The following is a 53,453-nucleotide window of genomic DNA, read 5'->3' as shown; positions in this document are numbered from 1 at the left end:
GGGCGAGGGCCGCAAGGCCGTGCTCGAGATCTCGGGCGGCGTCACGCTCGACGGCCTGCGCGCCCTGGCCGAGACCGGTGTCGACCGGATCTCGATCGGCGCGTTGACCAAGGACGTGAAGGCCATCGACTACTCGATGCGCTTCCTGACCCACTGAACCGCCATGACGACCGCTTCCGTCATCGATGTCGACTACGAACAGCCCGCGCAAGGCGCGGTCTGCGACACGCGCCACGCCTGGGCCCGCGTGCCCCCCGAGCCTTCGCCCGACGAGCGCGTTGCGCTGAAGGACCGCATCCGCCGCCTGCTGCGCGAACGCAACGCGGTGATGGTGTCGCACTTCTACGTGCACCCCGACCTGCAGGACCTGGCCGAGGAAACCGGCGGCATCGTGAGCGATTCGCTCGAGATGGCGCGCTTCGGCCGCGACCACGCCGCCACCACGCTGGTGGTGTCGGGCGTGCGCTTCATGGGCGAGACCTCGAAGATCCTCTCGCCCGAAAAGCGCGTGCTGATGCCCGACCTGGACGCCAACTGCTCGCTCGACCTGGGCTGCCCGGTCGATGAATTCAGTGCCTTCTGCGACCAGCATCCCGACCGCACCGTGGTGGTCTACGCCAACACCAGTGCGGCCGTGAAGGCGCGCGCCGACTGGCTCGTCACCTCCAGCTGTGCGCTCGACGTGGTGAACGCGCTGCACGCGGCCGGCCAGAAGATCCTCTGGGGCCCCGACCGCCACCTGGGCGACTACATCCGCCGCCAGACCGGCGCCGACATGGTCAGCTGGAACGGCGCGTGCATCGTGCACGACGAATTCAAGGCGCTCGAACTCGAGCTGCTCATGAAGGAACACCCGAAGGCCAAGGTGCTGGTGCACCCCGAGTCGCCCTCGGACGTGATCGCGCTGGCGCATGCGGTGGGTTCCACCTCGGCCATCCTGAACGCGGCGCAGCGCTTCGACGCGACCGAGTTCATCGTCGCGACCGACACCGGCATGCTGCACAAGCTGCGCACGCTGAACCCCGGCAAGACCTTCATCGAAGCGCCCACGGCGGGCAACGGCGGCACCTGCAAGAGCTGCGCGCACTGCCCGTGGATGGCGATGAACGGGCTGGTCGAACTGGCGAATGCACTGGAGACCGGCGCGGGTGAGATCCACGTCGATCCGGCACTGGGCGTGCGCGCGCGCGTGCCGATCGACCGCATGCTGGCGTTCACCGCCGGGCTGAAGAACGGCCAGGCGCCGGGCAGCCTGGTGGCCGGCATCGGCGCCGCCTGATCCTGTCTTGCTCCTTCCCCCGCTGGGGGAAGGTTGGGATGGGGGCAGGCAGAGCGTCCGATGGATACGCCGCGTGCCCCCACCCCGGCCCTCCCCCAGCGGGGGAGGGAGAAAAACCTAGAAATCCACCGTGCAGGAATCGCCCAGCGCCTCGCGCCACACGCGCACGCGCGCCAGCGACGGCCGCAGGTCGGGCAGCGCGTCGGCGATGAACACGCACAGGTTCTCCAGCGTCGGCGGATGCAGCCCCGGCACGTCGTCCAGCAGGTGGTGGTCGAGCTGCTCGCGCACGTCCTTGAGCCGGCGGCGCAGCAGGCCCAGGTCGATCACCATGCCCGTCACCGGGTCGCGCTCGCCTGCCAGCCACACCTCCGCGTGGTAGGTGTGGCCGTGAATGCGGCGGCTGCCTTCGACCTCGATCTCGCGTTTGAGCGTGTGGGCGGCGTCGAAGAAGAAGCGTTGGCTGATGGTGAAGCGCATCGTCAAAAAAAGAAACTCGAAACTAAAAAGGGGGCGCGCGTCAGCGGATGCCGGTGATCTTGTGGGTCTGCACGCTCAGGCGCCACACCGGCTGCTTCATGCATTCGGCGATGCACAGCTCGGTGTTGGCGAGCCGGTCGGGCCCGTCCATCGGCTGCAGAAAGCGGTGCGTGAACTCGCCCGTGCGCGCCATCGCATCGAGGTCGATGCCGGCCTGCGGCCACACCAGCTTCAGCTCCTGGCCGCGCTGCTGCACCCACGGCGCGCCGGCCTTGGGGCTGATGCACAGCCAGTCGATGCCAGCGGGCGCGACGACCGTGCCGTTGCTCTCGACCGCGATGCGGAAGTGCCGCGCGTGCAGCGCGTCGACCAGCGCCGCATCGACCTGCAGCAGCGGCTCGCCGCCGGTGAGCACGACCAGCCGGTGCGCGGTGTCGCCGGCGGGCCATTGCGCGGCGATGGTGTCGGCGAGCAGGTCGGCGTTCTTGAACTTGCCGCCCAGCGTGCCGTCGGTGCCGACGAAGTCGGTGTCGCAGAAACGGCAGACGGCCGTGTCGCGGTCTTCCTCGCGGCCGGTCCAGAGGTTGCAGCCGGCGAAGCGGCAGAACACGGCCGGCATGCCGGCCTGGCCGCCTTCGCCCTGCAGCGTGTAGAAGATTTCCTTGACGCTGTAGGTCATGTCGCGAGCGGCGTGTCGATTTCGAGGTTGTCGATGAGCCGCGTGCTGCCCAGCCGCGCGGCGGCCAGGGCCACGAGCGCATCGCCGGGTTGCGGCGCCTGCAGGTCGGCGCGGCGGCGCAGCACCACGTAGTCGGGCTGCCAGCCGCGCTGCGCGAGCGACTGCATGGCGCGCGCCTCGAGGGCGGCCACGTCGCGCTCGCCGGCGCGCACGGCCTCGGCCATGTCTCGCAGCGCCTTCGACAGCTGCACGGCCTCGGCGCGCTCGGTGGCGCTCAGGTAGCCGTTGCGCGAGGAGAGCGCCAGGCCGTCGTCGGCGCGGAAGGTCTCGCCGCCCACGATCTCGATCGGCAGCGCGAACTGCCGCACCATGTGGCGGATCATCATGAGCTGCTGGTAGTCCTTCTTGCCGAACACGGCCACGCGCGGCTGCACGCACTGGAACAGCTTCATCACCACCGTGCACACGCCGATGAAGAAGCCGGGGCGGAAATGCCCTTCGAGCAGGTCGGCCAGCGCCGGGTCGGGGTGCACCTTGCAGGTCTGGGGCTCGGGGTAGAGCGCCTTCTCGTCGGGCGCGAACAGCACGTCGCAGCCGGCGGCGTGCAGCTTCTCGCAGTCGCTGTCCCAGGTGCGCGGGTAGGTGTCGAAGTCTTCGTGCGGCAGGAACTGCAGGCGGTTCACGAAGATGCTCGCCACCGTGGCGTCGCCCAGCGGCTTGGCCTGGCGCACGAGCGCGAGGTGGCCCTCGTGCAGGTTGCCCATGGTGGGCACGAAGGCGGGGCGCTGGCTGGAAGACAGGTGCTGGCGCAGTTCGTCGATGGTCTTGGCGATGTACATGGTCGGTGTCCTTCTGTGCTTACCAGGCGTGGAGGCGGTCGTCGGGGAAGCTGCCGTTCTTCACGGCCTGCACGTAGGCCTGCAGCGCGGGCAGCACGCCCGGCGCATCGGCCATGAAGTTGCGCACGAACTTCGGCATCTTCCCGAGGTTGATGCCCAGCATGTCGTGCAGCACGAGCACCTGGCCGGCGGTGGCCTTGCCGGCGCCGATGCCGATGGTGGCGCAGTGCTTCAGCTCCGTGGTGAGTTCGGCGGCCAGCGCGGCCGGCACCATCTCGAGCACCAGCATGGCCGCGCCCGCGTCCTGCAGCGCATGGGCCTGCTGCTTGAGCAGCGCGCCGGCGGTGTCGCCCTTGCCCTGCACGCGGTAGCCGCCGAGCGCGTGCACGGTCTGCGGCGTCAGGCCCAGGTGGGCGCACACGGGAATGCCGCGCTCGACCAGGAAGCGCACAGTTTCGGTGGTCCAGCCGCCGCCTTCGAGCTTGACCATGTGCGCGCCGGCCTGCATCAGCACCGTGGCGCTACGAAGAGCCTGCTCGCGCGATTCTTGATAACTGCCGAAGGGCAGGTCGGCGATGAGCCAGGTCGTGCCCTGCACGCGGCGCAGGCCGCGCGAGACGCTGTCGGTGTGATAGCGCATGGCCTCCAGGCTCACGCCCACGGTGCTGTTCAGGCCCTGGCAGACCATGCCCAGCGAGTCACCGACCAGCAGGCAGTCGATGCCGGCCGCGTCGGCCATGGCCGCGAAGGTCGCGTCGTAGGCGGTGAGCATGGCGATCTTTTCGCCGCGCGCATGCATGTCGGCCAGCCGCGGCAGGCTCACGGGCTTGCGCTGCGCCAGGGGCGAGGCGGGCGGCAGCGTGCCGTAGGGCGTGGCGGCCGGGGCTTCGGACGAAGAGGTGGGTGGGGTAGGGGTGTTCGACATGGTTGGCTTTCTCCCTGCGGGCGTCGGTGGCCGGGCATCCTGAGGGTGATCGAAAGGTGACGAAGGGTGGGCTCAGTCGGCGGGCGGCACCAGCACGGTGGGTGCGGTGGGCTCGGCCAGCGAAGGGTAATCGCGACTGAAATGCAGGCCACGGCTCTCGTGGCGGGCCTGCGCGGAACGCACGATCAGCTCGGCCACCTGCACCAGGTTGCGCAGCTCGAGCAGGTCGCGCGTGACGTGGAAGTTCGCGTAGAACTCCTGGATCTCGGCCTGCAGCAGCGCGATGCGATGGCTCGCACGCTCCAGGCGCTTGTTGGTGCGCACGATGCCGACGTAGTCCCACATGAAGCGGCGCAGCTCGTCCCAGTTGTGGGAGATGACCACGGCTTCGTCGGCGTCGGTGACGCGGCTTTCGTCCCAGGCGGGCAGCGCGGCGCGTTCGCGCGACGGCGCCTGCGCAATGGCGTCGGCCGCGGCACGCGCGAACACCATGCATTCGACCAGCGAGTTGCTGGCCAGCCGGTTGGCGCCGTGCAGGCCGGTGCAGGCGGTTTCGCCGATGGCGTACAGGCCCGGGATGTCGGTGCGGCCGGCCAGGTCGCTGAGCACGCCGCCGCAGGTGTAGTGCGCGGCGGGCACCACGGGAATCGGCTCGCGCGTGATGTCGATGCCCAGCTCCAGGCAGCGCGCCAGGATGTTGGGGAAGTGTTCCTTCAGGAACGCGGGCGGCTGGTGCGAGATGTCGAGGTACACGCAGTCCAGGCCGTGCTTCTTCATCTCGAAGTCGATGGCGCGGGCCACCACGTCGCGCGGTGCGAGTTCGGCGCGTTCGTCATGTTTTGGCATGAAGCGCGTGCCGTCGGGCAACTTGAGCAGGCCGCCTTCGCCGCGCACCGCCTCGCTGATCAGGAACGACTTGGCGTGCGGGTGGTACAGGCAGGTCGGATGGAACTGGATGAACTCCAGGTTCGACACCCGGCAGCCCGCGCGCCACGCGGCGGCAATGCCGTCGCCGGTGGCGGTGTCGGGGTTGGTGGTGTACAGGTACACCTTGCCCGCGCCGCCCGTGGCCAGGATGGTGTGCGGCGCGCGGAAGGCCAGCACCTCGTCGGTCTCGTCGTCCAGCGCGTACAGGCCCTGGCACGACGGATCGGCCAGCCCGAGCTTGGTGCCGGTGACCAGGTCGACCAGCGTGTGGTGCTCGAACAGCGTGATGTTGGGCGTGCGGCGCACGCGCTCGATCAGCACCTGCTGCACGGCCGCGCCGGTGGCGTCGGTCACGTGCACGATGCGACGCTGGCTGTGGCCGCCTTCGCGCGTCAGGTGCAGGTCGCCGCCTTCTTCCGAAAAGGGCACGCCCAGCTCGCGCAGCCAGCCGATGGCCTGCGGCGCGCCCTCGACCACGAAGCGCGTGGCCTCGGGGTCGCACAGGCCGGCGCCGGCCACCAGCGTGTCTTCCACGTGGGCGTCGAAGCTGTCGCCCGCCGCCAGCACGGCCGCGATGCCGCCCTGCGCCCAGGCGCTGGAGCCGTCGTTCAGCGCGCGCTTGGTGAGCACGGCCACGCGGTGCGTGGGGGCCAGGTGCAGCGCGGCGGAGAGGCCGGCAAGGCCGCTGCCGACGATGAGGACGTCGAAGTCGCGTACGGCGGAAGTCACAGGCGTGGGAACCGGTTGGGTCAGGCGGGCGAGTAGGCCAATCTGACGTAGATGGGGGCGAAGGCCTCGGCCTGCGTGATGTCGATCAGCGTCTCCTTCGCGAGCTCGAGCATCGCGATGAAGGTGACGATCAGCACCGGCACGCCGCGCGAGACGTCGAAGAGCTTCTCGAACTCGACGAAGCGCTGGCCCTGCAGGTGGCGCAGCACGATGCTCATGTGCTCGCGCACGTTGAGCTCTTCGCGCGAGATCTTGTGGTGCTGCACGAGCTTGGCGCGCTTCATGATGTCGGCCCAGGCGTCGCGCAGCTCGACCACGTCGACGTCGGGAAAGCGCGGCTTGATCGACTGCTCGATGTAGACCTGGGCCTTCCAGAAGTCGCGCCCGTAGGTCGGCAGCGCGCTGATGGCGGCGGCCTGCAGCTTGGTCTGCTCGTACTCCATGAGCCGACGAACCAGCTCGGCGCGCGGGTCTTCGGCCTCTTCGCCGTCGGCCACCTTCTTGGGCGGCAGCAGCATGCGCGACTTGATCTCGATCAGCATCGCGGCCATCAGCAGGTACTCGGCCGCGAGTTCGAGGTTGGTCTGGCGAATTTCGTCGACGTAGCTCAGGTACTGCCGCGTCAGGCCCGCCATCGGGATGTCGAGGATGTTGAAGTTCTGCTTGCGGATCAGGTACAGCAACAGGTCCAGCGGGCCCTCGAAGGCCTCCAGGAAAACCTGCAGCGCCTCGGGCGGGATGTACAGGTCCTTCGGCATCGCGAACAGCGGCTCGCCGTAGAGCCGGGCCAGGGCGACCTGGTCGACGACCTCGGGCATGCTGGCCACGATCGTGCCGTTGTCCTCGTCTGCGCTCATGAGGCGGTTGCTATCAACTTAATAGCTGTGCGCGCAGGCTGGGCGGCGGGATGCCGGGTGGGCACCATTCACTTGGGTTGGGTCTGGTAGACGTACGGCTGCATGGGCACGCGCGCTTCGCTGTACTCCTCGAGCAGGCTGCGGTCGAGGTGCTTGTCCCAGAGCAGGGCGCGGCCAGCGCGCTGTTCGGATTCCAGCGTCGGCTTCTTTTGCTTCATCTCCTCGATGAAGTTCGTGATCTCGGAGGTGTAGTGGGGGCGGCGGAAGATGGACATAGACTGGACCTTTATCGCTCGAATTTTACCGGGGACGGCATGCAACGATTTCAGAAGGGCCGGATCGGCCTCGTGGCAGGACTGCTGGCGGCGCTGATCGGGCTCGCGGGCTGCGATCCGCAGCGCATCAGCGAGCTCGAAGAGGGCGTCTCGACCGAGGCCGACGTGCGCGCGCGTTTCGGCGAACCCGAGAACATCTGGGACGTGCCCAACGGCCGCGTGCTGGAGTTCAACCGCCAGCCGCAGGGCCAGAAGAACTACATGATCACCATCGGCGCCGACGGCAAGATGAGCGCGCTGCGCCAGGTGCTCACGCCCGAGAACTTCGCCAAGGTGCAGCCCGGCATGATGATGGAAGACCTGCGCAAGCTGCTGGGCAAGCCGGCCAAGGTCACGCCCTATGCGCTCAAGCGCGAGACCGAATGGGAATGGCGCTGGGTGCAGCCACCGAATTCGTCGATGGTCTTCACCGCCACGCTGAACGACGACCAGCGCGTGGTGCGCAGCGGGTCGTCGCCCGACCGGGGCACCGAGGCGCCCTGAGCGCGGTGCCTACAGCGCCGCTGCGTGCAGCGCCGGGCGCCGCGCGGCCCAGGGCATGGCCTGCTCGAGCTGCGCGGCGAGCTGCAGCAGCGTGGCCTCGTCGCCCATGGGCGCCATGCATTGCACGCCGATCGGCAGGTCGCCGGCCATCCCCAGGGGCAGCGAGATCGCCGGCTGGCCGGTGAGGTTGGCCAGCGGCGTGAAGGTCGCGTAGTCGAACAGGTGGTCGAAGAAACCCTGTGCATCGCGCGCGGGGTCGTCCTGGTCGAGGTAGCCCAGCGCCACGGGCGGGGTGCGCATCGTCGGCGTGAGCAGGATGTCGTGCTGCGCGAAGAAGGGCGCCACCTCGCGCGAGACCGCATTCATCTGCGCGAGCGCCAGTTCCAGGTCGAGCGCGCTCAGGCGCAGCCCGTGCTCGGCGGTGGCGCGGGTGCAGGCCTGCACCTGGCCCAGCGCCTTCTCCAGCGGCATCTGCAGCGCCTGCGCCGCGCCCGCCACGCCGGCCGCCAGCAACGAGGACCAGAAGGTGCGCGTGGCCGAGAAGAAGGCCTCGTGCGCATACGACGGCGTCGCCCATTCCACGACATGCCCGAGACCGGCGAGCGTGCGCGCCGTCGCCTCCACCGCGTCGACGCAGGGTTGCGCCGCCGGCTGCGTGCCCGGGAACTGCGTGCTCACCGCGATGCGCAGCCGGCGCGGCGCCGACCGGATGGCCTGTGCGTAGGGCTGCGCGGGCGCGGCCACCAGGAACGGATCGCCCAGCTCGGGGCCGTGCATGAGGTCGAGCGCGGCGGCGGCGTCGCGCACGGTGCGGCAGACCACGCCCTCCATGCCCAGGCCCATCAGCGGCTGGCCGTAGCCCGGGCCGGCGCTGATGCGGCCGCGGCTGGACTTCAGCCCGATCAGGCCACAGGCGGCGGCGGGCACGCGGATCGAACCGCCGCCGTCGTTGGCGTGCGCCATGGGCACGATGCCGGCGGCCACCGCCGCGGCCGAGCCCCCGCTGGAGCCGCCCGCGCTGTGCGCCAGGTTCCACGGGTTGCGCGTCGCGCCGCCGAGGGCGCTCTCGGTGGTGGCGTTGAAGCCGAGTTCCGGGGTCCAGGTGCGCCCCAGCGTGGCCAGGCCGGCGCGGCGAAAGCGCGCCATCAACGCGCTGTCTGCGGCAGCCGGCAGCCCGTCGCCGAACAGCCGGCTGCCGGCCTGGCAGCGCACGCCCTCGGCCTGCAGCACCAGGTCCTTGATGAGGAAGGGCACGCCGCCCAGCGGACCCTGCGCGTCGTGCGACAGCGGGGCGTCGAAAAGCTCGGCCATGGCGTTGATGCGCGGGTTGAGCGCGGTCGCCGCCTGGCGCGCGCACTGCTGCGCTTCGGCGGCGCTGATGTCCTTGCGGCGGATGCATTCGGCCAGCCCGGTGGCGTCGAGGCGGCTGTAGTCGGCGAGGTTCATGGCAACGGGGTCCTGTTCGTGTGTGAGGTGGGAACGCCGTGCAGCGTAGGGTGGGGTGTCCGGCAGCGGCAGTCGTTCAGATGAACGATGCGGGAATCTCCGCAACCCCCCGCGAGCGGGCGGCCCCTAAGATCGCGCCGCATGGCGCACAGCAGTTCTTCTTCGGGGTCGTGCATTCCGGCCGCACAGCTCGGCGCGCTGCTGCTCGACCTGTATCCGCGGGCCGCCGCGCCCGAGGCATCGGCCGCCGGCGGGCTGCTGGACTGGCTGGCCGGCCACATTGCGTTCGACGCCGCCTGGTTCGGCCGCTCGGTGTTCGCCGCCGGACGGCTCGAGCCGCGAGACGGCCACACCCGCGGGCTGGCGCCGGATTTCGTGGCCGACTGGTGCCGTGTGCGCCACCTCGATCCGATGGTGGCCGCGGTGATGGCACGACCGGGCCATGGCATGGCGATGGCGTCGCACGAGCTGCCGCCGGTGGGCTCGCTGCGCGCCTTCGCTTCGGACCATCGCCTTGACCGGGTGCTCAGCGTGATGCTGCATGCGCCCGATTCGCCGTGGTGGACACACCTGTCGCTGTACGGCCGCGAAGCCGCGAGCTTCGGCGCGCGCGAGCACGCGCTGCTGGAGTTGCTGATGCCTCACCTGGTTTCGGCGCAGGCGCTGCGGCTGCGGGAGACGCCGGCGCCCGGCGTCTCGGCCCTGGCGGTGCTGAGCCGGCGCGAGGCCGAGGTGGCCCGCCTGTTCGGCGAGGGCCACAGCTACAAGATGGTGGCCCGCAGGCTCGACAGTTCCCCGGCGACGGTGCGTCACCACCTGCGGCAGGTGTACGCCAAGCTCGGCGTCACGAGCAAGGTGCAGATGGCGCGGCTGGTGTGCGGCGAGGCCGCGCAGGCCTGACGAGCCCCGCCTAGGGGGTCGCTGCAGGCCGGCCCGAGGTCAGCTCCTCGGCGAAGCCCGAGCGCTCCAGCACCTCGAGCGGCTGCGGCTGCAGCGACTCGATGCGCAGCAGCCCGTCGCGCGCCAGCACCGCCCGGTGCAGTTGCCGCAGCGCATCGACGCCGGTGGCGTCGATGTAGATCAGGTGCGTGGCGTCCAGCACCAGCGTCATGCCGCGCGGTGCGCGCTCCGCGGCGTTCACTGCTTCGTCGAGCTTGGCCGCCGCGCCGAAGAACATGGCGCCGTACAGCCGGTAGGTGAGCACCGGCGGCTGCAGCGTCACCAGTTCGACGCTGAACAGCCCGCTCATGCGCCGGATGAAGAGCGCACACGCCAGCACGATGCCCACCTGCACCGCCACCGTCAGGTCGAACACCACCGTGAGGAAGAAGGTGCCGAGCATCAGCAGGCGGTAGTGGCGGCTGAAGTGGCGCAGCTGGCCGGGCGTGAACTCGCGCCATTCGCCCATGTTCAGCCCCACGAACACCAGGATGCCCGCCAGCACCGCGAGCGGCACATGGCGCGCCAGCGGCGCAGCCAGCAGCACCACGACCAGCAGCGTGACCGCATGCACGATGCCCGCGATGGGCGAGCTGCCGCCGGAGCGGATGTTGGTCACGGTGCGCGCGATGGTGCCCGTGGCCGGCATGCCGCCGAAGAAGGGCGTGACCAGGTTGGCGATGCCCTGCGCCATCAGCTCCTGGTTCGGGTCGTGGCGCGGCTGGCCGCTGACCTGGTCGGCCACGCGCGCGCACAGCAGCGACTCGATGGCGCCGAGCAGCGCGATGGTCAGCGTCGGCGTCACCAGCTGCTTGACGGTTTCCCACGAGAAATCGGGCAGCGCGAAGGCCGGCACGCCCTCGGGAATGCCGCCGAAGCGCGTGCCGATGGTCTCCACCGGCAGCGCGAAGCCCCACGACACCAGCGTGAGCGACACCAGCGCGACGATCGGCCCCGGGATGCGCCCGACGATCTGCACCGGGCGCGTCTGCACCCAGCGCCCGCCCACGCGCTGCACCGCGCGCGCCAGCGCCGAGTCGCCGCGAAACAGCCGCGACCACGCCAGCAGCCCGAGCACGCAGGCCAGCCCGAGCGCGAAGGCGTGCGGGTTGAAGGTGTCCAGCCGCAGCGCCATCGCATGCAGCTGCGAGAACACGTCGGCCGGCATGCGCTCCACCGTGAGGCCGAGCAAATCCTTGAGCTGCGACAGCAGGATCAGCACCGCGATGCCGTTGGTGAAGCCCACCACGATCGACAGCGGCACGAAGCGCACCAGCCGCCCGAGGCCGAACAGCCCTGCCATGAACAGCAGCACGCCCGCGCAGGCGGTGGCGATGAGCAGGTTGGCCACGCCGTAGCGCTCGACGATGCCGTAGACGATCACGATGAACGCGCCCGCCGGGCCGCCGATCTGCACGGCCGAGCCGCCCAGCAGCGAGATCAGGAAGCCCGCGATGATCGCCGTCCAGATGCCCGCCTCGGGCTTGAGTCCCGAGGCGATGGCAAAGGCCATGGCCAGCGGCAGCGCCACGATGCCCACCGTGGCGCCCGCGCCGAGGTCTCCCAGGAACCGCCCCCGGTCGTAGCCGGCCATCGTGTCCAGCAGGCGGGGGCGAAAGCGGGTGAGGTTCAGCGGCGACGACATGTGCGGTCATTGTGGCCCGGCCGTCGCAGCGGCCCCGCGATGTCCCGGCGGTGAGTACTTTCAGTCAGCTTATCGGCGGCGAGGCTGAAAGATACATTTTTGACGTTTAGAAACAAACATCAATGAGGTCGCCCATGCACATCCTGCTCGTCGCGAGCGCGTTCAACAGCCTCACGCAGCGCGTGCTGGCCGAGCTCCAGGACCGGGGCCACACCGCGGGCATCGTGCTGGCGCTTGGCGATGACGAGGCGCTGCGTGAAGCCGTGCGCCGGCACGCGCCCGCGCTCGTCATCGCGCCGATGCTGACCACGGCGATTCCCGAGGACGTCTGGCGCGCCCACACCTGCCTCATCGTGCACCCGGGCTCGCCCGGCGACCGCGGCCCGTCCTCGCTCGACCGGACGCTGCAGGGCGGCGTCGACAGCTGGGGCGTCACCGTGCTCGAGGCCGTGGCCGAGATGGACGCGGGCGACGTCTGGGCCTGGTCGCCGCTGAAGGTGCCGCCGCAGGCCGGCAAGAGCGACCTGTACCGCGGCGAGGTGGCCGATGCCGCCGTCGACGCCGTGCTGCTGGCCGTCGAGCGCTTCGCCTCGGGCACGTACAAGCCGAAGCGGCAGAAGGCGGCCGACCTCGCCGCCGGCTGGCGGCCCTTCATGAAGCAGGCCGAGCGCCGCATCGACTGGGCCACGCAGACCACCGAATCGGTGCTGCGGCTGCTGCGCGCGGCCGATTCGCAACCCGGCGTGCTCGACGAGCTGCTGGGGGCGCCGTGGTACCTGCACGGCGGCCATGCCGAGGACGAACTGCGCGGCACGCCCGGCGAACTGATCGCCACCCGCGCTGGCGCCGTCTGCCGCGCCACCGTCGACGGCGCGGTCTGGCTCACCCAGCTGCGGCCCTGGCGCGAACCGGGGTCCGGCCTGCCGAGCTACAAGCTGCCAGCGGTCGAGGCACTGGGCGCGCGGCTGCCCGCCGGCTTGCCCGAGGTGCCCGCGCCGCTCGAGCTGCCCGCTGGCCGCCGCACGTGGGCCGACATCCGCTACCGCGAGCATGGGCCGGTCGGCGTGCTGAACTTCTCGTTCGCGGGCGGGGCCATGAGCACCGCGCAATGCCGGCGTCTGCTCACTGCCTACCGCTTCGCCTGCACCCGCCCGACCTCGGTGCTGGTGCTCGGCGGGCTGCGCGACTTCTTCTCCAACGGCATCCACCTGAACGTGATCGAGGCGGCGGCCGATCCGGCCGAGGAATCGTGGGCCAACATCCACGCGATGAACGACCTGGTCGAGGCCGTGCTCATGACCACCGACCGCCTCACGGTGGCCGCGCTGGGCGGCAATGCCGCGGCCGGCGGCGTGATGCTCGCGCTCGCGGCCGACGAGGTGTGGTGCCGCGACGGCGTGGTGCTCAACCCGCACTACAAGCTCATGGGCCTGCACGGCTCGGAGTACTGGACCTACAGCCTGCCGCGCCGCGTGGGCGCCGACGAGGCCGCGCGGCTCACGCAGTCGGCGCTGCCCGTGAGCGCCAAGCGCGCGGTGGCGCTGGGCCTGGCGCAGCGCGTGCTGCAGGCCGCGCCGGAAGAGCTGGGTGACGAGGTCGGCCGGCTGGCCGCGCAACTGGCGGCATCGCCGGACCTGGCTGCGCGCCTAGCGGACAAGCAGGCGGCGCGTGCGCGCGATGAAGCGGCCAAGCCGCTGCAGGCCTACCGCGACGAGGAGCTGGCGCACATGCGGCGCAACTTCTTCGATCCCGCCGAGCCGCACGCGGCGTTGCGCTCGGCTTTCGTGCGCAAGGAAAAAGCGCAGCACACGCCCGCGCACCTCGCGGCGCTGGGCCTGCCGCGCTGAGCGGCTGTCAGTCCTTGCTGTCGGGAATCACCGCGTCGGCCGCTGCGCCCACCACCTTGCCGGTGATGCGCGCGGTGCCGATGGCGGCATCGGCTGCGAGGCCGACCGCGCCGGCGCCCACGCTCACGGCGGTGCTCGCGACGCTGACCACCGCGCAGCCGCTCAGCAGCAGCGCACCAGCGAGGCCGAGCGCGGAAAGGACGAGGGGGCGGAGGCGGTCACTGCGTTGCATGGGCGGATTCTGCACCCGCCGCGCTGGACCGGGCGAGCGACGCCAGGATCGCCTCGCGGTCCTGGTCCAGCCGTGGCGGTTGCCGCCGCACCTGCGTGCGCAGCCCGCCGACGTGCACCGGGTTGCCCGCCACCGTGAGCGGCTGGCCGCCCTGCGTGCGCACCTGCACCAGCATCTCGCGCGCCTGCACCTGCGGGTCGTTCACCACCGCGGCCACGTCGTTGTAGTCGCCGGTGGGGATGTTGTGCTGCATCAGCAGCGCCTGCCAGTGCGCGCAGGGCGCGGTCGACAGGCGCTCTTCGAGCACCTGCTTGAGCGCCTCGTGGTGCTGGCAGCGCGCCGGGTTGGTGGCAAAGCGCGCGTCCCCGGCGAGCGCGGGCAGCTCGAGGGCAGTGCACAGGCGCTGGAACAGCGCGTCGTTGCCCGCCGCGATCACGAACCAGCCGTCGGCCGCGCGGAACACGTCGAAGGGCGTGATCGACGGGTGCCGCGAGCCGATCGGCCCCGGCGCGCGGCCCTCGGCCTCCATGCGCGAGATCGCGTTCTCGAGCAGCGCAACTTGGCAGTCGAGCATGGCCACGTCGACCCGGTCCCCCAGCCCGGTGCGCCCGCGCTGCAGCAGCGCGGCCTGCGTGCCGACGGCCGCGTACAGGCCGGCGCCGAGGTCGCCGATCGACACGCCCACGCGCGTCGGCGGCGCGCCGGGATGGCCGGTGAGGCTCATGATGCCGCCCATCGCCTGCACCACCATGTCGTAGGCGGGGCGCCTGCTGTACGGCCCGGTCTGGCCGAAGCCCGAGACCGAAGTGAACACGAGTTTCGGAAAGCGCGCGTGCAGCGTCGGCCAGTCGTAGCCCAGCTTTTCCATCGTGCCGGGCCGGAAGTTCTCGACCAGCACGTCGGCCGTGGCCAGCAGCTGCTCGAAGACCGCACGGTCGGCCGGCGCCTTCAGGTCGAGCGCGATCGACTCCTTGTTGCGGTTGACCGACATGAAGTAGGCCGAGTCGCCTTCGACGAAGGGGCCGATCTGCCGCGCGTCGTCGCCCAGTCCGGGTTGTTCCACCTTGATGACGCGCGCGCCCAGGTCGGCGAGCAGCAGCGTGCAGTAAGGGCCCGCGAGCACGCGCGTGAGGTCGATGACGGTGAAGCCCTGCAGCGGGCCTGCCTTGGGGGCGTGCGGGCTCATTCGACGCTCGCGCCCGAGCGCTCGGTGAGTTCCTTCGATTTCGCGCCTTCGGCCAGGGCCCAGGCGCGGAACTCGGCCAGCGACTTCGACGGCGCCGACTCGTTGCCCGACTTCTCCATCCGCGCCTTGACCTCGGGGTCGTTCAGCGCCGCCACGCTGGCGTCGAACAGCTTCTGCGCCACCTCCGGCGGCAGGCCGGCCGGGCCGAAGAGGCCGAACCAGAAGGTGTAGTCGTAGCCCTTCACGCCGGCCTCGGCCACGCTGGGCACGTCGGGAAAGAGCGGCGAGCGCTGGCCCGAGGTGACGGCCAGCACGCGCAGCTTCTGGCCCTGCGCCATCGGCAGCACCGAGGGCGGCGTGCCGAAGGTGAGCTGCACGTCGCCCGCGGCCACGGCCTGGATCGACGGTGCGCCGCCCTTGTACGGTACGTGCAGCATCTGCACGCCGGCCGCCTTCTCGAACGACAGGCCCGCCAGGTGCGTCACCACGCCCGCGCCCGACGACGAGTACGCCAGCTTGCCGGGGTTCTGCCGCGCCTCGGCGATCAGCGCCTGCACGGTCTTCGCGCTCACGTCCTTGTTCACCGCCAGCAGCATCGGCGCGGAGCTCCAGCGCGAGATCGGCACGAAGCTTTTGGCGCCGTCGTACTTCACGCTCTTGTAGAGCAGCTTGTCGCTGCCGTAGAGGTTGGCGCTGCCCAGCAGCAGCGTGTAGCCGTCGGGTGCGGCGCGCGCGACCTGGTCGGACGCGATGGTGGTGCCGGCGCCTGGCTTGTTGTCGATGACGATGGGCTGGCCGAGCAGCTTGCCCAGCTTGTCGCCGACGATGCGCGCCACCGTGTCGGCGCCGCCGCCGGCGGGGAAGCCCACCAGCAGCGTGATCGGGCGCGAGGGGTAGGTGTCGGCCAGTGCGCCGGCCGAGGCCAGCAGCGCGGCGGCGGCGAACGAGAGGGCTCGCAGTTCTTGCTTCATGGGTTTGTCTCCTGGGTCTTGTGCGGGGAAGGGGCGGGCGCGCTCAGCGGCCCTGGAACACCGGCGTGCGCTTCTCGCGCCAGGCCCGGCCGCCCTCGGCGAGGTCTTCGGAGGCGACGGTGCGCTGCACCTCGCGCGAGATCTCGGTGGTGTCGGCGGTGCCGCGCGCGATCTGGTTCAGGTGCTTCTTCATGCCCAGCAGCGCCAGCGGCGCCATGCCGGCGAGCACGGTGCGCAGGCGCTGCACCTCGGCGTCGAGCGCGGCGGCGTCGTCGACCAGCTGCGTGAGAAAGCCGCAGTCGCGCATGGCGGCGCCGTCGAGCTTCTCGGCGGTGAGGAACAGCCGCTTGGCCGTGTCCAGCCCGAGCCGCGAGACGTAGCGCTCCATGCCGCTCTGGTAGTAGTGCAGGCCGAGCCGGGCGGCCGGCATGAACATCTCGGCGCTGCGGGCGCCCACGCGGAAGTCGCAGGCCAGCACGAGATCGGTCGCGCCGCCGTAGACGCCGCCGTGCACCGCCGCGATGGTGACGGCGCGGCAGTTTTCGAACACATCGACCATCTCGCCGAAGCTGCGGCCCTCGGTCTGGCTCTGGGTGGCCACTTCTGATATATCAAATCCGCTGCAGAAGTACTTGCCCTCGGCGCGCAGGACCAGCACCAGCACCTCGGGCGTGCGGTTCACTGTGTCCACATGCTGGATCAGCACAGGAAGATCGTCCGGCGTGAGCTTGTTGGCGGCCTGGGGACGGTGCAGCGTCAGGTAGGCCACATGGCCGTCGATCGCGAGGGTGGGAGACATTGATGTACCAAACAGATGAATTGATATATCTGTAAGGTTAGCTAATATCCAGATCGCCATGCAACCCGCGAAAACCCTCGACACCCACAGCCTGCAGGACCGCATCCGCGCCCGGCTCGAACAAGACATCCTGGGCGGCGTGCTGTCGCCCGGCATGGCCATCGACGAAAAGGCCCTGGCCCTGAGCTTCAACACCTCGCGCACGCCGGTGCGCGAGGCGCTGCTGCTGCTCAGTGCGCGCGGGCTGGTCGACATCGTTCCGCGCACCGGCATCTACGTGCGCCAGCTGCGGGCGAACGAACTGGTGGCGATGATGGAAGCGCTCGGCGAGCTCGAAGGCGTGCTGGCGCGGCTGGCCGCGCTGCGCATCGGCCCGGCGCTGCGCGAGGAGCTGCTGCGCGCCCTGGCCGGCACCGCCGCGCAGGCGCAGGCGGACGACGCCGAGGCCTACCAGCAGGCCAACGCCGCGCTGCACGACGTGATCTACCGCGCCAGCGGCAACCCCTTCATCGTGGAGCAGGCGCAGACCGTGCGGCTGCGCATCTCGGCCTACCGTGGGCGGATGTTCGAGAAGCCCGGCCGGCTCGCCGCTTCACAGCGGGAGCACGAACGGGTGGTCGAGTGGATTCTGAAAGGCCACGCGGACAACGCCGCGGAGGCGATGCGCGACCACATCTCGGTGGGCGGCAAGGTGTTTGCCGACCTCGTGTTGAACAACAAGTTCGGCTAGTTCTTCTTTGCGTCTTCGGATCAGCGCACGCGCATGCCCGGCGTCGCGCCGGCCCAGGGCTCGAGCACGTGGATGCCCGGGTGGGCCTTTTCGTCGCCGTGGCTCGCGGCCAGCACCATGCCTTCGCTGACGCCGAACTTCATCTTGCGCGGTGCGAGGTTGGCGACCAGCACGGTGAGCTTGCCCACGAGCTGCTCGGGCTGGTAGGCCGAGGCGATGCCGCTGAACACGTTGCGGGTCTTGCCTTCGCCCGCGTCGAGCGTCAGGCGCAGCAGCTTGGTCGAGCCCTCGACCTTCTCGCAGGCCACGATCTTCGCGATGCGCAGGTCGATCTTCGCGAAGTCGTCGATGGTGATGGTCGGCGCGATGGCTTCGCCGCCGGGGAGTTCTTGCGCTTCGGTGGCGACAGGCGCGGCGGCTGCCGCTTCGGGCACGTCGAACAGCTTGTCGACCTGCTTGGGGTCGGCGCGCTGCATCAGGTGCTTGTAGTCGCCGATGGCGTGGCCGGCCGGCAGGGCCTGCGCCGCGTCGGCCCAGGTCAGCGGCGCGATCTTCAGGAAGGCCTCGACGTTCACGGCCAGCGCCGGCAGCACGGGCTTCAGGTACAGCGTGAGCAGGCGGAAGGCCTCGATGCACACAGTGCACACGTCGTGCAGGCGCGCCTCGGCACCTTCCTTCTTGGCCAGTTCCCAGGGCTTGTTCTGGTCGACGTACTCGTTCACCTTGTCGGCCAGCGCCATCACCTCGCGCAGCGCGCGGGCGTAGTCGCGGCCGTCGTACAGCGACTGCACCTGCGTCGCCGCAGCGCGCAGCGTGGACAGCAGCGTTTCGCCGTCGGCCGACACCGCACCGAGCTGGCCGCCGAAGCGCTTGCCGATGAAGCCGGCCGCGCGGCTGGCGATGTTGATGTACTTGCCCACGAGGTCGCTGTTCACGCGCGCCACGAAGTCGTCGGGGTTGAAGTCGATGTCCTCGTTGCGGCCGTTGAGCTTGGCGGCGATGTAGTAGCGCAGCCATTCGGGGTCCAGGCCGATCGACAGGTACTTGAGCGGATCGATGCCGGTGCCGCGGCTCTTGCTCATCTTCTCGCCGCTCACCGTCAGGTGGCCGTGCACGTACACGGCGTTGGGCGCCTTGCGGCCGCTGAAATGCAGCATCGCGGGCCAGAACAGCGTGTGGAAGGTGATGATGTCCTTGCCGATGAAGTGCACCTGCTCCAGCTCGGGGTCGGCCATGTACTCGGTGTACGAGATGCCGTCGCCGCCCAGCTCGATGCAGCGCTTGTCCAGCAGGTTCTTCAGCGAGGCCAGGTAGCCCACGGGCGCGTCGAGCCACACGTAGAAGTACTTGCCCGGCGCATCGGGGATCTCGATGCCGAAGTAGGGTGCGTCGCGGCTGATGTCCCAGTCGCCCAGGCCGCCCTTGCCTTCGTCGTCCTTGTAGAGCCACTCGCGGATCTTGTTCTGCACCTCGGGCTGCACGTGGCCGGGGGCGGCGGTCCATTCCTTCAGGTAGGCCTCGCAGCGCGGGTCCGACAGCTTGAAGAAGAAGTGCTCCGAGCTGCGCAGCTCGGGCTTGGCGCCCGACAGCGCCGAGTACGGGTTGATCAGCTCGGTGGGCGCGTACACGGCGCCGCACACCTCGCAGTTGTCGCCGTACTGGTCCTTCGAGTGGCAGTTGGGGCACTCGCCCTTGATGAAGCGGTCGGCCAGGAACATGCCCTTGGCCGGGTCGTAGAACTGCTCGACGCTCTTGGTCTCGATGAGGCCGTTGGCGCGCAGGTCGCGGTAGATGTCCTGCGCCAGCTGGTGGTTCTCGGGCGCGTCGGTCGAGTGCCAGTTGTCGAAGGCGATGTGGTAGCCATCGAGGTAGGGCTTGCGACCCGCGGCGATCTCGGCCACGAAGGCCTGCGGCGTCACGCCGGCCTTGTCGGCCGCGATGGTGATGGCCGCGCCGTGCGCGTCGTCGGCGCACACGAAGTTGACGTCGGCGCCATTCATTCGCTGGTTCCGCACCCAGATGTCGGCCTGGATGTATTCCATCATGTGGCCGATGTGGAACTTGCCGTTGGCATACGGCAGGGCGGTGGTGACGAAGAGCTTGCGCGGGGCGGACATCGGGGAGGGCGCTTTCGGGAGTGACGGACGGAAGGGGCGCGGGGCCCGTGGAGGCGGCCAGGGGCCGCGTCCGGGAACCGGGCATTTTAGGCGGCCCGTCCCGCAGCCGCCGCCATGGGGCTGCTCACCCCGCCGGCGGGGTACCCGGAGTGACCCCTGAGCCCACGGGGGTGTCGCCCGTGCGACGTATGCTCGCAGCCTCTTTACTGAAAGTGAGCCGCCGCCGATGACCACCTCGATTCCCGCAACCCTCATCCCCGGCGACGGCATCGGCCCCGAGATCGTCGACGCGACCCTGGCGGCGCTCGATGCGCTGAAGGCGCCTTTCGTGTGGGACACCCAGATCGCCGGCCTGGGCGGCGTCAAGGCCTCGGGCGACCCGCTGCCCAAGGCCACGCTGGACAGCATCCGCAGCACCCGCCTGGCGCTCAAGGGCCCGCTCGAAACCCCCTCGGGCGGCGGCTACCGCTCGTCGAACGTGCGCCTGCGTGAGGAGTTCCAGCTGTACGCCAACCTGCGTCCCGCACGCACCATCATCCCGGGCGGGCGCTACGACAACATCGACCTGACCGTGGTGCGCGAGAACCTCGAGGGCCTGTACATCGGGCACGAGCACTACGTGCCCATCGACGGCGACCCGCACGCCGTGGCCATGGCCACCGGCGTCAACACCCGCAAGGGCAGCCGCCGCCTGCTCGAATACGCGTTCGACACCGCCGTGGCCACCGGCCGCAAGAAGGTCACGCTGGTGCACAAGGCCAACATCATGAAGGCGCTCACCGGCCTCTTCCTGGAGACCGGCCTGGACCTGTACGAAGAGAAGTACAAGGGCCAGTTCGAGCTCGACACCGTGATCATCGACGCCTGCGCGATGAAGCTGGTGCTCAACCCCTGGCAGTTCGACATGCTGGTGACCACCAACCTGTTCGGCGACATCCTCTCGGACCTCGTGGCCGGCCTGGTCGGCGGCCTGGGCATGGCGCCCGGCGCCAACATCGGCACCGACGCCGCGATCTTCGAGGCCGTGCACGGCTCGGCGCCCGACATCGCCGGCAAGGGCATCGCCAACCCGACCGCCCTGCTGCTGGCCGCCGCGCTCATGCTCGACCACGTCAAGCGGCCCGAGCTGGCCACGCGCCTGCGCACCGCCATCGACCAGACGCTCAACCTGGACAACGTGCGCACCGGCGACCTCGGCGGCAGCGCCGGCACGGCGGCCTTCACGAAGGCGCTGGTCGCGCGCATCAACGGCGGCTGAGAAAAGCAGACAGTGCAGGTCGCATGAAAAAACTGCTGCTGCCTGCGCTGGTCTTCCTGCTCGCCGGCCTGGCGTGGTCCGCCGCCGGCGCCGTGGACGCGCCGCCGCGCTACACCGTCGTCAAGGTCGACCTGCGCACCGACAAGCTCGCGCTGTTCCTGAACGACGACACCGGCGCCGCCTTCAAGCGCTTCGACCGGCTCGAGACCTGGCTGAAGGCGCGCAACCAGCAGCTGCTGTTCGCGACGAACGCCGGCATGTACCACGCCGACTTCGCACCCGTCGGGCTGCTGGTGCGCGAAGGCCGCGAGGAAGCACCGTTGAATCTGGCCGACGGTGTCGGCAATTTCTTTCGCAAGCCCAACGGCGTGTTCCTGGTGACGGCCCAGGGGCCGCGCATCGTCGAGGCGTCGGAGTACCCGGCGATCGCGGCGAAAGGCGGCGTGCAGCTGGCGACCCAGTCGGGCCCGCTGCTGCTGCGCCACGGCGCGGTGCACCCGGCGCTCATTCCGAATTCGGATTCGCGCAAGACCCGCAACGGCGTGTGCGTGTCGGGCACCACCGCGGTCTTCGTCCTTGCCGAGACGCCGGTGAATTTCTACGACTTCGCGCTGTACTTGCGCGATGTGCTGCATTGCCGCGACGCGCTGTACCTCGACGGCACCGTGTCGGCGATCTATTCGAAGACACTGCAGCGCAACGACTTCGTGCGCGACCTCGGGCCGATGCTGGCCGTGGTGGTGCCCTGAGGCCCGGCTGCCTTTTCACTTCTGCCCTTTCCCCCAGAGCCATGTCCACACCGCTGCCCGTCCTGTCCCTCCTTGAAACCCGTGTGCTCGGCGTGCTCGCCGAAAAGCAGCGCACCGTGCCCGACAGCTACCCGCTCACGCTCAACTCGCTGGTGTCGGGCTGCAACCAGAAGACCAGCCGCAACCCGGTGCTCGAACTCAGCGAGTCGCAGGTCCAGGCTGCCATCGACAGCCTGAAGGGCTACAGCCTCGTGGCCGAGACCAGTGGCGGGCGCGCCTTCCGCTACGAACACAACATCGACCGCGTGCTGCGCATTCCGTCGCAGTCGGTGATCCTGCTCACCGTGCTGATGCTGCGCGGCCCGCAAACGGCCGGCGAGCTGCGCATCGCCTGCGACCGCATGCACAACTTCGCCGACATCTCGTCGGTCGAAGGCTTCCTCAATGAACTCGCCGAACGGCCGGCCGGCGCGCTGGTGGTGAAGCTGGCGCGCCTGCCGGGCGCGCGCGAAAGCCGCTGGGCGCACCTGCTGAGCGGGCCGCCGGCGGAAGAGGTGGCGGGGCCGGGCGCATCGGGCGACGGCGCCTTTGCCACGCCCGGCGACTCGCTCGGCGAGGTTGCGGCGCTCAAGGCCAACGTGGCGCGACTGGAGGCCGAGGTGGCATCGCTGAAGGCGCTGCTGGGGCGCGTGTGCTCGGAGCTGGGCATTTCCCCTGACACACCGGACGCACCCGAGGCCTGATCCTCCCGCTTCACAAAGGCTTCATCCAGCCCGCACATTCGCCGCCTACCGTCGGACCCATTGCGAACCAATGGAGCTCCGACCATGAACCACGGACAAACAGCCGCCTGGCGCGACCCCGCGCCCTTTGACGGCATCACCCGGCGCCTGCTGGGCGGGCTGGCGGCCCTGGCCGGCGTGGCCAGCCTCTACGCCTTTTTCTGGTGGGCCGCCTCGGCCACCGGTTTCCTGCTGTTCGACGGCTGGTGGCACACCTGGCGCGGCCTGGGCACCGCGCTCGCGTTCCGCGACGCCGACTCGGCGTTCTACCTGCTGAGCTGGACGCTGTCTGTTCTTGGCGGCGTGATCGGCTGGGTCGCGCTGGTCGCCCTCGCCGTGACCCATGGGCGTGGCTGGGGCGCGGTGCCGATGTGGGTCAAGGCCGGCTGCCTGCTCGGCGCGGTCGCCGGGCTGGCCTTCGAACCCGGTCGACTGCTGGCGCTGGCGCCGATCGTCGGCGCGGTGCTGTTGATGCTGCGGTCGATGCTGTCAGCGCGCTGAGCCCATCGGCTATCGTCGGCTCCCACGTTGTTTGCGGGAGCCGCATGACCTACGCCTGTCCCCATTGCCGCCAGCCGGGCATCGCCGCCATGGCCAAGCGCCTTTCGAGCCGCGGCTCGCCGGCGGCGTGCGGGCTCTGCGGCAAGCTCTCGCATGTGCTGGCCAGCACATCGAACGGCATCTGGACGGCGGGCTTGCTGATCATCGTGCTGTCGGGCATCGGCACTGCCGCATGGAACATGCCGCCACTGCTGCTGGTCGGCGTGGGCCTGGCGGTGGCCAACAACTTCCGGGCTTGGCGCCGCGCCAAGCTGTGGCCCATCTCGAAGGAAAGTGCCGACGCCGCCAAGAAGGCTGGCTGGCTCGTCGCGGGACTGCTGGCGCTGTTCGGCCTGGGTTCCTGACCCGCGCTCAGGCCTTCGCCGACACCGGCACATCCAGGCTCACCTTCACCGGGTCCATCGTCACCAGCGTGCGAAAGCGCTTGACGTTGTTGCTCTGGAAAAACAGCTGGCGGGTGAGCGCGGTGTATTGCGCCATGTCGCGCACCACGCACACGAGGATGAAGTCCCACTCGCCCGTCACGTAGTAGCACTGCTGCACCTGCGGGCAGTCGCGAAAGCTTTGCTTCATGGCGTCGAGCCGTTCGATCTGCTCGCTCTCGGCCTCGACCTCGACCACGATGGTGAGCGGGTGCCCGAGCGCGGCGGGCGACAGCACGGCGCCGTGGCGCTGGATCACGCCCTCGTCGCGCAGGCGCTTGAGCCGGCGGTTCACCGCCGCCGTCGACAGGTGGATGCGTTCGCCCAGTTCGCCCTGCGAGAGGCGGCTGTCGGCCTGGATCAGTTCGAGCAGGCGCAGGTCGAGGGCGTCGAGGGGTGTCATGGAGAGCGGTGTTCGCGCAAAAACGTTGCGTGGCAGCGGCTCATTTTGCGCACCTGTCCCGCTGCGTTGTCAATAGCATCTCGCCATGAAGTTTCCTGACGCACCCCTGCGCGACCAGCTGGCCGGCTGGCGGCACCAGCTGCACGCGATGCCCGAAACCGGCTTCGAGGAGGCGAAGACCTCGGCCTTCATTGCCAGCGCGCTGCGGGCGCTGGGGCTCGAGGTGCACACCGGCATCGGCGGCACCGGGCTGGTCGCCAGCCTCACGGTCGGCAGCGGGACGGGCGTGATCGGCCTGCGCGCCGAGATGGACGCGCTGGCCATCACCGAGCTGGCGACCGAGCGGCCGTATGCCTCCGTCACGCCCGGGCGCATGCACGCCTGCGGCCACGACGGCCACATGGCGATGGTGCTCGGCGCCGCGCAGCTGCTGCGCGAGCGGCGCGATTTCGACGGCACCGTGCGCTTCATCTTCCAGCCCGCCGAAGAACACGGCCGTGGCGCCCGCGCCATGATGGACGACGGCCTGTTCGAACGCTTTCCGGTCGACGAGATCTACGGCCTGCACAACATGCCCGGCCTGCCCGCTGGCACCTTCGCCACGCGCGTGGGCGGCCTGATGGCGAGCGAGGACAACTTCGTCATCCACATCCACGGCCGGGGCACGCATGCCGCGCGGCCGCACATGGGCATCGACCCGATCGTGATCGGCGCGCAGATCGTGCTGGCGCTGCAGACCATCGTGTCGCGCACGCTCGACCCGGGCGCGCAGGCCGTGGTGTCGTGCACCGAGTTCATCACCGACGGCATCCGCAACGCGATTCCGTCGAACGTGGTCATCAAGGGCGACACGCGCAGCTACGACCCCGCCGTGCAGCGCATGCTCGAGGCGCGCATGCGCGAGATCAGCGAGGGCATCTGCCGCATGCACGGCGCGGAATGCACGTTCAGCTACACGCACGAGTTCGCGCCCACCGTGAACTGGGCCGAATGCGTGCCGACCGCGGTGGCCGCCGCGACGGCCGTGGTGGGCGCCGAAAAGGTCGATGCGAACGTCGCGCCGATGATGATCTCGGAAGACTTCGGCGCCTTCCTGCGCGCCGTGCCGGGCGCCTTCGTCTTCCTGGGCAATGGCGCCGAGGGCGAGCCCGGCGGCACGCCGCTGCACAACGGCCGCTACGACTTCAACGACGCGGTGCTGACGACGGGCGTGCGCTACTTCGCGGAAATCGTGCGCCAGCGGCTTCCCGTGCGCACCGCCGCCTGATCCATTCTTCTTTTCCGGTTTTCTTCCCATGCTCTTCGCCAATCCCCACGCGCAACGGCGCGGCTACGACGCGGCCCTGCAGGCCGTCATGAACATCGCACGCGGCCGCGAGAGCCGCCAGTGGCTGTCCACCTGGGACCGGCTCGCGCCGCAGCCGACGCCGGCGTGGCCGCTGCCCCGGCTCGCGGCGCAACTGGGCATCGCGCAGGTGGTCGTGAAGGACGAATCGCGCCGCTCCGCGCTCGGCAGCTTCAAGGTGCTCGGCGCGCCCGTGGCCTTGCTGCGCCTGGTGCTGCGCCGCTGGCCCGAGCGGGGCTGGACGCCCGCCGACCTGTTCGCGGGCCGGCACGCCGAGGCGCTGCGCGACTTCGTCGTCATCAGCGCGACCGACGGCAACCACGGCCGCGCACTGGCCGCCGCTGCGCAAAGCATGGGCTGCCGCTGCGTGATCGTGCTGCACGCGCAGGTCAGCGAAGAGCGCGAGGCGCCCATCGCCGCGCTCGGCGCCGAGATTGTGCGCATCGCCGGCAACTACGACGCCTCGGTTGAAGAGGCCGCACGCCTGGCCCGGGTGAACGGCTGGGAGGTGGTCTCCGACACCTCCTACGAAGGCTACGAAGAAATTCCGCGCGACGTGATGCAGGGCTACGGCATCCTGGTCGACGAGCTGCTCGAGAACACCGCGCCCGGCGCGCCGAGCCCCTTCACCCATGTCATCGTGCAGGGCGGCGTCGGCGGGCTCGCGGCCGGCGTGGCCAGCCATTTCTGGGAGCGCTACGGCGCCGCGCGGCCGACGCTGATCGTCGTCGAACCCGAGCAGGCCGACTGCCTGCTGCAGAGCGCGCGCAGCGGCCGGCCCGACCGCGCCACCGGCAGCGTCGATTCGGTGATGGCGGGACTGGCCTGCGGCGAGACCTCGCCGCTCGCGTGGCGCTTCCTGCAACCCTCGGTCGATCTCTTCATGACCGTCACCGATGCCGACGCCGAGCACGCCATGCGCACCTTCGCCACCGGCGAGGCGGGCGACGTGCCCGTGCTGGTCGGCGAATCGGGCGCGGCCGGCCTCGCCGCGCTGCAGGTGCTCGCAGCCGATCCCGAACTGGCGCGCGCCGCCGGCCTCGACGCCACTTCGCGCGTACTGCTGTTCAGCACCGAAGGCGCGACCGCGCCCGGCGTGTACCGCGCGCTGACCGGCCGAACAGGCGAAGAAGTCGTGGCGGCGCAGGCGCAATGGCTGCAACGCGAAGGCATGGCCGAAGCCGCGCTGATGGCGCGCATCGACGACCACGCCACCATCGGCGCGACCGCGCAAGGCGGCGTCTGCCGGATCGCGCTCACCGACGCCGACCGCGCGGGCCGCGACCGGCTCGTGCAGTGGATGCGCGACCTGGGCCTCACCGTGCGCATCGACCGCATCGGCAACATCTTCGGCATCCGCCCCGGCCAGCTGCCCGATGCGAAGCCCGTGATGACCGGCTCCCACATCGACACCGTCGCCACGGGCGGGCGCTACGACGGCAACTACGGCGTGCTGGCCGGCCTGGAGGTGGTGCGCTGGCTCAACGAACGCCAGCGCCAGACGCTGCGCCCCTTCGTGGTCGCCGCGTTCACCAACGAGGAGGGCGTGCGCTTCATGCCCGACATGATGGGCTCGCTGGTGCACGCGGGCGGCCTGGCACTCGAGGCGGCGCTCGACACCGTCGCCACCGACGGCGCGCGGCTGGGCGACGAACTCGCGCGCATCGGCTACGCGGGCGACATGGCCTGCGGCGCGCTGGTGCCGCATGCGTTCGTCGAACTGCACATCGAACAGGGCCCGGTGCTGGAGGCCGAAGGCGTCACCATCGGCGCGGTGGCCGACCTGCAGGGCATCTCGTGGCAGGAGATCGTCGTCACCGGCCAGTCGAACCACGCGGGCACCACGCCCATGCACCTGCGCCACGACGCCGGCTACTGCGCCGCCGCCATCGCGGTGTTCGTGCGCGAGCTGGCACGCCGCTACGGCGGCAGCCAGGTTGCGACCGTCGGTGCGATCGACCTGCACCCGAATCTCATCAACGTGATCGCGGCGCGCGCCACGCTCACGGTCGACCTGCGCAACACCGATGAGGCGACGCTGAAGGACGCCGAGGCCGAATTGGCCGAGTACCTGCGGCAGCTCGAAGCGACCGAGGGCGTGAGCATCGAAGCCCGCACGCTGGCGCGCTTCGAACCGGTGCAGTTCGATGAACGGCTGGTGCGCCTCGTCGAGGCCAGCGCGCACGCCCGCGGCCTGAGCCACCGTCGCATGACCTCGGGCGCGGGCCACGACGCGCAGATGATGGCGCGCATCGCGCCCGCCGCGATGGTCTTCGTGCCGAGCGTGCGCGGCATCAGCCACAACCCGAAGGAGCACACGGCGAGCGCCGACCTGGCGCAGGGCGCGAACGTGCTGCTGGACGTGGTGCTGGGCCTGCTGGACGAGGCGCACTGAGGGGTGCGAACTATCGTCCTCATCGGTATCGACGGCATTGACCACTGACCTGCGCGCCTCCGATGATCCGGCGCGATGCAAGCCGCATCGTCATAAAAAACAAGGCGTTTCATGGAACTCAGAGGGATTCTTCGCGCCCGGCTGGCCGCACTCGGCTGCTGCGCGGTGCTGGTGGCACTGTCGGGTTGCGGTGGGGGAGGAGGCGGGGGCGGCGGTGGAGGCGCTGTCTTGCCGATCGCACCGGGGGCTGTGGCACCGCCTCCCACGACAGCACCCGCGGCGGGTCGAACGACCTCGGCCACCATCCAGTCGTCGAAGACCGGCGCCACCTACGAACTGCAGGTGTACCTGCCACCCTCGTACGACAGCAGCGCCGCGCCGCTGCCCATCATCTACGCGCTGGACGCCGATGCCGCCTACAACCCGCCGGGGTTGCGCTTCCAGAACCTGAAGGAGATTCTCGAGCGCCGGCGCGTGGAAGCCATCCTGATCGGCATCGGCGGTACCGGGCGAAGGGGCACCGATTTCAACCTGCCGGGCGCGCTCGCGTACCACGAGTTCCTCACGACCGAGCTGCTCCCGTTCATCGAATCGAAGTACCGGGTGGACACGGGCAAGCGCATCCTCACGGGCCTGTCGCTGGGCGGCAGCATGACGGGCATGGCGCTCTTCCTCGAAGGGGCGGGCAGCACGCTCGCGTTCTCGCACTTCCTGTCCTTCGACGGCGCCTTCGGTTTCCAGAAAGCCGACATCGATGTGCTGGAGCAGCGGATGTACGACGCCCGCAACGGCAAGACGCTCAACGCGACGCTGTTTCTTGCGCGTTGCGGCGACACCACCAGCTGCAACTACGTGCCGGTGGGCGACCTGTACGACAAGCTGCTCAAGCGCGCGTACCCGGGCCTGACGCTCGTGGAGAAGACCTACTCGAAGAGCCACCTCGCGACCGACCTGCCGGCGTTCGACGATGCGATGGCGCTGATCTTCAAGTAGGCGGGCGGCAGGGTGCGGGCACCCTGCGCCGTCAGGCCGGCACCCACCCGAAGAACCGCAGCACCTCGTCGCGCTGGCGCATCGCATCCGCGCGCCCGAGCGCCATGAGCTCGCGCGTGTAGGCCGACTCGAACAGCAGGTAGCTCGCGAGCGCGCCGCCCTTCACGTCGGCCGCGACCTTCGAGCCGCCCAGCAGGTGCCGCACGGCGCCCGGCAGCGCGTCGACGTGGCGCGCCGCGATCATGTCGATGCGCTCCGACGGCGAGATCACCAGCAGGTCGAGCGGGCGCAGCGCACTCGCGGCGCGCGCCTCTTCGGGAATGAGGCCCAGCGTGTGGTTGATGCGGCGCAGGCGCTCGATGTCGACCGCCAGCGCATCGAGAAAGATGCTCGACAGCGCATGGCCGGCGATCTGCGCCATGGTCGGGTAGCCGCTGTGGGTGTTGGGCGCGGCCTCGTCGCGCGGCTCGTGCATGCGGCCCGCGCCGATCACCACGATGCGCTGCGCACCCAGGTGGATCGCCGCCGCGATGGGCGCCGACTGGCGCATCGAGCCGTCGCCGAAGTACTCGGTGTGGCCCGGCGGCATCGGCAGCGCGGTGGCCGGGAACACGAAGGGAATGGCCGACGAGGCCATCAGGTGCGCGTGCGTGATGCGGTCGCGCACCGACAGGCGCTGCGAGCGCACCCAGGGCTCCATCGGTACGGCCGCCTCGAAGAAGGTCACGTGCTCGCCCGAGCTGTAGCTCGAGGCCGTGACCGCCAGGGCCTGCACATGGCCCTGCTGCATGAGTTGCGGCAGGCGGTCCAGCGGCACCAGGCGTTGCAGCAGGCCGGCCAGCGGCGTGTTGTCCAGCAGCGACTTCGGCTTGATGCGCATCCAGTTGGCCGCAAAGCGCCCCAGGCCGAGCAGCATGCGCCAGCGCGCGCCGCTGCCGAGCACCGAGAGCGAGTCGGCGCGGTAGATCTGCTCGGCGCGGAACTCGCCCCACACCTGCGCGATGTGCGCGACCACGCGGTCGAAGTCGTCGGCGCCGCAGGCCAGCGCCGCGGCGTTGATGGCGCCGGCCGAAGTGCCGGTGATGATCTGGAACGGGTTGCCGCCGCCGATGGCCGCACCGGCCGCCACGGCGTCGCGCCGGATCTCGGCGATGGCTTCGAGCACGCCGACCTGGTAGGCGGCGCGGGCGCCGCCGCCTGTCAGCAGCAGGCCGGTGGCGGGGCTTGTCTCGGGCATTGCGTCGGTGTCTTTTCTTCTTCGGCGTTTTTCGGACGGGAAATGAGCGCGTCCCGGTACGGGCTTGGCGGGCGGAATAGACTACCCGCCATTCAGGAGTTTGATCAATGGCACTCACCCCCGACGGGCTCATGGACGCACTCAAGAGCGTCACGGACCCTAACACCGGCAAAGAATTCGCAGCGACCCGCTCGCTCAAAAACCTGCAGATCACCGAGGGCGATGTCTCGTTCGACCTCGAACTGGGCTACCCCGCCAAGAGCCAGCACGCGGCCATCCGCAAGTCGCTGGTGGCCGCGGCCAAGGCCGTGCCGGGCGTGGAGAACGTGTCGGTCAACATCGTCACCAAGGTCATCAGCCATGCGGTGCAGCGCGGGGTGCAACTGATGCCCAACGTGCGCAACATCGTGGCCGTGGCCTCGGGCAAGGGCGGCGTGGGCAAGAGCACCACGGCCGCCAACCTGGCGCTGGCGCTGGCCGCCGAGGGCGCCAGCGTGGGCCTGCTCGACGCCGACATCTACGGCCCGAGCCAGCCCATGATGATGGGCCTGGACGGACGCCCCGAGAGCATCGACGGCAAGAACATGGAGCCCAAGGAGCGTCACGGCGTGCAGGTGATGTCGATCGGCTTCCTGGTCGACGCCGACCAGGCCATGATCTGGCGCGGCCCCATGGCCACGCAGGCGCTCGAGCAGCTGCTGCGCCAGACCAACTGGAAAGACCTCGACTACCTGATCGTCGACATGCCGCCGGGCACCGGCGACATCCAGCTCACGCTGAGCCAGCGCGTGCCGATGACCGGCGCGGTGATCGTCACCACGCCGCAAGACATCGCGCTGCTCGACGCGCGCAAGGGCATCCAGATGTTCGAGAAGGTCGGCGTGCCGATCCTGGGCATCGTGGAGAACATGGCGGTGCACATCTGCTCCAACTGCGGCCATGCCGAGCACATCTTCGGCGCCGACGGCGGCAAGAAGATGGCGGCCGAGTACCAGATGGCCTACCTGGGCGCGCTGCCGCTGGACATCAACATCCGCCTGCAGGCGGACAGCGGCGCGCCCACGGTGGTGTCCGACCCCGACGGCGAGGTGGCCGGGCTCTACAAGGCCGTGGCGCGCAGCGTGGCGGTGGGGATCGCGGAGAAGGCGAAGGACTTCTCGGCGAAGTTCCCGACGATCTCGATCAGCAAGAACACCTGAGGCACAGGCGGGGGCAGGGCGAGGGCCTGGGCAGGCGCCCCGAACGAGAGCCCCCAAGAAGAAAAAGGACGCACGCAATGAACCTGCTCGCCTCGATGCGCTACCTCGTCGCACTCAGCGAGCACAAGCATTTCGGCCGCGCCGCGCAGGCCTGCCACATCACGCAGCCGGCCCTGTCCAACGCGCTGCGCGCGCTGGAAGGCGAGTTCGGCGTCGTCATCGTCAAGCGCTCCCGCGTGTACGTGGGCCTCACGCACGAAGGCGAGCGCGTGCTGGCCACGGCGCAGCGCATGCTGCGCGACAACGAGGTGCTGCTGCAGGAGCTGCGCAGCGAGGCCGGCGACCCGCGCGGGCGCTTGCGCATGGCCGCCGTGCCCACCGCGATCCCGATGCTGTCGCGCTTTGCCGCGATGCTGCAGCAGCGCCATCCGGGCATCGTGCCGGCCGTGCTTTCGATGAGCTCGCAGGAGCTGGAGACGGGCCTGGAGAACCTCTCGGTCGACCTCGCCCTGGGCTACACCGAGCGCATGCACCTGCCGGGCGTCAAGCTCAAGGCCTGGCCGCAGAGCATCGAGCATTACTTTTTGCTGCGGCGCGCGAAGAAGCCTTCGGCCGACCGGCTGCGCATCGGCCGCCCCATCGCCTGGGCCGAGGCCGGCAAGCTGCCGCTGTGCCTGCTCACGCCCGACATGCACAACCGCGCCATCATCGACCAGGCCCTGCGCGAGGCGGGCGTGGCGGCGGTGGCGCCGGCCATCGAGACCAACTCGGTGCTCACGCTCGCGCTGGCCGTGAGCGCGGGCACCGTCAGCAGCGTGCTGCCCGGCGCCATGGTGGCGGCCGTGCGCAGCCACCGCGAACTGGAGGCGCTGCCGCTGGTGGCGCCCGAGGTGCGTACGCCCATCGGCTTCATGACGCAGGAGGGCGTGCGGCCCGCGCGGGCGCTCGATGCGGCGCTGGCCTTCCTGCAGACGCCCGAATGGCAGGCGCAGGCGCGCCAGCACAGCGGCGCGCTCGACGCCGCGTAGCCCCGGCCCACGGGTGCCGACGGCACCTGGATGGTTTACCCTTCGCGCCATCATGAAATCCAAAGCCCAGTTCCGCCTGCGCATCTATCGGGACGACACCATCGCCATCGGCCCCGGCAAGATCGCCGTGCTCGAAGCCGTGGCCGAGACCGGCTCGATCTCGGCGGCGGCCCGCCTGCTCGGCATGTCGTACCGCCGCGCGTGGATGCTGATCGACGAGATGAACCAGACGCTGGCCTCACCCGCAGTGAACACCGCCGCCGGCGGCTCGCGCGGCGGCGGCACGGCGCTCACGCCGGTGGGCGAAGACATCGTGAAGCGCTACCGCGCCATCGAGAACGCCGCACGCCTGGCGACGGCCGCCGACGTTCGCGCGCTCACGCGCCTGCTGGCCCCATGAACGCCGCCGACATCGACCCCGTCGTCTGCCGCCCGGTCGGCATCGTGCGCAGCCGCTTCACCGAGACCTCGGGCATGCCCATCCAGACGGCCGGCGCGCCCGACGAAGTGGGGCGCCTGGAGGTGTTCGCCGAATTCGCACCGGGGCTGCGCGACATCGAAGGCTTCGACTACCTGATCCTCGTCACGCACCTGCACCGCTGCGCGCATGAGCGGCTCGAGGTGGTGCCGTTCCTGGACGACGCCACGCATGGCGTGTTCGCCACGCGCGCGCCCGCGCGGCCCAACCGGCTGGGCCTGTCGATCGTGCGGCTCACGGCGGTGGAGGGCACGACGCTGCATTTCAGCGGCAACGACATGATCGACGGCACGCCCGTGCTCGACATCAAGCCCTACGTGCCACGCTTCGACGTGCGCGAGACCGAGCGCGTGGGCTGGTTCGGCGCGCGGCTCGATCAGCTGCCGCGCACGCGCTCCGACGGCCGGATGGACTGATCGCCGTCGGCTGACGCATCGCCGGCCGCGCCCGGCAGCAGGTCGCCCTGCCAGCACGACCACACGTCCTGCGACAGCGTCTCGCGCGCCTGCGGCGGTGCCTCGCGGATCGTGCCCATGCTGATGAAGCCCGCCAGGTACTCGCCCGGCTGCACGCCGACCTGGCGCACCAGCGTCTCGTCGAAGCAGCGTTCGCCGCTGAGCACGATGGCGCCGTAGCCCAGTTGGTGCGCGGCGGCCAGCAGGTTGCCCAGCGCCGCGCCGGCGCCCAGCCACTGCTCGCGCGCGGGGATCTTGCTGCGCTCGCGCGGCGACACCACGAAGCCCAGCAACAGTGGCGGGCGCGTGGCGTGCTCGCGGGCGCGCCGCAGGTCGGTCGGGCTGGCGAGCGGATCGCGGCGCAGCTTCTCCTGCTCGAAACACCAGGCCAGCGCCTCGCGGTTCTGCGGGCGGAACTCGATCACGCGCCACGGATGCAGCCCGCCGTGGTCGGGCGCGCGCAGGCCGGCCTGGAGGATGGCGTCGAGCTCGTCGGGGTTCGGGCCGGGCGATTGCAGCCGCCGCGGCGAGACCGAGCGCCGCGTCAGCAGGACTTCGAGGATGCGTTCCGCACCCGTCATGTGGCGCCACATCGTTGTCATTGCTCGCGCCGGTCGGTCCACGCGGCGCTGCGGCGCAGCACCTCGCCGATGTCCTGCGCGTCGCCCGGTGCCACCAGGAACGACTGGCTCTCGCCGCCCGGCGCGATGATCGACAGCACGAAGCCGCCGGCGTCCAGCGTGCGCTCGATGCGCCATTCGTGCACCTGCGTCACATGGCGAAGCTCGGGCCTGCCGGAGGTCGAGCGGACAACGGTGTCATGAGGGGAAAGGCGCATGGGGCGGATGGACAAAGTCTCCAACGCTGTATTCGCCAGTATATGAAGACCGGCGCATCCGTGCATCCCCGTGGGAACCAGAAGGCCGCTCATGTAACAATTACGCCGTATCTCAATGAACACGACGACCACTTCTTCGCTCATCACAACCACCGACTGGTCGCCGCTGGTCCTGTCGCTGCAGGTCGCGGCGGTCGCGACCTTGCTGGCGCTGGTCGCGGGCGTGGCGCTGGGCTGGGTGTTCGCGCGCAAGCAGTTCACCGGCTCGGGCGTGCTCGAGGCCGTGTTCATGCTGCCGCTGGTGCTGCCGCCCACGGTGATCGGTTACGCCATCCTGGTGGCGGCAGGGCGCCGCAGCCCGCTCGGCGCCTGGCTGCGCGAGCACTTCGACTACACCATCATCTTCAGCTGGCACGGCGCCGTGGTGGCCTCGGCCGTGGTCGCGCTGCCGCTGGTGCTCAAGTCGGCCAGCGCCGCGTTCTCGAACGTCGACCGCTCGCTTGAAGCCGCAGCCAGCACCTTGCGCCAGTCGCCGTTCTCTGTGTTCTTGCGCGTCACGCTGCCGCTGGCCTGGCCCGGCATCCTGGCCGGCACGCTGCTCGCGTTCGCACGCGCCATGGGCGAGTTCGGCGCCTCGCTGATGGTGGCCGGCTCCATTCCCAAGCAGACCCAGACCCTGTCGATGGCCATCTACGACGCCGTGCAGGCCGGCCACGACGACCTGGCGCTGCTGCTGGTCGTCGTCACGTCGGTGCTGTCGATTGCCGTGCTGGTCGTGTCGAACCGCTTTTTCTCGCTTCGTTGATTTCCACTTTCTAGGAGACTGTGCCCATGCGTCCGTTCCGCCTTCTGTCCCTCGTGCTCGCCCTGGCCCTGCCGCTTGCCGCCGCCGCGCAGCAGATCACCGTGTCCGCCGCCGCGAGCCTGACCGACGCGTTCAAGGAAATCGGTCCCAAGTTCGAAGCCGCCAAGGCGGGCAGCACCGTGCGCTTCAACTTCGCCGCCTCGGGCGTGCTGCTGCAGCAGATCGGGCAGGGCGCGCCGGTCGACGTGTTCGCCAGCGCCGACCAGGAGACGATGAACCGCGGCAACGACCAGAAGCTCATCGACACCGCCACCCGCAAGGACTTCGTCACCAACAGCCTCGTGCTGGTCGAGCCCGCGCAGGGCGCCGTCGGCCTGAAGTCGCTGCAGGACCTCAGCGCCGCCAGCGTGAAGAAGATCGCCGTCGGCAAGACCGCCACCGTGCCGGTCGGCCGCTACACCAAGCAGGTGCTCGACAACGCCAACCTGTGGACCGTGCTCGAACCCAAGTTCGTGCAGGCCGACAGCGTGCGCCAGGTGCTCGACTACGTGAGCCGCGGCGAGGTCGAGGCCGGTTTCGTCTACCGCACCGACGCGGCCGTGGCCGGCGACAAGGTCAAGGTCGCCTTCACGCCCACCGGCCACACGCCCGTGACCTACCCCATCGCCGTGGTGGCCGAGAGCAAGCAGAAGGCGCTGGCCGGCGACTTCATCGCCTTCCTGTCGACGCCTGCGGCCCAGGAAGTGCTCGCGCGCTACGGTTTCGGCAAGCCATGATCGATGTCGATCTGCAGCTCACGGTGAAGGACGGGGCCCGGCGCTTCGACCTTGCCGTGCGCTTCCAGACCGACGTTCCCTTCGCCGCGCTCTATGGCCCCTCGGGGGCCGGCAAGTCGCTCACCCTGCAGGCCATCGCCGGCCTGCTGCATCCGTCGGCGGGCCATGTGCGGCTCGATGGCCGCACGCTGTACGACGCGGCCCAGCGCATCGACGTGCCCGCGCCGGCGCGCCGCATCGGCTACCTGTTCCAGAACTACGCGCTGTTCCCGCACCTCACGGTGCGCGAGAACGTGGCCTTCGGGCTCACCGCGTGGCACCGCCGCACGCTGCCGGCCCGCGACGCCGAGCGCGTGCAGGCGCTGCTGGCCAGCTTCGGCCTCGCCGCGCTGGCCGACAGCCGGCCACAGAAACTCTCGGGCGGCCAGCAGCAGCGCGTGGCCCTGGCACGTGCGCTGGCCTGCGAGCCGCAGGTGCTGCTGCTCGACGAACCCTTCGCCGCGCTCAACCCCATGCTGCGCGCCGAACTGCGCAACGAGCTGGCGCAGGTGCGCAAGCAATGGGGAATTCCGGTCCTGATGATCACGCACGACATCGAGGACGTGCTCGCGCTGGCCGACGTGGCCTTTGTCTACAAGGACGGGCAGGTGGTGCGCGAGATCGACCTGCACAACGCCGACAGCCGCGACTTTGCGCTGCGGGAGATTGCCGGTGTGCAGGAGGTTGAGGAGACGCCGCTGCGCAGCAAGCTGCGGGGTTTGCTGATGGGCGGTGCGCGCGGCTGATGGCTGTGCACGGCCTCGACGCTACAGTCGGGCGATGAAATCAGTCAACGTCTCTTCAGCGCGTTCGAAACCTGCATTTCTGGCGCGAGGCCTGGCATCCTTGGCTGAAGCTCGTCGCAGCGGTGGGTACGTCGACGCGAACGAGCTGATGCGACGCCTCACGGCGAAGCTCGAGCTGGCGGCGAAGCGACAGAAGCCGACGCATCGCTGAGCCCATCATTTCCATTTTGAATCGCCGCATGTCGCGATTCAATTTGACGCCACGCCCCCACAGGCCAACACTGCCGCCATGAGCGAGCAGAAGATCGAGTTTTACAAGGGCCCCGCCGGTGGCTGGGGCGCGTTGCGCAGCGTGACGAATGCGCTGTTGCGGCAGGACATTCCGGTCAAGGGCGCGAAGACGCTGCTCTCGGCCAACCAGCCCGACGGTTTCGACTGCCCCGGTTGCGCCTGGCCCGACCGCAACCATGCCTCGACCTTCGAGTTCTGCGAGAACGGCGTGAAGGCCGTGGCGGCCGAGGCCACCGCGCGGCGCGCGGGCCCGGAGCTGTTTGCCAAGCACACCGTGGCCGAGCTGGCCCAGCAGAGCGATTTCTGGCTCGAGGACCAGGGCCGCCTCACGCACCCCATGGCCTACGACGCGGCGAGCGACAAGTACGTGCCCATCGACTGGGACGACGCCTTCGCGCGCATTGCGAAGCACCTGAACGCGCTGCCCGATCCGAACCAGGCCATCTTCTACACCTCGGGCCGCGCGAGCAACGAGGCGGCCTTCCTGTACCAGCTGTTCGTGCGCGAGTACGGCACCAACAATTTTCCCGACTGCTCGAACATGTGCCACGAGCCCAGCGGCAGCGGCATGCGCCCGCAGCTGGGCGTGGGCAAGGGCACGGTCACGCTGGAAGACTTCGAGAAGGCCGACGCGATCTTCATCTTCGGCCAGAACCCGGGCACCAACCACCCGCGCATGCTCGGCGAACTGCGCGCGGCGTCCAAGCGCGGCGCGCGCATCGTGAGCTTCAATCCGCTGCGCGAGCGCGGCCTGGAGCGCTTTGCCGACCCGCAGGACAAGCTCGAGATGGCCACGCTGGGCTCCACGCCGATCAGCACGCACTACTTCCAGCTGCGCGTGGGCGGCGACTTCGCGGCGGTGAAGGGGATGATGAAGCACGTCATCGAGCGCGAAGACGCGGCGGTGGCGCGCGGCGAGCCTTCGGTGCTCGACCACGCATTCATCGCCGAGCACACCCTGGGTTTCGAGGCGCTGGCCGACGACCTGCGCGCCGAATCGTGGCCGCTGCTGGTGCAGGAGTCGGGTCTGAGCGAAGCGCAGATGCGCGCGGCGGCCGACGTGTACCTGGGCGCCAAGCGGGTCATCGCCTGCTGGGGCATGGGCATCACGCAGCACCAGCATTCGGTGGCCACGATCCAGATGATCGGCAACTGGCTCATGCTGTGCGGCCACATGGGCCGCGAAGGCGCGGGCGCCTGCCCGGTGCGCGGCCACAGCAACGTGCAGGGCGACCGCACCATGGGCATCTGGGAAAAGCCGCCGGCCGCGCTGCTCGACCGGCTGCAGCAGGTGTTCGGCTTCGAGCCGCCGCGCGAGAACGGCGTGGACACGGTCGAGGCGATCCAGCTCATGCTCGACGGCAAGGGCAAGGTGTTCTTCGCGCTGGGCGGCAACTTCGCGGCCGCCACGCCCGACACCTACCAGACCTGGAAGGCGCTGCAGCAGTGCGACCTCACGGTGCACGTGACGACCAAGCTCAACCGCAGTCACATCATCCACGGGCGCGAGGCGCTCATCCTGCCGTGCCTGGGCCGCACCGAGATCGACATGCAGGCGAACGGCCCGCAGGGCGTGACGGTCGAGGACTCGATGAGCATGGTCCACATCTCGATGGGCATCAACCCGCCGGCGTCGGAGCACCTGCTGTCCGAGCCGGCCATCGTCGCGCGCCTTGCTGCAGCCACCATCGGCGCGCGCAGCAGGACGCCGTGGCTCTGGCTCGTCGAAGACTACGCCCGCATCCGCGACAAGATCGAAGCCGTGTTCGACGACTTCAAGGACTTCAACGCGCGCGTGGCGCACCCCGGCGGCTTCCGCCTGCGCAACACGGCGAGCGAGCGCGTGTGGGCCACCGCGTCGAAGAAGGCCGTGTTCTTCACGCACGCCGTGCCGCTGGACACGCACGCGCACCGGGCCCGCGCGCGCTTTGCGTCGCAGCGCGATACGCTGGTGTTCACGCTGCTCACCACGCGCTCGCACGACCAGTACAACACCACCATCTACGGCATGGACGACCGCTACCGCGGCGTGTTCGGCCAGCGCCGCGTGGTGTTCATCCACGCCGACGACATCCGCCAGCTCGGCATGAAGGACGGCGACTGGGTCGACATCCAGACCGTGTGGAGCGACGGCCAGGAGCGCCGCGCCGACCGCTTCAAGCTGGTCGCGTACGACATCCCGCGCGGCAACCTCGCGGCCTACTACCCCGAGACGAATCCGTTGGTGCCGCTGTCGTCGGTGGCCGAGAACGCGGGCACGCCGACCTCCAAGTCGATCCCCGTGGTGCTGTCGCTGCATGTGGCGCCGGTCGCGGCGCAGGCTGACGCCGTGGCGGCATGAGCGATTCCGGGTTCGACGCCGACGCTTTCTCCATCGCGATCCTGCGCGCGCTCGCCGAAGCACCGGGCGAGGGCGGCATGTCGCTGCCGCGCCTGGGCAAGCGGCTGGGGCAGGGCGCGAGCGTGGTCATGCGCCAGCTCACGCTGATGGGCGATGCCGCACTGGGCGGCGTGCGCGGACCGGGCTGGGTGCGCGTGGTGCAGCTGGACGATCGCTGGGTCGCGCACCTCACCGACGCCGGGCGCGCGGTGGTCGAGCGCCTGCCGGCTGACGAAAAACCCGGCTGAGCGGACAATGGCCGCGGCCATGACAGACACCCCCGAACCTGACTCCCTGCCACCCCTCGCACGGCATGCCGTGCATGTCTTCGGCGAGCGCGGCCTCGCGCCCGAGGGCGTGGTGCGCGACGACACGCTGGCCGCCGAGGTGCCGGTGGCGCTGGTGTTCAACGGCGTCTCGCACGCGGTGATGATGGCCACGCCGCAAGACCTCGAGGCCTTCGCGCTGGGCTTTGCACTCAGCGAAGGCATCCTCGACAGCGCCGCCGATTGCCGCGGCATCGACGTGCGAACGGTCGAAGCCCTCGATGCGGGCCTGCCCGAAGGCATGCCGGGCATCGAGGTGCAGCTCGAAGTGTCCACGCGCAGCTTCGAACGCCTGAAGGACCGCCGCCGCAGCCTCGCGGGCCGCACCGGCTGCGGCGTGTGCGGCGTCGAAAGCTTCGCGGGGCTTGACCTGTCGCCGCAGCGCGTGCCGCCGCGCGACTGGATCGAACGCATCGACCTGGCCACCGTGTTGCGCGCCTTCGCCGCCATGCCGCCGCGCCAGGTGCTCAATGCCGAAGCCGGCGCGATCCACGCGGCGGCCTGGGCCACGGTCGACGGCGAACTCACCGACCTCATGGAAGACGTCGGCCGTCACAACGCGCTCGACAAGCTGCTCGGCGCGCTGGCGCGTGCGAATCGGCTGCAGGAGCCAGGCTTCGTGCTGATGTCCAGCCGCGGCAGCCACGAGCTGGTGCGCAAGTGCGCGCGCCTGGGCATCGCGGCGATGGCGACCATCTCGGCGCCGACCGCGATGGGCGTGCGCATGGCCGAGCTCAGCGGCCTGCGTTTCTGGGGGCTGTGCCGCGCGCCGCGCGGCGTGCTTTACGCCAACGGGCTCGGTGCGCCGAGCGCCAGCACCGCGTCGGCCACGGCCTCGATGCCCTGATCCGAGAGGTCGGTTGCTCCCACGCGCTGGCGCTTGGCCCACGCGCGAAAGTGCGTTTCCTGCGACTTCTGGTAGTGCGGGTCGTAGTGCAACGACATCAGCTCGGCGAACAGGTGCGGCAGGTCGGCCTCGTGGGCCCACTGCTGCCAGCGCGTCACCGTTTCCTTGCCCTGCAGTTCCTTGAGCACGCCCATCTTCTCGGCGAGCGCCGCGCGGTCGTCGCCCAGGTAGGCGTAGTCGCGCAGCAGGTAGGCCAGCCGCGCCTCGGGCGTGGCTTCCACCTCGATGCACGGCGCGGCGCGCATCTGCGCCACCAGCGACAGCGGCAGCGACAGCCGTCCGATGCGCACGCTCTCGCCCTCGACATACAGCGGGCGCGAGAGGTCGATGGCTTCGAGCACGGTCGCGATGCGCGTCTCGAACTGCTTTTGCGACGGCTGCGCCACGCCCGGCAGCGCGCCGAGCAGCGAGCCCTTGTGGTTGGCGAAGGCTTCCAGGTCGAGCACCTGCGCGCCGCGTTCGGCCAGCGCGTGCAGCACGCGCGTCTTGGCGCTGCCGGTGGCGCCGCAGACCACGCGCAGGTCGAGCTGCGGCGTCAGCGCATCGAGCTGCGAGATCACGTGGCGGCGAAAGCTCTTGTAGCCGCCCGCGAGCTGCTGCGCGTCCCAGCCCACGAGCCGCAGCCAGGTGACCATCGAGCCGCTGCGCATGCCGCCGCGCCAGCAGTAGACCAGCGGCTTCCACTTCTCGGGCCGGTCGGCCAGCGTGTCGCGCAGGTGCGTCGCGATGTTGGCCGCCACCATGGCCCCGCCGATGCGGCGCGCCTCGAAGGCGCCGGTCTGCACGTAGACCGTGCCGACGATGTGGCGCTCTTCGTCGTTGAGCACGGGGCAGTTGATGGCGCCGGGGATGTGGTCGAGCGCGAACTCGGCGGGCGAGCGGGCGTCGATGATCGAATCGAAGGCGTGGCGGTCCGCCACCCGGACGGGCTGGCGATGACTCATGGCTGAAGGGACCTCATGCCCCGATTGTCGGCCACTCAGGCGTAGGCGGGACCTAGGCCTTTTCGCAAGCGAGCACTCGCCAAGTCGACAAAGGTGACCAGCACGAACATCGCGATCAGCACCGTCATCGCCTGCTGCTGCTGGAAGATCGACAGGTGGAAGTACAGCAGCTGGCCCAGCCCGCCGCCGCCCACGAAGCCCAGCACGGCCGCCATGCGGATGTTCATTTCCCAGCGGTAGAGCGTGTAGGCCACCCACTGCGGCAGCACGATCGGCAGGCTGGCGTAGCTGAAGGCGGTGACCGGGCCCGCGCCCGAGAGCGCCAGCGCCTGCTCGGGCTCGCGCGGCGCGTTCTCCAGCGCTTCGGCGAACAAGCGGCCGAGCACGCCGGTCGTGTGCAGCGACAGCGCCAGCGCGCCCGCGAACGGCCCGATGCCGGCGGCCAGCACCATCAGCGCGGCCCACACCAGTTCGGGCACGCTGCGCAGGAAGTTGAGCACGAAGCGCGCGCCGTGGCGCAGCGGCCCGCCGATGCGGCCCGACGCCGGCAGCGCGAGCACGGCGCCCGCCACGGCGGCCAGCACGGTGCCCAGCGCCGACACCGCCAGCGTCTGCAACGCGCCGTGGCCGACCTTGGCCAGGAACTCGGGCGACACGTCGGGCGGGAAGAACTCGGCGATGAACTTGCCCATGAGCCTGAGCGATTCGGCCGAGCCCAGCGCGCCGTAGTCGATGCCCAGGTAGACGAAGCTCGCGACCACGGCCGCGGCGATCAGCGCCACGGCGAGCCAGCAGCGCAGGCACAGGGGAGGGCGTGGCGGCAGCGTCGTCATGCGAGGAGCTTTCGCAGCGCGTTGCTGAGCATGTCGGCCAGCAGCACGAGCGCGAGAAACACCAGCAGGATGCTGCTGGCCTCGCCGCCGTTGAGCATCTTCATCGACTGGTCCATCAGCTGCCCGAGGCCGCCCGCGCCCACGAAGCCCATCACCACCGAGGCGCGCACCGCACATTCCCAGCGGTACACGGTGTACGAGGCCAGCTCCTGCGCCGTGTGCGGCAGCAGGCCGTAGCACAGCGCCGCGAGCCGGCCGCTGCCGCTTTCGAGCAGGGCGCGCGCGGGGCGCGTGTCGGTCGATTCGAGGATCTCGGCGTAGACCTTGCCCAGCATGCCGCCGTAGGTGATGGCCAGCGCCAGCACGCCGGCCGCGGGGCCGAGCCCGAGCGCGCGCACGAACAGCAGCGCCCACACGATCTCGGGAATGGCGCGCAGCACCATCAGCAGCCAGCGCGCTGCTTGGCGGACGATGCCGGCCTGCATGCGGCCGGGGCCGGGCCCGATGCGCGAGATGGACAGCGCACGCGTGGTCACGAAGCCCAGCGGCGCGCCGATCAGCAGCGCCATGGCCGTGCCGGCCGTGGCCATGGCCAGCGTCTCGAGCGTGGCCTTGGCAAGCAGCGCGAGAAAGGCCGGCGAGCTGTCGGGCGGAAAGAAGCCCGCAAGAAAGCCGCCGATGACGGCGAGGTTGCCGCTGCCGAACAGCGCCCAGGGCTTGAATTCGGAGAGCGCGAGCACCGGCCACGCAATAACCAGTGCCGCGAGCCAGCCGGCCAGGCGGCGGCCCGCGTGCGGATCGCGCAGGGCGGGGCGGGCGAGTGTCGCCGTCACGGGCAGTCCGGCCGATGGAAGGCCGGCTCGACCGCGCCGGCCGTGAGGGCGACCGGCCCTTGCGTCGCCACACCGCCTTCGCTCGCATAGAGCGCCTCGAGCAGCGCCGGCGTCGCCTCGGCGGCCGGCAGGTCGAAGGCCACCTGCCCGTCGCGCATGCCCACGATGCGCGGGAACCAGCGCAGCGCCAGGTCGACCGCGTGCAGCGACGCCACCAGCGTGGCACCGGTCGATTCGCTCTGCGCCACCAACTGGCCCACGGCCGCGTGCGCCAGCGTGGGGTCGAGCGCCGACACCGGCTCGTCGGCCAGCAGCAGTGCGGGGCGCTGGTACAGCACGCGGGCGATGCCCACGCGCTGCAGCTGGCCGCCCGAGAGGCGGTCGCAGCGGTCGAACAGCCGGTCTTCGAGCGCGAGCCGGGCCAGCGCCGCGTGCGCGCCCGCGATGTCGGATGGATAGAACAGCGAACCCAGCGCGCGCGCCGTCGACCACTGGCCGAGCCGGCCCGCGAGCACGGCCGTGACCACGCGCAGGCGCGGCGCGATCGGCGGCGCCTGGTGCACGGCGCCGATGCGCGCGCGCAACTGCTTGAGCGCACGCGCCGACAACTGCCACGGGTGCTGGCCCAGCGCCTGCACCTGGCCTTCACCGGGCCGCAGCGCCGCACCGAGCACGCGCAGCAGCGTGGTCTTGCCCGCGCCCGAGGGCCCGATGACGGCGATGCGCTCGCCGTCGCGCGCGGCCAGCGTCACGCCGGCCAGCGCGCGCTGGCCGTTGGGGTGCACCACGCCCGCGCTGTCGAGCGAAAAACTCATCCGCGCATTCCGCTCACTTGATGAGGCCGGCCGACTTGCCCGCCGTCTCGATGCCGTCGTAGTTCGACGACTTGGTGGGAATGAACTTGCTCGCGCGCTGCAGCGCCATGATCTCCTTGTGCGCGGGGTTGGCCGGGTCCAGCTTCAGGAAGGCGTCGGTCAGCTTCTTCGTCACGGCGGCGTCCAGGCCGGGGCGCACGGTCCAGTTGTAGTCGTAGTAGGTCGGCGTGGTGGCCAGCACGCGCACCTTGGCGGCGTTGGGGTTCTTGGCCTCGACCAGCTTGTCCCACACCGAGGCGTTGAGCACGCCCGCTTCGGCGCGCGAGGCGGCCACGAAGGCCACGGTGGCGTCGTGCGCGCCCGAGAACGCGACGGTCTTGAAGTCCTTCTCGGGGTTGATGCCGGCCTGCAGCAGGAAGTAGCGCGGCATCAGGCTGCCCGAGGTGGACGAGGGCGCGCCGAAGGCAAAGGTCTTGCCCTTCAGGTCGGCCAGGGTCTTGGCGGGGCTGTCGATCGGCACGATGAACTTGCTGGTGAACACCTCGTCTTCCGCGCGCTGCACGATCGGCACCGCGCCGCCGTTGGTGCGGATGCGCGCCTGCACGAAGGTGAAGCCGCCCAGCCACGCCAGGTCGATCTTGTTCGTGGCAAGGCCCTCGACCACGGCGGCGTAGTCGGTCACGGGCGTGAACTGCACGTCCATGCCGGTTTCCTTCTTCAGGTAATCGCCCAGCGGCGTGAACTTGCGCTGCAGCTCGGTGGGCGCCTCGTCGGGAATGGCCGACACGCGCAGCACGCCCTGGGCGAAGGCGCCCACGGCGGTGAGGGACAGGGCCAGCGCGAGCGCGAGCCGGGACACGGTTTGTTTCGTTTGCATGGTGTGATGACGCGTTCAGTGGAAAAAGAAAAGGGTGTGTCGGGGCACTCGGGCAGACGGCGGTGCGGGCTTCGATAATCGCGGCTTGTTCCATTCGACCGACCTGCCGCCATGATCGAAGCCGCACCTTCCAAGCTCCTGAATCCGTTGGCGCCGCTGCGGCTCACCAGCTTCTCGCATGGGGGCGGCTGCGGCTGCAAGATCGCGCCGGGCGTGCTGTCGCAGATCCTCAAGAACCATGCGGGCGGGCTGATTCCGCCCGAGCTCATGGTCGGCATCGAGACCGCCGACGACGCGGCAGTCTACCGGCTCAACGACGAGCAGGCGCTGATCGCCACCACCGATTTCTTCATGCCCATCGTGGACGACCCCTACGAGTTCGGCCGCATCGCCGCGACCAACGCGATCAGCGACGTCTACGCGATGGGCGGGAGCCCGATCATGGCGCTGGCGCTGGTCGCCATGCCGATCAACCAGCTGCCGGTGGAGGTCATCGCCGAGATCGTGCGCGGCGGGCAGGACGTGTGCCGCGCGGCCGGCATTCCCATTGCGGGCGGCCACACCATCGACTCGGTTGAGCCCATCTACGGGCTGGTCGCGATGGGGCTGGTGCACCCCAAGCGCGTGCGGCGCAATGCCGACGCGCAGGCGGGCGACGTGCTGGTGCTGGGCAAGCCGCTGGGCGTGGGCGTGCTGTCGGCGGCGCTCAAGAAGCAGCAGCTGTCCGAGGCCGGCTACCGCCAGCTGATCGAGAACACGACCAAGCTCAACACGCCCGGCATCGCGCTGTCGGCGCTCGACGGCGTGCATGCGCTGACCGACGTCACCGGCTTCGGCCTGGCCGGCCACGCGCTCGAACTCGCGCGCGGCGCGGGGCTCGCGGCGGTGGTCGAGTGGTCGCGCGTGCCGCTGCTCGACAACGTGATCGCCATGGCCGGCGGCGGGTTGGTCACCGGCGCGTCGGGCCGCAACTGGGCGGGCTACGGCGCCGACGTGCAGTTGCACGAAGGCCTGCCGGCCACCGCGCAGGCGCTCATGACCGACCCGCAGACCTCGGGCGGCCTGCTCGTGAGCTGCGCGCCCGAGGCGGCCGAGGCGGTGCTGGAGATCTTCCGCAACGAAGGCTTCGGGCAGGCGGCGGTCATCGGTCGCGTGGAAGCTGGCGCGCCGGGCCTCGCCGTGTTGCCGTAGCCCTCGGTATTTCCCCCTCCCCCGCTGGGGGAGGGCAGGGGTGGGGGCCAGCGGCGTTCGATCAGGCACAACCGTCGTGCGAGCGCCGCGTGCCCCCATCCCAACCTTCCCCCGGGAGGGGAAGGAGCAAGACAAGGGGCCGGTGCGGCAATAACCCTTGAGTCCGCCGGTGCCGGTAGGCGTCGGCTATCGTTCGCGCCATGAACGCTTCCCTTCGCCTTGGCTGGCGCACGCTCTGGCGCGACCTGCGCGCCGGCGAGCTGCGCCTCTTGATCGTGGCAGTGGTGCTGGCCGTGGCCGCGCTCACGGCGGTCGGCTTCTTCGCCGACCGATTGCAGGGCGGGCTGCAGCGCGACGCGCGCCAGCTGCTGGGTGGCGACGCGGTGGTCGTGAGCGACAACCCGACGCCCGAAACTTTCATTGCACAGGCGAAGTCGCTGGGCCTTGCGGGCACCGGCACCTTCGGCTTTCCCACCATGGCGCGGGCCGAGGACGCCCAGGGCGGCGCCAGCAAGCTCGTGGCCCTGAAGGCCGTGACGCCGGGCTACCCGTTGCGCGGCAACCTGCAGACGGCCACCACGGCCGAGGGTGCGGGCGCGGTGACGCGCGACGTGCCGGCGTCGGGCGAGGTCTGGGTCGATGCCTCGCTGCTCGACTCGCTGGGCCTGAAGGTCGGCGACACGCTGCTGCTGGGCGACACCGGCCTGCGCGTGGGCCGCGTGATCACGCTCGAGCCCGACCGGGGCGCGGGCTTCATGAGTTTTTCGCCGCGCGTGATGCTCAACCAGGCCGACGTGGCGCGCACCGGCCTCGTGCAGCCGGCCAGCCGCGTGGGCTACCGCTACGCCGTGGCGGGCGACGATGCCGCCGTGAAGCGTTTCACCGAATGGGCCGACGCCACCATCAAGAAGGGCGAATTGCGCGGCGTGCGGCTCGACTCCTTCGAGGGCGGCCGGCCCGAGATGCGCCAGACGCTGGACCGCGCCGAGAAATTCCTGAGCCTCGTTGCGCTGCTCGCGGCGCTGCTGTCGGCCGTGGCCGTGGCGCTGGCCGCGCGCGGCTTTGCGGCCAGCCACCTGGACGACTGCGCCATGCTGCGCGTGCTGGGCCAGAGCCAGCGCACCATCGCCGCGGCCTACGCCTTCGAGTTCGCCGTGATCGGCACCGTGGCCAGCGCGATCGGCGTGGCCATCGGCTTTGCCGTGCACTATGTGTTCGTGCTGCTGCTGGCCGGGCTGGTCGAGACCGCCTTGCCCGCCGCCACGCTGTGGCCCGTGGCCTTTGGCCTGGGCATGGGGCTCACGCTGCTGTTCGCCTTCGGCCTGCCGCCGGTGCTGCAACTGGCGCGCGTGCCGCCGCTGCGCGTGATCCGTCGCGACGTGGGCGGGCTCAAGCCCGCGTCGCTCGCCGTGCTCGGCATCGGCGTGGCAGGCTTTGCGGCGCTGCTGATGGCGGCCAGCAGCGACATCAAGCTGGGCCTGATCGCAGTCGGCGGCTTTGCCGGTGCCGTGGCCGTGTTCGCGCTGCTGAGTTGGTTGGCCGTGAAGGTGCTGCGCCGCAGCGTCAACGAGACCACCGCGCCGCGCTGGCTGGTGTTGGCCACGCGGCAGATCTCGGCGCGGCCGGCCTACGCCGTGGTGCAGGTCAGCGCGCTCGCCGTGGGCCTGCTGGCGCTGGTGCTGCTCGTGCTGTTGCGCACCGACCTCGTGGCGAGCTGGCGCAAGGCCACGCCGCCCGACGCGCCCAACCGCTTCGTCATCAACGTGATGCCCGAGCAGAGCGACGCGTTCCAGAAGACGCTGCGCGACGCGGGCGTCGCCAAGTTCGACTGGTACCCGATGATCCGCGGCCGGCTGGTGGCGATCAACGACAAGCCCGTGACGCCCGACGACTACACCGAGGACCGCGCCAAGCGCCTGGTGGACCGCGAGTTCAACCTGAGCAACAGCACCGAGGCGCCCGCGCACAACAGCGTCACCGCCGGCGCCTGGACGCCCGAGGCGAAGAACGAGGTGAGCGTGGAAGAAGGCCTGGCCCAGACGCTGGGCCTGAAGCTGGGCGACACCCTGCGCTTCGACATCGGCGGCATGCAGAACGACGCGCGCATCACCTCGCTGCGCAAGGTCGACTGGGGCTCGCTGCACGCCAACTTCTTCGTGATGTACACCGTGGCCTCGCTGGCCGACGTGCCCGTGACCTACATGGGCGCCTTCCGCGCGCCCGAGACGCGCGGCTTCGACAACGCGCTGGTGCGCAGCTTTCCCAACGTGACCAACGTCGACATGAGCGCCACCATCAACCAGGTGCAGCGCGTGCTCGACCAGGTGGTGCGCGCGGTCGAATTCTTGTTCGGCTTCACGCTGGCGGCCGGGCTGGTGGTGCTGTTCGCCGCCGTCACCGCCACGCGCGAAGAGCGTGCGCGCGAGTTCGCCGTGATGCGCGCCGTGGGCGCACGCGCCAGCCTGCTGCGGCAGGTGCAGCGCGCCGAGCTGGTCGGCGTCGGCCTGCTGGCGGGCTTCCTGGCGAGCATCGTGGCCTCGGTGATCGGCTGGGGGCTGGCGCGCTACGTGTTCGAGTTCACCTGGACCGCGTCGCCGCTCGTGCCGGTGGCGGGCGCGCTGGCCGGTGCGGTGCTCGCGCTGGCGGCGGGGTGGTGGGGCCTGCGCGATGTGCTGCGCCGGCCGGTGGTCGACACGCTGCGCCGCGCGGCCGAGTAGGGCCGCGCAGGCCCGTACAGTTTTTTTCTTTCGCGATCGGCAGGACGGGGCCGGGGATGCAATACATTCCCCGGCCCCGTATTCAATTCAGAAGAGAAATTCCTGCATGCGCTTGGCGTCATTCCAGATCACCAACTATCGCTCGATCCACGACAGCGGCTCCATCGATTCCTCCCAGATCACAGCGATCCTCGGCCGAAATGACAGCGGCAAGTCGAACCTGCTGCGCGCGTTGCACAGCCTGAACCCGACCGACGGGCTCACGGCACTCAGCCCCATCAAGGACTTCCCCCGGCACCGCCGCCTGGACGAATGCACCGACGACACCCCCGTCGTGCACACGCGCTGGGACCTCGATGCCTCCGAACAGCTGGCGCTCGCCGCCATCCTGCCGCGCGCGGCCGGCGTGCGCCAGGTCACGGCCGGCCGCGGCTACGGCGCCACGCGCACGACCGGCTTCGAGGGTCTGGGCCCGCTGTCGATCGACGTGAGCGACATCAAGGCCAAGGTGCGCAAGATCGTGCCCGCCGTGAAGGCTGCGGCCGAGAAGGTCGCCGACGAGTTGAAGGCGTCGCTCGAACAGGAGGCCGACGCCTTCGACGCCGCCATGATCCCGAGCCCCGACTTCGTCAAGTGGTCGGCCGGCGCGTTGCTGGCGCTGCAGGCGCTGCGCCAGGCACTGGCCACCGCCGGCGCCGAGATCGCCGACAAGCAGGCGCAGATGCTGACCGAGCTCGAGGAGCTGGCACGCACGATCGACAACGACCAGCCCGCGCTGGCCCGCGCCCGCGCCTGGGTGCTGGAGAAACTGCCGCGCTTCATCTACGTCGAGGACTACGCCTCGCTGCCCGGCCGCCAGAACATCGCCGAATACCTCACGCGCAAGGGCTGGGGCGAGCGCACGGCGGGCGAGCGCAATTTCGAGAAGCTGTGCCAGGTGGCGGGGCTCGACCCGCAGCAGCTGCAGGACCTGCTGGCGAAGAACGACCTGGCGACGCGCAATCAGTTGGTGAACCGGGCGGGTGCCGTCGTGACCGCCGAGATCCGCCGGCTGTGGAAGGACCGCCCGCTCAAGATCCGTTTCAATCTCGATGGGCAGCACCTGGAGACGCTGGTGTCGGACCCGAACGGCGCCTACGAGGTCGAAGTGAACCTCGACGAGCGCAGCCGCGGCTTCCAGTGGTTCTTCTCGTTCTACATCGCGTTCTTCGCCGGCACCCGGGGCGTGGCCGCCGGTGACGTCGTGCTGCTGCTCGACGAGCCCGGGCTGCACCTGCACGCGCGCTCGCAGGCCGACCTGCTCGCGCACCTGGAGAACGACTTCGGCCACCAGATCCTCTACACCACGCACTCGCCGTTCATGGTGCCGGCGCACCGGCCCGACGCCGTGCGCGCGGCCCACATAGACGACGTGGCGGGCACCACGGTGCGCGCGGCAACGCCGGAAGATGCGCGCACGCTGTTCCCGCTGGACGCGCTGACGGCGCTGTGGGGCCGCACGGCTGCGCCGGTGCAACCGCAGCCGGCCCCCGTGGCGGCTGCGCCAGCCCCGCAGCCGGTCGAAGCGCCCGCCCTCGCGGTCGCGGCCTGACGCATCCGCCCCCGCCCGCCGTTCAGCGGCGCGGCGGGCGGTTGTCTTTCTCTTCCTCGTCGGCGGTCGCAGTGAACATGTGTTCACTCGCGAAGTCCACAAACGCCCGCACCTTCGGCGACAACTGCCGGCTCGACGGCCACAGCGCCGAGAACTGTCCCTGCCGCACGACGTGCGCGGCCAGCACGCGCTGCAGGTCGCCGCGGCGCAGCGCGTCGCGCGCCAGGAAGTCGGGCATGTACGCAATGCCCAGGCCTGCGACGGCGGCGCCCAGCATGGCTTCCATGTTGTTGCAGACCAGGCCCGGCGGCAGCTGGGGCGGCAGGCCGGGCAGGTCCCAGTCCTCGATCCTTCCGCCGGTCACGAACTTGTAGCGCAGGCAGCTGTGGCGGGCGAGGTCGGCCGGCACCTGCGGCACGCCGTGCCGTGTCAGGTAGGCCGGCGAGGCCGCGAGCACGAAGCTGAACGGGCCGAGGCGGCGCGCCACGAGCTGCGAATCGACCAGCTCGCCACTGCGGATGGCCACGTCGACACCTTCGGCCACCACGTCGACCAGCCGGTCGTTGAAGTCGAGGTCGAGTTCGATCTCGGGAAAGCGCGCCTTGAATGCGGGAAGGATCGGCAGCAGAAAGCGGTAGCCGATGGTCGGCAGGCTCACGCGCAGGCGGCCGCGCGGCGTGGCGACGGCGTCCTGCAGCATGGCGCGCGCATCGCCGAGCTCGTCGAGGATGCGGCGGCAGCGCTCGTGGAACATCGTGCCCTCGGCCGTCAGCCGCACCTGCCGCGTGGTGCGGTGGAACAGCCGCACGCCCACCTGCGCCTCGAGCCGCGCCACGTTCTTGCCCACGGCCGAGGCCGAGATGCCCAGGTCGCGGCCCGCGCGCGCAAAGCTCTGCAGGTCGGCCGCCCGCACGAAGGATTCGAGTCCGCTGAAGCTGTCCATGGGCTTGACTGGCAACCTTGGGTTGGCAGTGTGAGGAGCTGAGGGCCCATTTTCGTTTCATTGAATCCTTTTTATCTTCGCTTCACGCATTTCCCTTTTCCTTCTCCCGCGTGAAAGCCCTCCCGATGTCTTCCCCCGATTCCCACAAGGCCTGGCTGCTCGCCGCCGTCTGCCTGGCCGCGCTCGGCATGCCGCTGAGCTTCACCGGCCCGGCCGTGGTGCTGCCCGCGATCCGCGACGCGCTGGGCGGCACGCCGGTGCAACTCAACTGGGTGACCAACGCCTTCATGCTGAGCTTCGGTGCCACGCTGATGGCGGCTGGTGCGCTGGCCGATGCGTACGGGCGCAAGCGCGTCTTCCTGCTGGGCCTGGCGGTGGTGGCGCTGAGCAGCGCGCTGCTGACGCTGGCGCCGGGCATCGTCGCCTTCGACCTCGCGCGCGCCGTGCAGGGGCTGGGCTCGGCGGCGGCCTTCGCGGCGGGCACGGCGGCGCTGGCGCAGGTGTTCGACGGGCCCGCGCGGCTGCGGGCGTTCAGCCTCATCGGTACCTCGTTCGGCGTGGGGCTGTCGTGCGGATCGATCCTCTCGGGCTGGCTGGCCGACACCGTCGGCTGGCACGCCGTGATGCTGAGCCCCGGCGCCGTGAGCCTCGTCGCGCTGGGCCTGGCCGCGCCGCGCATGCGCGAGTCGCGCAACCCGCAGGCGAGGGGGCTGGACGTGCCGGGCACGCTCAGCTTCACGGCCGCGCTGAGCCTGCTCACGCTGGGCGTGCTGCAGGCGCCCGACAGCGGCTGGGGCAGCCCGTGGGTGCTCGTGGCGCTGGCCGGCGCGCTGGTCATGGGCGCGGCCTTCATCGCCATCGAGCGGCGCGTGGCGCATCCGATGCTCGACCTGTCGCTGTTCCGCTTTCCGCGCTTCGTCGGCGTGCAACTGCTGGCCGCGGCGCCGGCCTACGGCTTTGTCGTGCTGCTGGTGCTGCTGCCGATCCGCTTCATCGGGCTCGAAGGGCGCAGCGCGCTGGAGGCGGGCGGCTTCATGTTCGCGCTGTCGGGGCCGATCCTGGTGGTGCCGACGCTCGCCGCATGGCTCGCGCACCGCTTCTCGGCGGGCGTGATCTCGGCGGTGGGGCTGCTCGTGTGCGCCGCGGGGCTTGTGTGGCACAGCCGCTGCGCACCGGGCACGCCTTTGCACGGCCTTGTGGGCCCGCTGCTGCTGATCGGCGCGGGCATCGGCCTGCCTTGGGGGCTGATGGACGGCCTGGCCGTGAGCGTGGTGCCGCGCGAGCGGGCGGGCATGGCGTCGGGCATCTTCAACACCGTGCGGGTCGCGGGGGAGGGCATTGCGCTGGCGCTGGTGGGGGCGGGGCTCACGGCGCTGGTGGCGTTGCAGCTGAAGGCGTCATCGTCGCCTTCGCCCGTGGCGGTGTCGCAGGCGGCGCAGCGCGTGGCGACGGGCGACCTGGCGCAGGCGCTGGCCTTGCTGCCGGGCATGGACCGCGCCGCGCTGCTGCATGCGTATGGCGCCGCGTTCGGGACGCTGCTGTGCGTGCTGGCCGGGGTGACGGTGTTGACGGCGGTGGTGGTGTTTGCGTTCCTGCGCGGCGATGCGTCCGCGCGAGGCCACGCTGAAACGCTGGGCCAGAACGCCTGAGTCGCCTCACCCCGCACCCGATGAGGTGCTTTCATGGACACGTCATGCGCCGTTGCCAGCATCCCCGCTCGATCAACAGGAGCGGAGTGCGAGATGGTGATGAACAACAGTCGACGGGTCGTGGGAGCAGCTGCCACGGTGATTGCAGCGTGCGTGATGGCCGCATGCGGTGGCGGTGGGGGCGGCGGTGTCGCGTTCCCGCCGATCACCGTGGCGCCGCCGCCGGCACCTGCGCCTGCCCCCGCGCCGCAGGGCAAGGCGATCGACCTCACGATCCTGCACATCGACGACCACCACTCCAACCTCGAAGCCAAGGACAAGACGCTGCAGCTCAACGCAGGCGGCGGCGCGCCGGTGGCGGTCACGGTCAATGCGGCGGGCTTTCCGCGCGTCACCGCGGCGATCCAGGCGCTGGCCGCGCAGTCGCCGAACGTGCTGAAGCTGCATGCCGGCGACGCGCTCACCGGCACCCTGTACTTCAACCGCGCGGGCGCCGACGGCGAGGCCGATGCGGCGCTGATGAACACCGTGTGCTTCGACGCCTTCACGCTGGGCAACCACGAGTTCGACAAGGGTGACACCGGCCTGAAGGGCTTTCTCGACCTGCTGCGCAAGGGCAACTGCCAGACGCCGGTGCTCAGCGCCAACGTGAACTTCGGCGCCCAATCAGCGCTGCATCCGTCGAAGGCGCCCGGCTACGTGAAGCGCTCCACGGTGCTCGAGCGCGGCGGCGAGAAGATCGGCCTGGTCGGCCTGACCATCGCGGGCAAGACCAAGGCCTCGTCCAGCCCCGACCCCGACACCACCTTCGAGGACGAAACCGTCGCCGCCCAGCGCGAGATCGACCTGTTGCGCGCCCAGGGCGTGAACAAGATCGTCGTCATGAGCCATATCGGCTACGAATACGACAAGCAGGTCGCGTCGCGCCTGAGCGGCGTCGATGTCGTGGTGGGCGGTGATTCGCACACGCTCATCGGCCCCGACGCGCTCACCCGCTACGGCGTGGGCTCGCCGGCCGGCGCCTACCCCACGGCCCTGACCGACAAGGACGGCAAGAAGGTCTGCCTGGTCCACGCCTGGGAGTACAGCCAGGTGGTCGGCGAGCTGAAGGTGAGCTTCGATGAGAAGGGCGACGTCACGGCCTGCAGCGGCACGCCGCACGTGTTGATCGGCGACGACTTCCGCGTCGGCGGCAAGGCCGT

54 protein-coding genes and 1 pseudogene (2 of these 55 cut by a window edge) are annotated in these 53,453 nt (G+C 70.3%); 31 read left to right on the top strand and 24 right to left on the bottom strand.

The features are described 5' to 3' along the window. Both nadC and nadA read left to right on the top strand, forming a co-directional pair. Positions 1-157, top strand: partial view of a carboxylating nicotinate-nucleotide diphosphorylase gene (gene nadC, locus AC07Q9_RS04755; RefSeq protein ID WP_487847817.1) — the 3' end only. It extends 722 nt beyond the left edge of the window; 157 of the gene's 879 nt are visible here — the last part of the coding sequence; its start codon lies off the left edge, out of view; it ends in the stop codon at positions 155-157. Positions 158-163: 6 nt separating this feature from the next. Further along, positions 164-1,279 carry a quinolinate synthase NadA gene (nadA, locus tag AC07Q9_RS04750; RefSeq protein ID WP_489059717.1) on the top strand — a complete coding sequence of 372 codons (1,116 nt, stop codon included), beginning with the start codon at positions 164-166 and terminating at the stop codon, positions 1,277-1,279. A gap of 117 nt (positions 1,280-1,396) precedes the next feature. Here the strand turns inward: nadA and AC07Q9_RS04745 are convergent, their stop codons facing one another. The 7 genes from AC07Q9_RS04745 to AC07Q9_RS04715 all read right to left on the bottom strand — a co-directional run bounded on the left by AC07Q9_RS04745 (position 1,397) and on the right by AC07Q9_RS04715 (position 6,990). Further along, positions 1,397-1,759 carry a 6-pyruvoyl trahydropterin synthase family protein gene (locus AC07Q9_RS04745; protein ID WP_495307697.1) on the bottom strand — a complete coding sequence of 121 codons (363 nt, stop codon included), beginning with the start codon at positions 1,757-1,759 and terminating at the stop codon, positions 1,397-1,399. 40 nt (positions 1,760-1,799) lie between these two features. After that, positions 1,800-2,438: a 7-carboxy-7-deazaguanine synthase gene (gene queE, locus AC07Q9_RS04740; protein WP_495305277.1), complete on the bottom strand. Its 639-nt coding sequence runs from the start codon at positions 2,436-2,438 to the stop codon at positions 1,800-1,802. After that, entirely contained in the window at positions 2,435-3,277 is an 843-nt protein-coding gene (gene panC / locus AC07Q9_RS04735; protein WP_495307696.1) for a pantoate--beta-alanine ligase, read from the bottom strand. The genes queE and panC overlap by 4 nt, the downstream gene beginning before the upstream one ends. A gap of 19 nt (positions 3,278-3,296) precedes the next feature. Then, on the bottom strand, positions 3,297-4,202 hold the full coding sequence (panB, locus tag AC07Q9_RS04730; RefSeq protein ID WP_495307694.1) for a 3-methyl-2-oxobutanoate hydroxymethyltransferase: 906 nt from the start codon (positions 4,200-4,202) through the stop codon (positions 3,297-3,299). Positions 4,203-4,274: 72 nt separating this feature from the next. Beyond that, positions 4,275-5,858, bottom strand: a complete 1,584-nt coding sequence (gene nadB, locus AC07Q9_RS04725) for an L-aspartate oxidase (protein WP_390346114.1) — start codon at positions 5,856-5,858, stop codon at positions 4,275-4,277. Between the two features lie 20 nt (positions 5,859-5,878). Further along, positions 5,879-6,715, bottom strand: coding sequence for a segregation and condensation protein A (locus AC07Q9_RS04720; RefSeq protein ID WP_056578351.1), 837 nt, complete (start codon positions 6,713-6,715; stop codon positions 5,879-5,881). 68 nt (positions 6,716-6,783) lie between these two features. Beyond that, a complete protein-coding gene (locus AC07Q9_RS04715; RefSeq protein WP_070061458.1) occupies positions 6,784-6,990 on the bottom strand; it encodes a DUF3460 family protein in 207 nt (68 codons plus the stop codon). 39 nt (positions 6,991-7,029) lie between these two features. Here AC07Q9_RS04715 and AC07Q9_RS04710 point away from each other — a divergent pair, with 39 nt between their 5' ends. Continuing rightward, on the top strand, positions 7,030-7,533 hold the full coding sequence (locus AC07Q9_RS04710; protein WP_095743942.1) for an outer membrane protein assembly factor BamE: 504 nt from the start codon (positions 7,030-7,032) through the stop codon (positions 7,531-7,533). A 9-nt stretch (positions 7,534-7,542) separates the two neighbouring features. Here the strand turns inward: AC07Q9_RS04710 and AC07Q9_RS04705 are convergent, their stop codons facing one another. Next, entirely contained in the window at positions 7,543-8,979 is a 1,437-nt protein-coding gene (locus AC07Q9_RS04705; RefSeq protein WP_495307692.1) for an amidase, read from the bottom strand. Positions 8,980-9,120: 141 nt separating this feature from the next. On the opposite strand from AC07Q9_RS04705, the gene AC07Q9_RS04700 reads away from it, so the two are divergent. Beyond that, positions 9,121-9,879 (top strand): helix-turn-helix transcriptional regulator, encoded by a 759-nt coding sequence (locus tag AC07Q9_RS04700; protein ID WP_175497081.1) that lies wholly within the window; start codon positions 9,121-9,123, stop codon positions 9,877-9,879. A 10-nt stretch (positions 9,880-9,889) separates the two neighbouring features. Here AC07Q9_RS04700 and AC07Q9_RS04695 read toward each other — a convergent pair whose 3' ends face one another. Further along, the gene (locus tag AC07Q9_RS04695) at positions 9,890-11,563 is read right to left on the bottom strand and encodes a SulP family inorganic anion transporter (protein ID WP_495307689.1); all 1,674 of its coding nucleotides are present in this window, start codon (positions 11,561-11,563) and stop codon (positions 9,890-9,892) included. Between the two features lie 134 nt (positions 11,564-11,697). On the opposite strand from AC07Q9_RS04695, the gene AC07Q9_RS04690 reads away from it, so the two are divergent. Further along, positions 11,698-13,410, top strand: a complete 1,713-nt coding sequence (locus AC07Q9_RS04690; RefSeq protein WP_495307687.1) for an enoyl-CoA hydratase-related protein — start codon at positions 11,698-11,700, stop codon at positions 13,408-13,410. A gap of 7 nt (positions 13,411-13,417) precedes the next feature. Here the strand turns inward: AC07Q9_RS04690 and AC07Q9_RS04685 are convergent, their stop codons facing one another. From AC07Q9_RS04685 to AC07Q9_RS04670, 4 genes are read right to left on the bottom strand one after another with little or no spacing between them, the layout of a single operon-like run. After that, the gene (locus AC07Q9_RS04685) at positions 13,418-13,642 is read right to left on the bottom strand and encodes a hypothetical protein (protein WP_101489029.1); all 225 of its coding nucleotides are present in this window, start codon (positions 13,640-13,642) and stop codon (positions 13,418-13,420) included. Further along, the gene (locus tag AC07Q9_RS04680) at positions 13,629-14,828 is read right to left on the bottom strand and encodes a CaiB/BaiF CoA transferase family protein (RefSeq protein WP_495307685.1); all 1,200 of its coding nucleotides are present in this window, start codon (positions 14,826-14,828) and stop codon (positions 13,629-13,631) included. The genes AC07Q9_RS04685 and AC07Q9_RS04680 overlap by 14 nt, the downstream gene beginning before the upstream one ends. Beyond that, on the bottom strand, positions 14,825-15,799 hold the full coding sequence (locus AC07Q9_RS04675; protein WP_062478940.1) for a Bug family tripartite tricarboxylate transporter substrate binding protein: 975 nt from the start codon (positions 15,797-15,799) through the stop codon (positions 14,825-14,827). The genes AC07Q9_RS04680 and AC07Q9_RS04675 overlap by 4 nt, the downstream gene beginning before the upstream one ends. Before the next feature lie 43 nt (positions 15,800-15,842). Beyond that, positions 15,843-16,598: an enoyl-CoA hydratase/isomerase family protein gene (locus tag AC07Q9_RS04670; protein WP_495307683.1), complete on the bottom strand. Its 756-nt coding sequence runs from the start codon at positions 16,596-16,598 to the stop codon at positions 15,843-15,845. Positions 16,599-16,656: 58 nt separating this feature from the next. Here AC07Q9_RS04670 and AC07Q9_RS04665 point away from each other — a divergent pair, with 58 nt between their 5' ends. Then, positions 16,657-17,328, top strand: coding sequence for a GntR family transcriptional regulator (locus tag AC07Q9_RS04665; RefSeq protein ID WP_062478945.1), 672 nt, complete (start codon positions 16,657-16,659; stop codon positions 17,326-17,328). A gap of 20 nt (positions 17,329-17,348) precedes the next feature. Here AC07Q9_RS04665 and metG read toward each other — a convergent pair whose 3' ends face one another. Then, positions 17,349-19,445: a methionine--tRNA ligase gene (gene metG, locus AC07Q9_RS04660; RefSeq protein ID WP_354343040.1), complete on the bottom strand. Its 2,097-nt coding sequence runs from the start codon at positions 19,443-19,445 to the stop codon at positions 17,349-17,351. 226 nt (positions 19,446-19,671) lie between these two features. Here metG and AC07Q9_RS04655 point away from each other — a divergent pair, with 226 nt between their 5' ends. The 5 genes from AC07Q9_RS04655 to AC07Q9_RS04635 all read left to right on the top strand — a co-directional run bounded on the left by AC07Q9_RS04655 (position 19,672) and on the right by AC07Q9_RS04635 (position 23,139). Further along, positions 19,672-20,703 carry an isocitrate/isopropylmalate dehydrogenase family protein gene (locus AC07Q9_RS04655; protein ID WP_489059698.1) on the top strand — a complete coding sequence of 344 codons (1,032 nt, stop codon included), beginning with the start codon at positions 19,672-19,674 and terminating at the stop codon, positions 20,701-20,703. A gap of 23 nt (positions 20,704-20,726) precedes the next feature. Beyond that, entirely contained in the window at positions 20,727-21,452 is a 726-nt protein-coding gene (locus AC07Q9_RS04650; RefSeq protein ID WP_495307681.1) for a phosphodiester glycosidase family protein, read from the top strand. A gap of 41 nt (positions 21,453-21,493) precedes the next feature. Next, positions 21,494-22,195 carry a YceH family protein gene (locus AC07Q9_RS04645; RefSeq protein WP_495307680.1) on the top strand — a complete coding sequence of 234 codons (702 nt, stop codon included), beginning with the start codon at positions 21,494-21,496 and terminating at the stop codon, positions 22,193-22,195. Between the two features lie 84 nt (positions 22,196-22,279). Then, complete coding sequence (locus AC07Q9_RS04640) at positions 22,280-22,735, top strand: hypothetical protein (protein WP_495307678.1); 456 nt, start codon at positions 22,280-22,282, stop codon at positions 22,733-22,735. 44 nt (positions 22,736-22,779) lie between these two features. Then, positions 22,780-23,139 (top strand): hypothetical protein, encoded by a 360-nt coding sequence (locus AC07Q9_RS04635; RefSeq protein WP_489059691.1) that lies wholly within the window; start codon positions 22,780-22,782, stop codon positions 23,137-23,139. A 7-nt stretch (positions 23,140-23,146) separates the two neighbouring features. Here AC07Q9_RS04635 and AC07Q9_RS04630 read toward each other — a convergent pair whose 3' ends face one another. Next, positions 23,147-23,620: an Lrp/AsnC family transcriptional regulator gene (locus AC07Q9_RS04630; protein ID WP_495307675.1), complete on the bottom strand. Its 474-nt coding sequence runs from the start codon at positions 23,618-23,620 to the stop codon at positions 23,147-23,149. An 85-nt stretch (positions 23,621-23,705) separates the two neighbouring features. On the opposite strand from AC07Q9_RS04630, the gene AC07Q9_RS04625 reads away from it, so the two are divergent. From AC07Q9_RS04625 to AC07Q9_RS04610, 4 genes and pseudogenes are all read left to right on the top strand, one after another. Next, positions 23,706-24,887 carry a M20 aminoacylase family protein gene (locus AC07Q9_RS04625; protein ID WP_495307673.1) on the top strand — a complete coding sequence of 394 codons (1,182 nt, stop codon included), beginning with the start codon at positions 23,706-23,708 and terminating at the stop codon, positions 24,885-24,887. 28 nt (positions 24,888-24,915) lie between these two features. After that, positions 24,916-26,115, top strand: a pseudogene (locus tag AC07Q9_RS04620) (diaminopropionate ammonia-lyase); the annotation flags it as partial. Between the two features lie 21 nt (positions 26,116-26,136). Beyond that, entirely contained in the window at positions 26,137-27,360 is a 1,224-nt protein-coding gene (locus AC07Q9_RS04615) for a M20 family metallo-hydrolase (RefSeq protein WP_495308221.1), read from the top strand. A 111-nt stretch (positions 27,361-27,471) separates the two neighbouring features. After that, on the top strand, positions 27,472-28,353 hold the full coding sequence (locus AC07Q9_RS04610; RefSeq protein ID WP_495307671.1) for an alpha/beta hydrolase: 882 nt from the start codon (positions 27,472-27,474) through the stop codon (positions 28,351-28,353). 31 nt (positions 28,354-28,384) lie between these two features. Here the strand turns inward: AC07Q9_RS04610 and AC07Q9_RS04605 are convergent, their stop codons facing one another. Continuing rightward, positions 28,385-29,590 carry a patatin-like phospholipase family protein gene (locus AC07Q9_RS04605; protein WP_495307669.1) on the bottom strand — a complete coding sequence of 402 codons (1,206 nt, stop codon included), beginning with the start codon at positions 29,588-29,590 and terminating at the stop codon, positions 28,385-28,387. 107 nt (positions 29,591-29,697) lie between these two features. On the opposite strand from AC07Q9_RS04605, the gene apbC reads away from it, so the two are divergent. The 4 genes from apbC to tsaA all read left to right on the top strand — a co-directional run bounded on the left by apbC (position 29,698) and on the right by tsaA (position 32,711). Beyond that, positions 29,698-30,789 (top strand): iron-sulfur cluster carrier protein ApbC, encoded by a 1,092-nt coding sequence (gene apbC / locus AC07Q9_RS04600; RefSeq protein ID WP_495307667.1) that lies wholly within the window; start codon positions 29,698-29,700, stop codon positions 30,787-30,789. A 77-nt stretch (positions 30,790-30,866) separates the two neighbouring features. Next, entirely contained in the window at positions 30,867-31,817 is a 951-nt protein-coding gene (locus AC07Q9_RS04595; RefSeq protein ID WP_139700229.1) for a LysR family transcriptional regulator, read from the top strand. Positions 31,818-31,869: 52 nt separating this feature from the next. Continuing rightward, entirely contained in the window at positions 31,870-32,217 is a 348-nt protein-coding gene (locus AC07Q9_RS04590; protein WP_062478989.1) for a winged helix-turn-helix domain-containing protein, read from the top strand. Then, positions 32,214-32,711 (top strand): tRNA (N6-threonylcarbamoyladenosine(37)-N6)-methyltransferase TrmO, encoded by a 498-nt coding sequence (tsaA, locus tag AC07Q9_RS04585; protein WP_159274924.1) that lies wholly within the window; start codon positions 32,214-32,216, stop codon positions 32,709-32,711. Before AC07Q9_RS04590 ends, tsaA begins: the two co-directional genes overlap by 4 nt. Here tsaA and AC07Q9_RS04580 read toward each other — a convergent pair. Together AC07Q9_RS04580 and AC07Q9_RS04575 are read right to left on the bottom strand one after the other, a co-directional pair. Next, entirely contained in the window at positions 32,672-33,352 is a 681-nt protein-coding gene (locus AC07Q9_RS04580; protein WP_495307665.1) for a nitroreductase family protein, read from the bottom strand. The genes tsaA and AC07Q9_RS04580 overlap by 40 nt on opposite strands. Beyond that, entirely contained in the window at positions 33,349-33,588 is a 240-nt protein-coding gene (locus AC07Q9_RS04575; protein ID WP_070061480.1) for a hypothetical protein, read from the bottom strand. Before AC07Q9_RS04575 ends, AC07Q9_RS04580 begins: the two co-directional genes overlap by 4 nt. Positions 33,589-33,703: 115 nt before the next feature. On the opposite strand from AC07Q9_RS04575, the gene modB reads away from it, so the two are divergent. From modB to fdhD, 7 genes are all read left to right on the top strand, one after another. Next, positions 33,704-34,393, top strand: a complete 690-nt coding sequence (gene modB / locus AC07Q9_RS04570) for a molybdate ABC transporter permease subunit (protein ID WP_495307663.1) — start codon at positions 33,704-33,706, stop codon at positions 34,391-34,393. Between the two features lie 26 nt (positions 34,394-34,419). Next, on the top strand, positions 34,420-35,169 hold the full coding sequence (modA, locus tag AC07Q9_RS04565) for a molybdate ABC transporter substrate-binding protein (protein ID WP_495307661.1): 750 nt from the start codon (positions 34,420-34,422) through the stop codon (positions 35,167-35,169). Then, positions 35,166-35,954, top strand: coding sequence for an ABC transporter ATP-binding protein (locus tag AC07Q9_RS04560; RefSeq protein WP_369644450.1), 789 nt, complete (start codon positions 35,166-35,168; stop codon positions 35,952-35,954). The genes modA and AC07Q9_RS04560 overlap by 4 nt, the downstream gene beginning before the upstream one ends. Positions 35,955-35,988: 34 nt before the next feature. Further along, positions 35,989-36,165 carry a hypothetical protein gene (locus tag AC07Q9_RS04555; protein WP_495307658.1) on the top strand — a complete coding sequence of 59 codons (177 nt, stop codon included), beginning with the start codon at positions 35,989-35,991 and terminating at the stop codon, positions 36,163-36,165. A gap of 78 nt (positions 36,166-36,243) precedes the next feature. After that, positions 36,244-38,586, top strand: a complete 2,343-nt coding sequence (locus AC07Q9_RS04550; RefSeq protein WP_495307657.1) for an FdhF/YdeP family oxidoreductase — start codon at positions 36,244-36,246, stop codon at positions 38,584-38,586. Further along, positions 38,583-38,873, top strand: a complete 291-nt coding sequence (locus AC07Q9_RS04545) for a hypothetical protein (RefSeq protein ID WP_495307655.1) — start codon at positions 38,583-38,585, stop codon at positions 38,871-38,873. Before AC07Q9_RS04550 ends, AC07Q9_RS04545 begins: the two co-directional genes overlap by 4 nt. Before the next feature lie 19 nt (positions 38,874-38,892). After that, positions 38,893-39,798, top strand: a complete 906-nt coding sequence (gene fdhD, locus AC07Q9_RS04540) for a formate dehydrogenase accessory sulfurtransferase FdhD (RefSeq protein WP_495307652.1) — start codon at positions 38,893-38,895, stop codon at positions 39,796-39,798. Here fdhD and mnmH read toward each other — a convergent pair. From mnmH to AC07Q9_RS04515, 5 genes are read right to left on the bottom strand one after another with little or no spacing between them, the layout of a single operon-like run. Beyond that, positions 39,735-40,802, bottom strand: coding sequence for a tRNA 2-selenouridine(34) synthase MnmH (mnmH, locus tag AC07Q9_RS04535; protein ID WP_139700243.1), 1,068 nt, complete (start codon positions 40,800-40,802; stop codon positions 39,735-39,737). The two genes, fdhD and mnmH, sit on opposite strands and share 64 nt — an antisense overlap. A 35-nt stretch (positions 40,803-40,837) precedes the next feature. Continuing rightward, entirely contained in the window at positions 40,838-41,635 is a 798-nt protein-coding gene (gene phnE / locus AC07Q9_RS04530) for a phosphonate ABC transporter, permease protein PhnE (protein WP_495266229.1), read from the bottom strand. After that, on the bottom strand, positions 41,632-42,468 hold the full coding sequence (locus tag AC07Q9_RS04525; RefSeq protein ID WP_495307650.1) for a PhnE/PtxC family ABC transporter permease: 837 nt from the start codon (positions 42,466-42,468) through the stop codon (positions 41,632-41,634). The genes phnE and AC07Q9_RS04525 overlap by 4 nt, the downstream gene beginning before the upstream one ends. Beyond that, complete coding sequence (locus AC07Q9_RS04520; protein WP_495307648.1) at positions 42,465-43,283, bottom strand: phosphonate ABC transporter ATP-binding protein; 819 nt, start codon at positions 43,281-43,283, stop codon at positions 42,465-42,467. Before AC07Q9_RS04520 ends, AC07Q9_RS04525 begins: the two co-directional genes overlap by 4 nt. A 13-nt stretch (positions 43,284-43,296) precedes the next feature. Beyond that, positions 43,297-44,160: a putative selenate ABC transporter substrate-binding protein gene (locus AC07Q9_RS04515; RefSeq protein ID WP_062469048.1), complete on the bottom strand. Its 864-nt coding sequence runs from the start codon at positions 44,158-44,160 to the stop codon at positions 43,297-43,299. A 111-nt stretch (positions 44,161-44,271) separates the two neighbouring features. On the opposite strand from AC07Q9_RS04515, the gene selD reads away from it, so the two are divergent. The 3 genes from selD (at position 44,272) to AC07Q9_RS04500 (ending at position 49,659) form a co-directional block, all read left to right on the top strand. Further along, positions 44,272-45,351 (top strand): selenide, water dikinase SelD, encoded by a 1,080-nt coding sequence (selD, locus tag AC07Q9_RS04510; protein ID WP_495307646.1) that lies wholly within the window; start codon positions 44,272-44,274, stop codon positions 45,349-45,351. 200 nt (positions 45,352-45,551) lie between these two features. Continuing rightward, positions 45,552-48,068: an ABC transporter permease gene (locus AC07Q9_RS04505; protein ID WP_495307644.1), complete on the top strand. Its 2,517-nt coding sequence runs from the start codon at positions 45,552-45,554 to the stop codon at positions 48,066-48,068. Positions 48,069-48,174: 106 nt separating this feature from the next. Then, complete coding sequence (locus AC07Q9_RS04500) at positions 48,175-49,659, top strand: AAA family ATPase (RefSeq protein WP_495307642.1); 1,485 nt, start codon at positions 48,175-48,177, stop codon at positions 49,657-49,659. A gap of 22 nt (positions 49,660-49,681) precedes the next feature. On the opposite strand, the gene AC07Q9_RS04495 is transcribed toward AC07Q9_RS04500, so the two are convergent. After that, on the bottom strand, positions 49,682-50,602 hold the full coding sequence (locus tag AC07Q9_RS04495; RefSeq protein ID WP_495308219.1) for a LysR family transcriptional regulator: 921 nt from the start codon (positions 50,600-50,602) through the stop codon (positions 49,682-49,684). 125 nt (positions 50,603-50,727) lie between these two features. Between AC07Q9_RS04495 and AC07Q9_RS04490 the strand changes: the two genes are divergently transcribed. Together AC07Q9_RS04490 and AC07Q9_RS04485 are read left to right on the top strand one after the other, a co-directional pair. Next, entirely contained in the window at positions 50,728-52,251 is a 1,524-nt protein-coding gene (locus tag AC07Q9_RS04490) for an MFS transporter (protein ID WP_495307640.1), read from the top strand. A gap of 156 nt (positions 52,252-52,407) precedes the next feature. Beyond that, positions 52,408-53,453, top strand: the 5' portion of a protein-coding gene (locus AC07Q9_RS04485; protein ID WP_495307638.1) for a bifunctional metallophosphatase/5'-nucleotidase. Its footprint extends 856 nt past the window's final position; 1,046 of the gene's 1,902 nt are visible here — the first part of the coding sequence; its start codon is at positions 52,408-52,410; its stop codon lies off the right edge, out of view.

Source organism: Variovorax sp. GW821-FHT09A10 (genome assembly GCF_059418385.1).
The sequence above is the reverse complement of the archived record's forward strand: the minus strand, read 5'-3'. Positions and strand labels throughout refer to the sequence as shown.

Excerpts from the sequence above, each read along its gene's own strand:
- AC07Q9_RS04500 (WP_495307642.1), top strand. The coding sequence starts at position 48,175 with ATGCGCTTGGCGTCATTCCAGATCACCAACTATCGCTCGATCCACGAC.
- AC07Q9_RS04545 (WP_495307655.1), top strand. The coding sequence starts at position 38,583 with ATGAGCGATTCCGGGTTCGACGCCGACGCTTTCTCCATCGCGATCCTG.
- AC07Q9_RS04685 (WP_101489029.1), bottom strand. The coding sequence starts at position 13,642 with ATGCAACGCAGTGACCGCCTCCGCCCCCTCGTCCTTTCCGCGCTCGGC.
- tsaA (WP_159274924.1), top strand. The coding sequence starts at position 32,214 with ATGAACGCCGCCGACATCGACCCCGTCGTCTGCCGCCCGGTCGGCATC.
- AC07Q9_RS04650 (WP_495307681.1), top strand. The coding sequence starts at position 20,727 with ATGAAAAAACTGCTGCTGCCTGCGCTGGTCTTCCTGCTCGCCGGCCTG.
- AC07Q9_RS04605 (WP_495307669.1), bottom strand. The coding sequence starts at position 29,590 with ATGCCCGAGACAAGCCCCGCCACCGGCCTGCTGCTGACAGGCGGCGGC.
- AC07Q9_RS04630 (WP_495307675.1), bottom strand. The coding sequence starts at position 23,620 with ATGACACCCCTCGACGCCCTCGACCTGCGCCTGCTCGAACTGATCCAG.
- AC07Q9_RS04555 (WP_495307658.1), top strand. The coding sequence starts at position 35,989 with ATGAAATCAGTCAACGTCTCTTCAGCGCGTTCGAAACCTGCATTTCTG.
- modB (WP_495307663.1), top strand. The coding sequence starts at position 33,704 with ATGAACACGACGACCACTTCTTCGCTCATCACAACCACCGACTGGTCG.
- AC07Q9_RS04560 (WP_369644450.1), top strand. The coding sequence starts at position 35,166 with ATGATCGATGTCGATCTGCAGCTCACGGTGAAGGACGGGGCCCGGCGC.
- queE (WP_495305277.1), bottom strand. The coding sequence starts at position 2,438 with ATGACCTACAGCGTCAAGGAAATCTTCTACACGCTGCAGGGCGAAGGC.
- AC07Q9_RS04695 (WP_495307689.1), bottom strand. The coding sequence starts at position 11,563 with ATGTCGTCGCCGCTGAACCTCACCCGCTTTCGCCCCCGCCTGCTGGAC.
- AC07Q9_RS04670 (WP_495307683.1), bottom strand. The coding sequence starts at position 16,598 with ATGTCTCCCACCCTCGCGATCGACGGCCATGTGGCCTACCTGACGCTG.
- panC (WP_495307696.1), bottom strand. The coding sequence starts at position 3,277 with ATGTACATCGCCAAGACCATCGACGAACTGCGCCAGCACCTGTCTTCC.
- panB (WP_495307694.1), bottom strand. The coding sequence starts at position 4,202 with ATGTCGAACACCCCTACCCCACCCACCTCTTCGTCCGAAGCCCCGGCC.
- AC07Q9_RS04495 (WP_495308219.1), bottom strand. The coding sequence starts at position 50,602 with ATGGACAGCTTCAGCGGACTCGAATCCTTCGTGCGGGCGGCCGACCTG.
- AC07Q9_RS04635 (WP_489059691.1), top strand. The coding sequence starts at position 22,780 with ATGACCTACGCCTGTCCCCATTGCCGCCAGCCGGGCATCGCCGCCATG.
- selD (WP_495307646.1), top strand. The coding sequence starts at position 44,272 with ATGATCGAAGCCGCACCTTCCAAGCTCCTGAATCCGTTGGCGCCGCTG.
- AC07Q9_RS04550 (WP_495307657.1), top strand. The coding sequence starts at position 36,244 with ATGAGCGAGCAGAAGATCGAGTTTTACAAGGGCCCCGCCGGTGGCTGG.
- phnE (WP_495266229.1), bottom strand. The coding sequence starts at position 41,635 with ATGACGACGCTGCCGCCACGCCCTCCCCTGTGCCTGCGCTGCTGGCTC.
- AC07Q9_RS04490 (WP_495307640.1), top strand. The coding sequence starts at position 50,728 with ATGTCTTCCCCCGATTCCCACAAGGCCTGGCTGCTCGCCGCCGTCTGC.
- AC07Q9_RS04690 (WP_495307687.1), top strand. The coding sequence starts at position 11,698 with ATGCACATCCTGCTCGTCGCGAGCGCGTTCAACAGCCTCACGCAGCGC.
- AC07Q9_RS04705 (WP_495307692.1), bottom strand. The coding sequence starts at position 8,979 with ATGAACCTCGCCGACTACAGCCGCCTCGACGCCACCGGGCTGGCCGAA.
- AC07Q9_RS04700 (WP_175497081.1), top strand. The coding sequence starts at position 9,121 with ATGGCGCACAGCAGTTCTTCTTCGGGGTCGTGCATTCCGGCCGCACAG.
- AC07Q9_RS04715 (WP_070061458.1), bottom strand. The coding sequence starts at position 6,990 with ATGTCCATCTTCCGCCGCCCCCACTACACCTCCGAGATCACGAACTTC.
- nadA (WP_489059717.1), top strand. The coding sequence starts at position 164 with ATGACGACCGCTTCCGTCATCGATGTCGACTACGAACAGCCCGCGCAA.
- metG (WP_354343040.1), bottom strand. The coding sequence starts at position 19,445 with ATGTCCGCCCCGCGCAAGCTCTTCGTCACCACCGCCCTGCCGTATGCC.
- AC07Q9_RS04595 (WP_139700229.1), top strand. The coding sequence starts at position 30,867 with ATGAACCTGCTCGCCTCGATGCGCTACCTCGTCGCACTCAGCGAGCAC.
- modA (WP_495307661.1), top strand. The coding sequence starts at position 34,420 with ATGCGTCCGTTCCGCCTTCTGTCCCTCGTGCTCGCCCTGGCCCTGCCG.
- AC07Q9_RS04710 (WP_095743942.1), top strand. The coding sequence starts at position 7,030 with ATGCAACGATTTCAGAAGGGCCGGATCGGCCTCGTGGCAGGACTGCTG.
- AC07Q9_RS04645 (WP_495307680.1), top strand. The coding sequence starts at position 21,494 with ATGTCCACACCGCTGCCCGTCCTGTCCCTCCTTGAAACCCGTGTGCTC.
- apbC (WP_495307667.1), top strand. The coding sequence starts at position 29,698 with ATGGCACTCACCCCCGACGGGCTCATGGACGCACTCAAGAGCGTCACG.
- AC07Q9_RS04520 (WP_495307648.1), bottom strand. The coding sequence starts at position 43,283 with ATGAGTTTTTCGCTCGACAGCGCGGGCGTGGTGCACCCCAACGGCCAG.
- AC07Q9_RS04580 (WP_495307665.1), bottom strand. The coding sequence starts at position 33,352 with ATGACAACGATGTGGCGCCACATGACGGGTGCGGAACGCATCCTCGAA.
- fdhD (WP_495307652.1), top strand. The coding sequence starts at position 38,893 with ATGACAGACACCCCCGAACCTGACTCCCTGCCACCCCTCGCACGGCAT.
- AC07Q9_RS04610 (WP_495307671.1), top strand. The coding sequence starts at position 27,472 with ATGGAACTCAGAGGGATTCTTCGCGCCCGGCTGGCCGCACTCGGCTGC.
- AC07Q9_RS04680 (WP_495307685.1), bottom strand. The coding sequence starts at position 14,828 with ATGAGCCCGCACGCCCCCAAGGCAGGCCCGCTGCAGGGCTTCACCGTC.
- AC07Q9_RS04675 (WP_062478940.1), bottom strand. The coding sequence starts at position 15,799 with ATGAAGCAAGAACTGCGAGCCCTCTCGTTCGCCGCCGCCGCGCTGCTG.
- AC07Q9_RS04505 (WP_495307644.1), top strand. The coding sequence starts at position 45,552 with ATGAACGCTTCCCTTCGCCTTGGCTGGCGCACGCTCTGGCGCGACCTG.
- AC07Q9_RS04625 (WP_495307673.1), top strand. The coding sequence starts at position 23,706 with ATGAAGTTTCCTGACGCACCCCTGCGCGACCAGCTGGCCGGCTGGCGG.
- AC07Q9_RS04640 (WP_495307678.1), top strand. The coding sequence starts at position 22,280 with ATGAACCACGGACAAACAGCCGCCTGGCGCGACCCCGCGCCCTTTGAC.
- AC07Q9_RS04745 (WP_495307697.1), bottom strand. The coding sequence starts at position 1,759 with ATGCGCTTCACCATCAGCCAACGCTTCTTCTTCGACGCCGCCCACACG.
- AC07Q9_RS04655 (WP_489059698.1), top strand. The coding sequence starts at position 19,672 with ATGACCACCTCGATTCCCGCAACCCTCATCCCCGGCGACGGCATCGGC.
- AC07Q9_RS04575 (WP_070061480.1), bottom strand. The coding sequence starts at position 33,588 with ATGCGCCTTTCCCCTCATGACACCGTTGTCCGCTCGACCTCCGGCAGG.
- AC07Q9_RS04515 (WP_062469048.1), bottom strand. The coding sequence starts at position 44,160 with ATGCAAACGAAACAAACCGTGTCCCGGCTCGCGCTCGCGCTGGCCCTG.
- AC07Q9_RS04665 (WP_062478945.1), top strand. The coding sequence starts at position 16,657 with ATGCAACCCGCGAAAACCCTCGACACCCACAGCCTGCAGGACCGCATC.
- mnmH (WP_139700243.1), bottom strand. The coding sequence starts at position 40,802 with ATGAGTCATCGCCAGCCCGTCCGGGTGGCGGACCGCCACGCCTTCGAT.
- AC07Q9_RS04590 (WP_062478989.1), top strand. The coding sequence starts at position 31,870 with ATGAAATCCAAAGCCCAGTTCCGCCTGCGCATCTATCGGGACGACACC.
- AC07Q9_RS04720 (WP_056578351.1), bottom strand. The coding sequence starts at position 6,715 with ATGAGCGCAGACGAGGACAACGGCACGATCGTGGCCAGCATGCCCGAG.
- AC07Q9_RS04615 (WP_495308221.1), top strand. The coding sequence starts at position 26,137 with ATGGCCGAAGCCGCGCTGATGGCGCGCATCGACGACCACGCCACCATC.